Below are 57,671 nucleotides of genomic sequence, written 5' to 3' on the forward strand. Positions count from 1 at the left end.
GCTCACCAGGGAGGACGATGCGCCCGAGGCGATCTCCGCGAGCGTGCGCATCGAGCACGGGGCGATCAGCATGCCCCGGGTGAGGAACGATCCCGACGAGATCGCGGCGTCGATGTCGCCGGGACGATGCACGTGGTCGGCGAGCGCCTCGACGTCCCTGCGCGCGAGCTCCGACTCGTAGCCGCGCGTCACGTGCGCCGCCTTGGACATCACCAGATGCGTCTCGACGCCCGCCTCGCGCAGGAGCTCAAGGGCTCGCACGCCATACGCCGTGCCCGAGGCGCCGGTGATCCCCACGATCAGCCGGTCCGCGGTCATCGCCCGGCCCCGCTCGGGGGCGCATCATCCAGAGACGGGAAGTCCATCCAGGGCGCCCAGGGGCGCGGGTCGACATCCATGAACGCCGCGCGGGCAAACTCCTCGCGCATGGACCACGGTGCGGTGGCGTCGTAGATGGTCTTCGAGGTGACGCCTGGCGCAGGGATGGCGCTGTCGTAGGACGGCTGTTGCGAGGGGTCGAGGACGTGACCGGCGACGCCCGGCACCACCACGATGTCGGTGGAGCCCTGCATGCGCGTGGTCATCGCCCACATCACGTCGTCGGTGTCGAACACGTCCACGTCCGTGTCGACCAGGATGACGTTCTTGAGCTCGCGGAACGTCGCGAGCGCGACGAGCGCCGCGTGGCGCGCCATCCCGTCGTCTCGCGGCCCGCTCTTGCGCACCTGCAGGATGAGCAGCAGCTTGCCGCCGCCCGCGGTGTGTGCGTGCACCTGGGTGACGAAGCCGGGCATCGAGCGCTCGACCGCCTGGAGCACGGAGGCCTCGGTGGGGATGCCTGCGAGCGAGGTGTGCTCCTCCCCCGGCCCCACCAGGGTCTGCAGGATCGGCCGCTCGCGGGTGGTCACGGCGGTCACGCGCATGACGGGCAGCGCGGGGTGGGCGGGACCGCTGTAGCCGGGGAACTCGGGCATCGCGTGTCCCGTGCGTGTGTGCTGGTCCTCGGCCACCCTGACATGCGGCAGGAGCTCGCCCTCGATCACGATCTCGGCGCGCGCGATGGCACGCTCGGCCACCGTGACGGCGTCCACCAGCTCGACCGGTGCGCCGCGCAGGCCGCCGGCGACCTGGAGCTCGTCGTAGCCGAGGGGCGTGGTCGGGGCCTCGAAGCAGGCCCCGACCACGATGGCCGGGTCGAGGCCCATGTTGATGGTCACCGGGAGCGGCCGTCCCGCAGCCTCGGCCTTCGCGCGGAACACGTCGATGTGACGGCCCGGGGAGAAGAAGATCGACAGCTCGTCCCTCCCCTGCACCGCGATCCGATGGATGGTGACGTCGGAGCGTCCGGTCTCGGGATCGCTGGCGAGCAGCAGCCCCATGCAGAAGTACGGCGCGGCGTCCGTCGGCGTGTTGGTGGGCGCGGGCAGCAGCGTGCGGATGTCGAAGCCGGGGTCCGAGGCAAGGTGAACGCGCTCCTGAACGGGAGCCTGGTCCACGACCACGGGCGCGAGCGGCGTCTCCAACGCCGCCACCAGCCGGTGCGCGACCGTCGACGGGGTCGCACCGAGCATCGTCGCCACACGTCGTCGGTCGGCCAGCAGGCCGACGAGGACGCGCGCGCCCGGGTATCCGGCCACGGAGGTGAACATCATCGCCGGGCCCCGCCGGGTCGGACGGGCGACCGTGCCGCCCGCGCCGATGTGGCGGTAGACGCCCGCGAGCTGACCGTCCAGATCCACCGGATGGTCGGTCTCGAGGTAGTCCGCCGGGTCCTGCTCGATGAGCGCGAGCGCACCTCGCAGGTCGAACGGCCCGGCAGCGGGCATGGTGCGGTGCATCGGGAGGCTCTCGCTCGGGACCGCCTCAGGCGGCCTGCTCGTCGGGCGTACCGGTGTTGATGAGCTCGAGCATCGCCTGGGTGGTGATCTGGTCGCCCGTGAGCTCGGCGACCGAGGTGCCGCGGTAGAACACCACCACGCGGTCGCACGCGGCGACCACCTCCTCGAGGTCCGTCGAGCACAGCAGGACCACCGCTCCGCCGTTCGAGGCGCCGCGGAGCAGCCCGTGGATCTCCGCGCGGGCGCCGACGTCGACGCCGCGTGTCGGGTCGTCGAGCAGCAGCACCGACGGCGCGTTGTCCAGCCACTTGGCCATGACGACCTTCTGCTGGTTGCCGCCCGAGAGCGAGCTGACGTCGTCCTCGATGGAGCCCACCTTGATGCCCACTCGCTCGACGTGCCCGAGCGCCCGCTCCAGCAGGGCCCCGCGCCGCAGCAGGGCGCCGTCGCGCAGCATCCCCATCGACCGGACCTGGACCATGTTCTCCCAGATGGGCTTCTCGAGCATGAGCCCGTAGCGGCGGCGGTCGCCCGAGACGTAGGCGACGCCCGCGGCGACGTGCGCCCTCTGTCCCCGGGGCGCCGGCCTGCCGCCGGGCAGCGTGACGTTGCCCGCGGTGGGGCGGACGATGCCGGCGAGCGCGCGCAGCACCTCGGTGGGGCCGGACCCGGCCAGGCCGACCAGGCCCACGATCTCCCCGGGCTTGGCCGTGAGGGACACGCCGTGCACGCCGGAGGCGAGCGCCAGGCCGTCGACCACGAGCGCACCGTGCGCCTCGCCAGCGAGCTCGGCGACGTCGGTGCGGGCCACGGTCTGGGTCGCGATCACCTTGTCGCCGATCATCGCCTTCACCAGCGTCGGGACGGTGTGGTTCGCGATGGGGTCCGCCGAGAGGGCGAGCTCGCCGTCACGCAGGACCGTGACCTCGTCGCAGACGCTCATCACCTCTTGGAGGATGTGGCTGACGAAGACCACGCCCACGTCGCGGCTGCGCAGGACCCTGAGGATCTCGAGCAGCCGGTCGGTCGCGCCGCCCTCGAGCGCCGAGGTCGGCTCATCGAGAAGGAGGACCCTGGGCTCGGTGACCAGCGCCTTGGCGATCTCGACCAGCTGGCGATCGGCGAGCGAGAGCTCCTGCACCAGCACGCCGGGCTTCGCGTCGACACCCAGCTGGTCGAGGATCGGCTCGGCCCGCCGGAGCATCTCCCGCTTGTCGATGAGCAGACCCTTGCGGGGCTCGCGCATCGGGAACAGGTTGGACAGCAGCGACAGGTGGGGGAACAGGCTGAGCTCCTGCGACACCACCGCCACGCCGTTCTCGGCCGCCTCCGCCGTGTTGGCGAAGGCGACCTCGCGCCCGTCGAGGCGCAGGACTCCGGAGTCGGGCCGGGTCACCCCGGTCATGATCTTGACCAGGGTGGACTTGCCGGCGCCGTTCTCGCCCAGCAGGGCGTGAACCGAGCCTGGACGGACCGCGAGGTCCACCCCGCGGAGTGCGTGCACCCCGCCGTAGCTCTTCCGGATGTCCTGCGCCTCGAACGCGTGCATGAGTGTGGTGCTCCGCCTTACTCGGTGATGTAGTCCTGGTAGTTCGCGATCTGCTCGTCACCCACGGGGGCGAGCGCCTCGCGCATCGAGTCGTCGCTCGCCTGGCGGGCGAGGACCTCGTCGATGTTGTCCGCCGTCACCACCAGGCCGCCGGTGTCCCACGTGCCTACGGGGATCTCGAATCCGTCCTCGGCGTGCATCGCGAGGATCTTGGTCGCGATGTAGCCCTTGAGCCAGTGCTCCGGCGAGACGAGCACGGCGACCGCGCCGGACTTGACCGCATCGAGCGAGCCAGGCTCGAGGTCCATGCCGCCCGCGAGCAGCTCGACGCCGTTCTTGGACTGGACCTGGCCGAGCGAGACCGCGTCCTGCGCACCCGGCGCCATGTACGCGAGGGCGTCGGGGTACTGGCGGTAGATGCCGTCCCACGCGTCGTAGTTCTCCTGAGGCGAGCCGGCGGTGCCGTACGTGGAGATCGGGCCCACCACCTCGACGTTCGGGAACTCGTCGTTGATGACCTCGATCATGCCGTCGACGCGGGCCATGAGCGGCGGGACCGCGGGCCCGTTGGTGCCGATGACGATCTGACCGGTGGACTCGGGGTCCAGGTCCTTGAGCAGCTCGCGGGCGAGCATGCGGCCCAGCTCGGTGTTGTCGTTCGTGATGAACAGGTCCACACCGGCGTCGGCCGGCGGCGGCGCGTCGATCGCGATGACCGGGGTGCCGCTCTCGGTCGTGTCGAGCACCGGACGGTAGAACGGGTCAGCGGCGAGCGCCTGGAGGACCACGCCGTCGGTCTGTGTCTGGGCCACGGCCTGGAACAGAGGCAGCAGCTTCGACGGGTCGCCGGAGTCGGGGGCGGTGGACTCGAGCGCGATCGCGGGGTCGTTGGCCGCGACCGCCTCCGAGCCCTTGAGCATGAGCTGGAACGCGTAGGTGATGGTGTCCCAGTAGGCGATGCCCAGCTTGATCGAGCCCGGCTCGAGGGTGGACTCCACGGTGGGCTCGGTCGCGCCCGTCGGCTCGCCGGTGGTGGTCGCCTCCGGCGTCGACGAGCTGCACCCGGCAAGGGTCAGCGCGGTGACGGCTGCAGTCGCGGCGAGGACGCCGATGCGCCCGCGCAGGCTGGTGGGGATGGACTTCATTGTCACTGCTCTCCTTTGTTGGAACCTGCTAATGGGGTGGTGGACGGGTGAACGGTGTTCAGGTCTGCCGTCGCCTCTGCTTGCGCCGGGCCATGAGCCCGTTGAGCGAGACGGCGAGGATGATGATCGCGCCGGTGGCGAACTGGCTCCACACCGCGGGGATGGAGAAGTAGACGAGCCCCACGCCGACGGTCTTGAGCAGGATCGCGCCGATCACGGCGCCGAAGATGGTCGCGGTACCGCCGGTGAGGGGGTTGCCGCCGATGACGGCGCCGGCGACGGCGAACAGCTCGAACCCGCCTCCCGAGGTCGGGTCTCCGCTGGTGAAGAAGGCGAGGCCCAGCAGACCGGCCAGGCCGGCGAGGCCGCCGCTCAGCAGGAAGGCGTACGTCTTGGTGCGCCCCACGGGGATGCCCGCGAACCGCGCCGCGTCCTCGTTCGAGCCGATCTCGCGGACCCGGTACCCGAAGGGTGTCGCGCGCAGCACCACGGTGAGCACCACGACCACGACGATGAGGATCCACACGGAGACCGGGAGGCCCAGCCACTTCTCGCCGCCGAGGATCCGGAAGAAGGAGTTGTCGACCGGCATCCCGATGATCTGCTTGCCCTCCGACACCGCGGCGGCGAGGCCACGCAGCACCCACCCCATCGCGAGCGTCGCGATGAGCGAGTTGATGCCGATGCCCTGGACGATGAGCGCGTTGAGTGCACCGACGGCGACCGCCCCGCACAGCGCGATCGCGGCGGCGATCCACGGGTTCATGCCGCCCTGGATCAGCACCGACGCCACGATGCTGGTCAGCACGTAGTTGCCCGCGACAGACAGGTCAACCTCGCCCTGCGTCACCAGGAACGCGATGCCCGCCGCCATGAGGGCGATGTACACCGACTGCTGGACCACGTTGATCAGCTGCGTCGAGTTGAGGAACGCGGGGTTCATGATCCCGATCACGGCGACCAGGAGGACCAGCGCGGCCAGCGCGCTGAACCAGTCCGCTCCGGTGAGCGCTCGGATCCTGATCCCGTTCCGGAGGAGGCTCGGCAGCGCGTCGCGCGACCCTCCCGGAGCCGACTTGGCGGCCGGCGCGTCGTCCTTGACGCGTTCACTCATGAGCATGCCTTTCATCGTGAGGTCCCAAGGATGGAGCGCGACGATGCCGACGGCATCACCTCGCGGAGGAAGTCGATCGCCTCGTCCACGAACGCGACGGGACGGGGGTGGCCTTCGAAGACGTGGTCGGCACCCTCGACGGGACGGAGCCGCACGTCCGCGCCCGCCCTTTCCAGGGCCGATGCGAGATGAAGGCTCTGGCCGAACGGCACCAGCCGGTCCCGCACGCCATGGCGGATGAGGATGGGCGGACAGCCTGAAGCCACGTGCGTCGCGGGGTCCGCGTCGGCGACCAGCTCGGGCGCCTGCTGCACGGGTGCTCCCAGCAACACTGACTCGGGCGAGTCCGGCGCGTCGTGGACCTGCAGCGCGTCGACAGTCGCCTGCGTGTCCATCAACGCGAAGTTCGACGGTCCGTACCAGTCGACGATCGCCGCGACGGAGGGCAACGGCAGGTACGGCTCCTCATCGGGGTGGGTCCGATCGCCTCGGATGCCGGCGCTCGCCGCGAGGTGCGCTCCCGCCGACTCCCCCCACACGGCGATCGCCTGCGTCGACACACCGACCTCGTCAGCCCGGCCACGCAGCCACCGGATGGCAGCGCGCACGTCGAGCAACTGCGCCGGCCACCTCGCCTCCGAGGACAGCCGGTAGTCGATGGCCGCGACGACGAAGCCCGCGCGCACCAGCCGGCGGAAGAAGTCAGCCTCCTCAAGGAACGTCGGCAGCAGGCTCTTGGACCCCAGCCGGAACGCGCCGCCATGGATCCAGACAACCGCCGGGTACCGCCGCTCGGACGCCGGTCCGCCCACCGGATCCCACGCATCGGCAGGCGCGTACAGATCGAGGGTCAGCGGCCGGTACCCGACACGGCTCGCGTAGACCACCTCTTGGATGACGGCCACATCGTCGACGATCGTCGGCAGCTTCAGCGGGGCATCCGCGAGAGGCTCCGCCCACGGCTCCGAGGATTCAGGTCCGGAAGGTGTACGTCTTTGCACGAGCCGACTCTGGCGGAATACTCGATGGCAGTCAACACATTAGAGCCATTATCGCCATTTGATTGATCTCAGTTTGGCAAAATCAAGGTTGGCGGCGGCTTATTCAAGCGGTCATCGTCGATTATCGTGCGGCAACAACAGTCCTTGCGGCAATAAGAAGCGCACCATGGAGCGTCGAGAGCCCGTCCAGAGCGGCAAGCCTCACTTCCGTCCGGGCGGCGATGGTCGGACGCGCGTACTCCCGCACCGCCCACTGGATCCCCTCGAAGAACGTCGCATGCGCCGTGGCCATGGTGCCGCCGATCACCACGCACTCGGGATTGAGCAGATTGGCGACCTGGGCCACGACGGCACCCAGCTCGCGCCCCGCGTCCTGCAGGATCCGCGAAGTCACTGCGTCGATGGCGTCGTGAGCGCCGAACGGCACCTCGGCGCCGTGGTGGGTGGCGGCGATCTGATCGGCGATCGAGGTCAGCGAGATCGTCGCCTCAAGGCAGCCCCGCTCCCCGCATCGACACAGCTCGCTGCGGCCGGCGACCTTGATGTGGCCGATATCGCCCGCCAAGCCGTTCGCGCCACGGTAGGGCCTCCCTCCCAGCACCAACCCGGCGCCGATGCCATGGGAGACCTTGAGGTAGAGCACATCCCGCTTCCCCGCAGCCACGCCGGCTCCGATCTCGCCCAAGGCGCCCAACAACGCGTCGTTCTCCACGTGCGTCGGAATCCCCGTGCGCTTGAAGATCTCGTCACCAGGGGCAATGCCGTCCCACGCCGACAGCCCTACGCTCGCCCGGACGCGACCCGACTCGGCCTCGATGGGTAGCGCGAAGGCCGCCACGCACTTCGCGATCACAGGGCTCCCCGCCATGGTCGAGACCGCCGAGATCAGACGCGCGGCAACATCGAGGGCGGCCGTCGAGTCGACATCGACATCCATCTCGCGGCGTTCGCTCGCGACGAGGTTGCCGCGTGAGTCACCGATGGCAGCGATGACACGGGTATGCCCGATGTCCAGGGCGACCACGTGGTGCTCACCGATCGCCGCTCGGAGCACTCGACCGGGTCGCCCCCGACCGGCACCTCGTCCCTTCGACTCGAGCTCTGACTCGACGACCTCGCCGGACTCGAGCAACGCCCCCACGGCGTGCGTGACGGTGCTCGGCGGAAGTCCCGTGAGATCGGCAAGCTCACCGCGGGTGACACCGTCACTGGCACGTATCGCGGAGAGAAGGGTCGCGCGAGTCCTGTCACGCGCGGGCCTGCGGTCAACGGCTCTGGTCACAGGGGCATCGTAGGGCGATGCATTGACACGCGAGTCGCGCGGCGCGCAGTCCTCCGTGAAGCACGTTCGGCCTCGGGGCGTCGTCGGGGCCTCCCCCGTCAGGCACGTGGGCGAGACCGACCGCATCGCTCCGGTGGCGCTGTTCCTGTGCGGCGACGCGGCCGAGCACGTCAACGGCGCGTCGCACGCCGCCGAGCACGGCAAGTCGGCATGGCGACGTCAGGCGAGAGCGCGGGCGCGCCCGCTACCCGTGGACGAGCGTCGGCGCGCCCGCATCCGCGAGCGGTCGCCGCAACGCGTGGATTCCGATCGCGATGCCGGCGCCGCCGACCAACACGCCGAGACCGCCGTTCGCGGTGCCGGTCGAGCCGCCGTCGGTCGCGGCGAGGAGCGCGCTCTGGGTGAGCACCACCAGCACCAGCGCCGCGGCGAGGTTGCTCAGCTTCAGCGCTTCCGAGAGGAGGTCCCGGCGGCGGCGCGACGCGATGATGCCGCCGACCGCGATGCCGAGCTCGGTGAAGGTCACCGTCGCGATCCCGATCGCGACGCGCTCGTCGTAGTGGACCGCATCGGCGCTGCCCAGCATGAGCGGGACGGACATCGCCATGTAGAGCGCGGACGATGCGATGAGGACGGCACCGACGCGGCGGTAGGTGGCTTGCGCCGCACCATGGTCCGGCTGTCCGGCCTCGCGCCGGTGAGCGACCACCACCATCGTCTTGGCGACGATGAGCCCCAGCGCGAAGGCGACGTTGCCGGCCATGAACCACGAGGGCTGCACTGCCCACAGGGCGCCCTTCCAGGCGGTGAGCATCAGGTGCCACGGGACCGCGAGGGCCGCCATCCGGATGGTGCGGCGTCGAGGATCGCGCCACGCTCCTGGCAGGACGATGCGTCGGCGCGCCTCCGTTTCCGACGGCGCGGGCCGCTGGGTCACCGTCACGGAGCGATGCCCGCCTGCACCGCGAACGACACGAGCTGCGCCCGGTCGCGTGCATGGACCTTCATCATGGCGCGGTTCGCGTGGGTCTTGACGGTGAACGGCGAGATGAAGATCCGCTTCGAGATCTCGATGTTGTCGAGCCCCTCGACGATCAGCCCGACCACCTCGCGCTCACGGTCGGTGAGCGCCGCAAAAAGCCGCGCCTTGTCCTCGTCGACGGCACGGGCAGGCGTCTCGCTGACGTGTCCCACGAGGGCACCGACCGCGCTCGCGCACAGCGCGTGACGACCCTCGGCGACAGCAACGATCGCATCCGTGAGCTCACGCGGTCCCGCGCCCTTGCTGAGGAAGCCGTCGGCGCCGGCGCGCAGCGCGGCGAGCACGTTGGCGTCCTCATCGAATGTGGTGAGCACGAGGATGCGTGGGCCGCCGTCGTCACGCGCACGCAGCCGCCGGGTGGTCTCGACCCCGTCGATGCCCGGCATGCGCAGATCGAGGAGCACCACGTCGACGTGCTGCGTCTCGACCGCACGGACGGCCGACAGGCCATCGCCGACCTCGCCGGCGACCTCGATGTCCGCGTGCGCCTCGAGGATGGTGCGCAGTCCCGCGCGGAGCATCTCCTGGTCGTCGACCAGCAGCACGGCGATCATCGTCCCTCCTCCTGCGGCAGCACCGCGGTGACCTGGAAGTGGGACCCGTCCGCTTGCGCGGTCAGGGTCCCGCCCACGGATCGGGCGCGCTCGCGCATGCCCGCGACGCCCGATCCCCCGCTGGGCGTGGTGAGGTCGCGCACCCGCGCGGCGCGCAGGTTCGCGACGCTGACGCGCACGCCGCCGTCCACCAGGCGTCGGACCTCGACGTCCGCTCCCCCGGCGCCGTGGCGATGAGCGTTGGTCAGGGACTCCTGGACGATGCGGAACACGGTCGCGGCGACCCGTGGGCTGAGGTCGCCGATGGAGTCCATCGTGGCGTCCACGCGCATGCCCGCATCGCGCCAGGTCTCGATCAGCGCCACGACATCAGACGCACCGGGTGTCGACGCACCAGGCACGGGCGCGCCGGGCTCCGGCTCCGAGGGGTCGCGCAGCACCCGCAGCGTGTCCTGTGTCTCACGCAGCACCGCCTGAACCGCGGCGCGCGCCTCGCCGAGCGCCCGCGCGGACGCGTCGGCATCGTCGGGAAGGGCCACCTCGGCCGCGCCGATGCGCATGCTCACCACCGCGATCTGGTGGCCGATGCTGTCGTGCAGGTCCCGCGCGATCCTCAGCCGCTCCTCGGCGACGCCTCGCTCGACGGCTGTGGCGCGTGCAAGCTCGGCCGCCTCGAGGCGAGCGGCGACGTCAAGCCGCGACTGCCAGGTCGCGCGCACCGCTGCGCCGACACTGGTGAGCACCATCACCGAGAACAGAGCGATCGACGGCGACACCTCCTGCGTGGGCGCCACCGCGCCCACATTGAGCGCCACGCCCACGAGGGCGCTCGCACCGATCACCCCGCCGATCAGCAGCGCCCGGGGCTCGCGCACGGCCAACACCAACGAGGCGAACGCTGCCATGGAGAATACGCCCGCCGGGTCCGTCGAGGCGGCGGCATCCACGAGAGGCGCCGCCGCGATCAGTGCGAGGGCGATGGCCCAGCGGTGCGCGGGCAGCCACACGCCGATTGTGATCACCAGCGCTGCCGCGACCTCGGCGAACTCGCCCGCGGGTGCGGCCACCGCGACGACCACGAGCGCGATGAGCGTCACCAGCGCGCGCGCGGCGAGCGTGACCGAGTCCGGGGTGACGGACAGGCGAGATCCAGGGGACGGGGACGGGGACGGGGGCATGGGCCCATGGTGGCATCCCCCGCAGCGCGCGTCGTGGTCCCTCAGGAGCGGTGCGGGTACCGCGGATGCAGTACTCGGCTCGGTGCACCGGCACGACGCGCCGGGGGCTCGCCTCCGTGACCATCGAGCCATCGCCTGGTATCGGACCGGGCTGAGCTGCCGAGGAGGCCGTCATGACCCACCGCTACACCGGATACGACTACGTCACCGTCGAGGTACCGCGCGACCACGAGGCCATGCACGTCGACGCCCGACGCGCCTTCGGGTGGAGCGTCGAGGGCGCGTCCACCACGCATCGTCCCAAGCCGACCGTGGAGCTGCGCCTCAAGCGCGACTACGCGCTGGGTACCGACCCGGAGCTCGCCGCGCTCGAGGCCGAGTGCCACGCGGCGCTCGCCGACGTCGAGTTCCTCTCGGGCCTCGCCGAGCGTCGTGCGGTCGCCGCCGCCGGCACGCTCGGAGCGCTCGGCTGCGTGCCGCTCGCGATCTCGGTGTTCCAGTGGGAAGGCGGCGGATCGGCGGGCGCACTCCTGATCGGCCTGGTCGGCCTCGTCCTCTGGTTCGCCGGCTATCCCACTTATCAGTCGGTGCTCCGCAAGCAGCGCGTGTCGACGACCATCAAGCGCGGGCGTCGTCTCATCGACGTGCACGCCGCGTGCGGCGCAGCCTCCTCGCTCATCGCGGAGCGTGCGGCATGACCGCCGCGGTCTCGGCGGGCCGGCCGGGACCTCCCACCGCCGCCCCCACCCCGCCGGTGCGCACAGGTGCGGTGACCGCGGCGCTGGCGCTCGCGGGAGGCCTCGCGGCCGCTGTGCAGACTCTCATCGTCCCGATCCTCGGCCTGCTCCCGGAGATCTTCCACGCCTCTCCCACCGACACCGCGTGGGCCGTCACCGTCACGCTGGTCGCCTCCGCTGTCGCGGTGCCCATCGCGGGCCGCCTGGGCGACATGTACGGCGCCCGCAGGATGGTGCTCGTCAGCCTGGCGCCGCTGATCGGCGGCTCCCTGCTGTGCGCCACCGCCAGCAGCCTGGAGGTCATGGTCGCGGGCCGCGCACTGCAGGGCCTCGGCATGGGCATCGTCCCGCTCGGATTGAGCCTGCTGCGCGAGGTGCTGCCAGCCGATCGCGTGGGCGGCGCCACCGCCATCGTCGGCGCCTCCACCGGCATCGGCGGCGCGATCACGGTTCCCGCCTCCGCGGCCCTTTCGCAGTACGCCGACTGGCACGTCACCTACTGGGGGGTCGCCGCGCTGGCGACGGTCGCCGCCGTGCTCACGTGGCACGCCGTGCCACCCCGCCGCCGGTCCCGGGCCGGCGAGGCGCGCCAGCGCTTCGACACGGCGGGCGCCACACTTCTCACCGTCGCGCTGCTGGCGCTGCTGCTCGCGATCTCCCAGGGAGGTCGCTGGGGCTGGGCGAGCGGCCAGACGCTCCTGCTCATCGGGGTGGCTACCACGGCCATGCTGGCATTCGTGGCCGTCGAGCTCGCCAGCAAGCATCCGTTGGTGGACGTGCGCGGTGCGGCGCGACGGGGCCCTGCTCTCGCCCACCTCGCATCGCTCCTGGTGGGCGCCTCGATGTACGCCCAGTCCCTGGTGATCCCGCAAGTGCTCCAGCTGCCGGTCGAGACCGGCTTCGGGCTCGGCCAGTCGATGCTGCGCGCAGGCCTGCTGCTGCTTCCCGGCGGCATGGTAATGATGCTCGCGGCCCCCTTCGCCGCACGGCTCGGCCGGGCGATCGGCTATCGCGTCACGCTCATGTGCGGCGCGGTGGTGATCGCCTGCGGGTACGCTCTCGCGGCGCTGGAGATGGACTCCACCGCGGGCCTCATGGCGGCCGTGATGGTGTGCAACGTGGGCATCGGGCTGGCGTATGCGGCGATCCCGATGATCATCATCGGCTTCACGCCGCCCGAGCACACCGCTGGCGCGAACTCGCTGAACACGCTCGTCCGGTCGATCGGCTCGAGCCTCGCCGCGGCAGGCATCGGCACGCTGCTCGCGGAGCTCGCGACCAGTGCGGGGAATCCGAGCGCGCACGCATTCACTGTTGCGCTCGTCGCCGGTGGTCTCGCTGCGCTGGCCGGGTCCGCCGTGGCGGCGCTCCTCCCACGCGACGCCGTCCTCGGGTGACGACACGGACACCAAGGCGACGCGGGGCGTGCTGCGCCGACAATCGCGCCACGCCCCGCGCGTCGCGCACTGGAGCGTCCGCTTCCCGTGAACAAAGGATCCTCAACCACGCGGGAAGCGCACGAAGCGCACCCCAAGACGTTCGACCGGAATGGTGCTCAGGTCGCCACCTGCCTCGACAACGCTCTCGCGCTGGCCAGTGCCGGCGTCATCCAGACGCACGGTCGCCTCATCCTTCCGACCGGCGCGATTCACCCTGCGACCAGCTTGACGTCGCCCCGATGCCTCTTCCGCAGCCGCGACGCCGACTTCGCCACCAGCGGCGTCGCCGACCCCGCCACGACCATGACGAGCGCGACCGCGGTCACCCCGGCGAGCGGCTCGCCCGCTCGCGTCGCCATCAGGGCGGTGATCGCAGGCGACAGGGTCCCGAACCCCGCCGCCGCAGCCGCTCCAAGCCTGCGCGCGGCAGCCGCGTATGCGACGCTCGATAGGACCCCGACAAGCAGCCCCTGCACGACGACGAAGGCGACGACGTCGACCGCCTGCGCGGTTCCCGCCAACAGCGCCGACGGCATCGCGCCTGTCATCGCGACGACGGCAACGGCGACCGCGGATGGGACCGCCACGAGGACCGTCACGTCGAGCGGATCGAGCGTGGTCTCGTGAACCGCGAGCGTGTAGGCGCCCCACAGGACGGCGGCAAGAGCGAGAAGCACGATCCCCTCGGCCGGCAAGTCCGACCGAACGGCGTACGCGGTGGCCCCGCTCCCGATCAGCACGAGGCCGAGACCCTGGGTTCGCGTTGCCGTTCCCCGACGAGACATTGCGCGCAGGCCCGCTACCGCGAGCGGAACCGTGCCCGGCGTCATCAGCCCGACGAACGTCGCGCTCGTCAAGGCCCCACCAGCAGCGACGATCGCGACATAGGGCGCTCCCGCACCGACACAGAGCGCTGCGAGGGCGCCGCGATTCTCGAGACGCAGCGCGCGGAGCGTGCGAGGAACACGCCACGCAAGCGCGAGAGCCGGCACTGCGAAGCGTATCGCCGCGATATCAGCGAGCTCGAGCGACGAGCGTGACGCTCCACGAAGCGAAAGCGCGAAGCCCGACCACGCGGTCAGCGCAACGAGCATCGCGAGCACGCCGACGGCGGTCGACCCGAGGGCTGCCCGGTGGGCGGGAACAGTTTTCGACATGCCGCAAGACTAGAAAAGTGATCAGGGCAGGTGATAGCAATTTTGACCCCACGAGCGACTCCAGTTGGCAGATTCTGCCAATCTGTGTGTGTGATAACACTCGATGAGATCGACCTCGACATCCTGCGCGAGCTGCAATCCGACGGACGGCTCACCAACCAGGCCCTCGCCGACCGCGTCGGGCTCTCGCCTTCCCCATGCCTGCGACGCGTACGGAGGCTGGAGGCCGAGGGCGCGATCGCAGGCTACCGCGCGACCGTCGACGCAGCCGCCGTGGGACTCGCGATCACAGCGTTCGCCCGACTCAAGCTCGTTCGCCACACGCCAGAGGTGGTCGACGGCGTCGAGCAGGCGCTGCGCGACACTCCCGAGGTCGTCGAGGCCCATCTGCTTGCGGGCGACGACGACTACATGGCGAAGATCACGGTCGGATCGTTCGCCGAGTACGAGGTTCTCCTGCGTCGCGCCATCCGTCCCATTCCCGGCCTCGGGGCCATCACCACGACGTTCGCGTTCGGCGTCACCAAGTCACCGTCACCTCTCCCCCTCGGTCGCTGACCGCTCACGCCGGCTCGCTCAGTGGGCGCCCGGCAGGCTTCGCGCACCGCGCGAGAGCCTCCCAGGGGCCGAAGTGCTCCACGTGGACACTGATGGCACAGCGGCGACGGAGATCGCGCAGTGGCCGCCCATGCCCTGCAGCCGCAACGCGAGGAAGCCCGACACGCGCCGTCGCCGCCCTGAAGCACTTTCGTCTCGTCAGGGCGGAACCGGCGATTCAGGTCACGGCATCGGTGTGCGAGTGCGCGGTGTGCTGCGACGTTGCCGGGGCGCGGCGGCGTGACCACACCACAGCCTCGCATCCCGCCTTCACGCCGCAATGAAGCGCGCTCGCTTCAAACCCGTCGCAGCGGAGGCGCACCAGCGCCGGCACCCGCAGCCCCGCGTCCCCGCGACCCGACGGCAATCGATTGTCGGCTAGCATCGCCTGCATGCCGTTGCTCGATGACTGGTCGGGACCGCTGGGATCGATAGCCGACGCAGCGCTCCACCGCGCGCGCCCCAGCACGATCATGCGGGACTTCATTGACCCGGCGCTCGCGCGGGACCACGAGGCGGTGCGACAGCTGGTCGGCACGGTGATCGCCTCTGGCCTCGCGACGTTCGATAAGGGCCGGCTGACCGCGACGCCTCGACTCACGTCCTTCTCGACGCAGGCAGAGGCCATGCGCGCATCGTTCCGGGCGAGCTGGCGCGGAGCGAGCAGCAACCTCGTGCTGCCCGATGGAAGCCGGCCGGCATTCGTCGAAGATGTCGAGGCGTACCCGTTCATCGGCCTAGCCCTCCGCGATGAGCCCCTCACGGTCAGCAGGTGGGAGGTGTCGACGCCGACCCTGAGGGCGCACCGCCTGCTCGGCCACGCTTCAACCGCGGGCATAGCGATCGGCGCGCCCATCGCGCTGGGCGCTCTCGCGCTCGTACTGCTCTAGCACGCTTGCTGGCGGTCGTTCACGGAGGCTCCCGCCGCGAGGGCGCACGCTGCTGCCCGCAACGAGCCCATTGCGGGCAGCAGCGTGGCATCGTGGACCGCAGTCCAAGAAACCCGCACCCATCGGTAGACCGGTTCCGCGCCGTCCAGGCGACAATAACCGCCCCGGAGCCGACGGCTCCAGCGTCCGGCAGTAGCGGGGGTCGCGGAGACGCCTGTCAGCGCACCGACCTGATCGGCAGCACCAGTAGTCCGCCAAGGATCCCGAACACGGCGCCGACGTAGTAGACCATCGCGTAGTTGTCCCCACCGCCGATGACCGCGAGGACCACGGCCGCGACCACGGGGGCGATCGCCTTGGGGATCTCGTTTGCGAGGGCCATGATCGCCACCCAACGACCGGACTCGACACGGTCCGGGATGACATCAAGTGTGAGCGCCTGGTCGACAGCGCCGAAAATCCCAGATGCGAGCGAGAACACCACCGCTCCGAAGATGTACACGACTACCGTCGTCATCGACCCTGTGACGACGAACGCGACCGCCATGAGCGCGCCGCTGACGAGGATCAGGGGCTTGCGCCGGCCGATCTTGTCCGAGAGCCAGCCGGAGCCGAGGGCACCGACGATCGAGGTGATCATCGTGATGGCGCCAGCCGTGGCCGACAGTGCTGCGATCGCGGAGGCGTCGATCCCCAGGCGCGCGCCGATGAAGTACACCGTGTAGACCGAGAACATGTAGATGCCGATGAACACCGACAGCTTGCTGATCCAGGTCCACGCGAAGTCCGGGTGCTGCCGCGGATTGAACAGCATCGTCTTGTAGACCCCGAGGACGCTCACCCTGGTGCGGGGCAGGTCCAGGGAGGACGGGTCGTTCATCTTGATGATGAAGGCGGCCGAACCGAGCAGCGTCACCGCGACGGGCACCATGAATGTCAACGCGGGCTGCGCCACGACCACGCCGGCGACGACTACGCCCGCGATGGCGGCAACCTGGGTGATAGCCCCGTTGACGCCGGCAACCATGCCACGCTGCTTCTCGGGGAGCGAGTCGCCCATGTGGGTCAGGAGCATCGCACCCATGGTCACGAGACCGATGTAGCCCACGACCCAGCCCACAAGGACCACGGCGAAGGACGACGAGATCGCGATGACGCCGTAGCCGAGGATGCCGGCCATCAGACCGCCGACCATCCAGGGGCGACGTCGCCCGAACCGGCTCCGCGTCGCGTCGCTGAGCACTCCGGTGAGGGGATTGATGAAGATGAGCACCACCGCTGCGGTGGTGAGCACCACCGCGAGGAGAGACTCCTTCGCGTCTGGGTTGATCGCCGCGATCTTCAGCGACATCGAGAACGAGCCCGGCGCGATCGATCCAACGTAGATCGCGAACTGCGCCAAGAAGAGGAGCGCAATGTATCGCTTGGACCACGGCTTGGCCTGCTGCGGCGCCTCACCTGCCGCGAGCTCGATCGGCTCGGGCAGGGAATCCACCGCTACCTCGGTGCTGCTCATGTCAACCTCTTCGTCTCGAGCCGGACCAGTTCCGGCTCCCTTCGATGCGCTCCATTAGAACAGGTGCGAGCCCAGAATGCCAACCGGTTGCCAGCCGCTTCGGCACCCATGTCGCGCAATGGTCCAGGTTCACCCACAGATTGGGACGAACGTCCTCGGGATAGCGCATACCCGGAGACACGTGCGGCGCCTCAAGCGCAGCACAGGATACGTGCGGCGGGCCCACCGACCGCGCGCCGCCGATGCCGCGGTCGGCGGCACCGCGAGACGATGCGGCGGCACGGATCCCGCTCCCGGCGTTCCCGATACGACGCGTGGGCCGCTCGGGCCGCAGACGGACGACCTCACGAGGCATCCACTCGACACCGGGCGCCTCGCCGGGCGTGGAGCGAGAAGGTCAGTTCACAAGGGCGATGCGATAGTCACCGGACCGGGCAGGAGCCCACGCCCGCGAGGGACGTCATGGGGGCCTGGTGGCAGGTCGACCGCGCCGGACACTCGGATGTCGGTCGAGGACGAACCGACCCGTAGGTCGAGGCGGCCGCCGTCGAACCCGAAGTCTCCCCTGGCATCGGTGTACGCCAGCTGCGCCGCGTCGAGCGTGAACGTGATCGCCGCGGACTGCCCGGGCTCGAGCGGAACCTTGGCGAAGCCCATCAGCTGCTGGGCCGGGCGTGCCATGCCGACTGCGGGAAGGGTGCCGTAGACCTGAATCACTTCTGCCCCGGGGACGGCCCCCGTGTTCGTCACCCCGACCGTCAACGTGAAGATGCCCGCGTCGCGCGCGCTCTCGTCGAGCACCATCTCGCCGTAGTCGAAGGATGTGTAGGACAGGCCGTGGCCGAAGGGGAACAGGGGGAAACGCTCCATGTCGACATACGTCTGGAAATTGTCCGCGGCGGTCCTGTGCTGGCCGCTCCCCAGGTGCTGCCCCTGGTACATGGGGACCTGACCGACGTGACGCGGCACCGTGTAGGGAAGCTTGCCCGAAGGGTTGACGTCGCCGACGAGCGCCGCAGCGACGGCGCGTGTGCCTTCCTGACCCGGATACGCCGAGAGCAGCACGGTGGACGACGCCTCGAGGACGGGCGCGAGATCGTAAGCCTTGCCTGCGAAGACCACCGAGACCGTCTCCACGCCGGCCGCCGCGATCGCGGCGCAGAGCTCGCGCTGCACCTCGGGAAGCACCAGGGTGGCTGAGTCCGACCCCTCACCCTCGGTCGCCGCACCTTCGAACGCCGCCGAGCGTCCACCGAGCGCGAGGATCACGAGGTCGGCACCGCGAGCCGCTTCGACTGCGTCCCGAATGTCCAGGCCCTCGCTCTCGACGACACCGGTTCCGGGTGCCACGATGATCTCCGCCTCAGGCAGAAGCGCGCGCAGCGCCTCGGCGAGACCCACGCTTCCGTGCTGCACGCGGATCTCCTCCTGCGGGTCGACCGCCGCTGCCTCGGCCTGCCGAGCCTCCATGTGCTCGCGGACGTGGTCGGGCAGCGAGCTGAAGTCGAGCTCCCACCCCGCGAGCCGCGCCTTGCCGGACGCGATGCCCCGCATCATCTCGGCGAGGACCGGGTAGGTGTAGTTCGCGAATCCGGCGCGCACGTCATCGGCGTAGGGACCGACGACGGCCACGCGCGTGACCGACCGACGGATCGGAAGTGCGCCATCGTTGGCGAGCAGGGTGACCGACTCGGCGGCGAGCTCGTACGCCAACGGCACGCCTGCGCCGGCGGCGCTCTCGGCGTCAGCCTCATCGGCGTACGGGTTCTCGAAGAGACCGAGCGCGAACTTCTGCTCGAGAACGCGCATCACGGAGCGATCCACGACCGACTCGCTGATCTCGCCGGCGCGCACCGCGTCCACGAGCTGGAAGCCATACCCGTACGCGTCCGGCAGCTCGACATCGAGACCGGCCTCGAGCGCAAGCCGCCCAGCGGTGCGAGCGTCCGGCGCTGCGTGCTGCCGTGTCACGGCGTACTGCACGGTGCGGTAGTCGGAGACCACAGTGCCGGTGAACCCGAGCTCGCCCCGCAGCAGGTCGTCGAGGATCTCGGCGGAGAAACCGACGGGCACGCCGTCGACCTCCGAGTAGGAGTTCATGACGCTCTGAAGCCCGGCATGGCGGATCGCAGCCTCGAAAGGAGCCGCGTGCACGTCGCGGAGCTCCCTCGGACCGGCCTGAGTGGCGGCCATGTTCTGTCCCGCCTCCGTCGCCGAGTAGCCGAGGAAGTGCTTCGCCGTCGCGATGACACCCTCGTCCAGGCTCTCACCCTGCATGGCCGAGACATAAGCCACCCCCATGGCTGAGGCCAGAAGCGGCTCCTCGCCGTATGTCTCGTGGACGCGACCCCAGCGAGCGTCGCGAGCGAGGTCGAGCACGGGCGCGAGCGCCTGACGGATGCCCAGTGACTTGAGCTGGCCGCGCATGACGTCCGCCATGCGGGCGACGAGCTCGGGCCGCCAGGTGGCGGCCAGCCCGCTGCCCGTCGGGAACACGGTGAACGAGCGCGAGAGGACACCGTTGAGCGCCTCGGTGTGGAACACGGCGGGGATGCCCATGCGGGTGTTCTCGACGAGGTGGCGCTGGATGCGGTTCACCGCCTGCGCCACCTCCGCGGGCGCGCCGGCGATCGACGTGATCGCACCGACCTGACCGATCCCGTGCTCCAGCGCCGCGTCGATCTTCGCCTGGTCGAGGCCTCCGACCATGCTCGTGAGGTTCGCAGAGGTGACGCCGCAGAGCTGCCGCGCCTTCTCCTCGAGCGTGAGCCTTTTCAGCAGGTCTTCGGCACGGGCCTGCGGATCGAGCGAACGGTCAAGATATGGCAACAACACAATTCCCATCATCGGTGAGAACTAGAATCCTGCGGCCTGCAGGTCGGCCTCGCGCTGGGCCGCGCGCAGCCTCTCGCGATCCGCGCGCCGCTTCTCCTGGCGGAGCGGGTCCGCGACCGGGGCTGCGAGCAGCAGACGCTGCGTGTACGGGTGCTCCGCCTGCTCGGTGACCTGGCGTGTGCTCCCCTGCTCCACAATGTCGCCCCGGTACACGACCGCGGTGCGGTGGCTGATGTGTCGCACCACCGCGAGATCGTGCGACACGAACAGGTACGCGACGCCCTGCTCGCGCTGGATGTCGATGAGCAGGTCCATCACGGTGGCCTGGGTTGACAGGTCGAGCGCGGAGACCGGCTCGTCGCACACGATGAGCCGCGGCGACGGTGCGAGCGCGCGTGCGATGGCGATGCGCTGACGCTGGCCGCCCGAGAACTCGCGCGGCAGGCGTGCCGCGGCGTTCTTCGGGAGGCCGACCCGGTCGAGCAGGTCGAGGACGCGCCTGGTGGCCTTCGCCTTGTCCCAGCCTTGGACGATGAGCGGCTCGGCCAGCGTCGCGCCGATCGTCAGCGAGGGGTTGAGCGAGCTGTACGGGTCCTGGAACACCACCTGGATGCCCTTCGACAAGTCCCGTCGGTCTCGTGCACCGAGGTGGGAGATGTCGCGACCGTCGAACCGAACCGAACCGCCGGTGACCATCGCGAGGCCGAGGATGGCTCGACCGATGGTGGTCTTGCCCGACCCGGACTCGCCGACGATCCCGAGAGTCTCCCCGCGACCGACCTCGAAGTCCACACCGTGGACGATCTCGATGGGCTTCTTTCCGAGGCCTCGCACCGGGTACGAGACCTTGAGGCCGTCGGCCTTGAGCAGCGGCGCGTTCATCGCACCTCACCTCCAGCGGCTTCGACGAGCACCGGTGCGTCCGAGCGCACGGTGTCCTCGTCGAGGATCGAGTTGAGCAGCATCTTGGTGTAGTCGTGCTGCGGATCAGCGAAGACGTCGACGGTGGTTCCCTGCTCGACGATCTCGCCCTGCTTCATCACCGCGATGCGGTCGCAGATGTCCGCCACCACGCCGAAGTTGTGGGTCACCAGCACGATGGCCATACCCATCTCGCGCTGCAGGTCACGCAGCAGGTCGAGGATGTCCGCCTGGACGGTGACGTCGAGCGCCGTGGTGGGCTCGTCCGCGATGAGGATGCGAGGAGCGGCGGCGACTGCGCCCGCGATCAGCACACGCTGCGCCATGCCGCCGGAGATCTCGTGCGGGTACGACTTGAAGGTCTTCGCCGGGTCGGGGATGCCCACGCGATCGAGCAATTCGAGAGCGCGTTCCTTGGCTGCGGCGCGCTTCACGCCCGTGGAGGCCATGATGCCCTCGATCAGCTGCTTGCCGACTGTGTAGACCGGGTCGAGGTTCGACATCGGCTCCTGCGGCACGTAGGCGATCTGAGAGCCACGCACGTTGATGAGGTCGGCCTCCGGCAGGCCGAGGATCTCCTTGCCGTCGATACGGACCGAGCCGCGCGTGACCAGAGCCTCGTTCGGGAGCACCCCGAGCACGCCGAAGGCGGTCTGCGTCTTGCCCGAGCCCGACTCGCCGACCAGGCCGAGGGTCTCTCCCGCCTTCAAGTTGAGCGAGACTCCTCGCACGACCTCGTTGAGGTCGCCTGCGGGTGAACGGTAGGCAATGCCGAGGTCGCGAACCGACAGCAACGACGCCTTGCCGGTGTCGATGTCGAGTGCCTCGAATCCCTGCGCCACGTGTGCGACGGCGATCTTCTGGGGCTTCGGCTGGGCACCCTGCAGGATGTCGCGCAGCGAGTTGCCGAACAGCACGATGCACGCATTCATCAGACCGAGCGCCAGGGACGGCCACAGGTACTGGGCGGGCGCGAGATGGATGTTCTTGAAGCCCTCACTGATCATGGCGCCGAACGACGGGATCTCCTTCGAGCCGACACCGAGGAACGCGAGGCCCGACTGGGTGCTGATCGAGGTGCCGCACAGGAATGCCGTCGAGATGACGATGGGTCCGCGGACCACGCTCAGCACGTGGCGGAAAAGGATGCGGGGATTCGTGACGCCCGAGACCTTGGCGGCATCGACGTAGAGCTCGTTGCTCACACCGATGGTCATGTTGCGCACGATGCGGTAGATGCCCGGCGAGAGCAGCACGCCGAAGATCAGCATCGTGAAGCGGTAGTCGCCCTTCGTGACCGGCATGAGCAGGATCAGCAGCAGCATGCCGGGGAAGGTCATGATGAGCGTGAAGACCCACTCGGTGACGCCGCGCAGTTTGAGGAAGTACCCGCCGATAAGTCCGCTCACGGTTCCCACGAGGGCGGCCACCGAGGCGCCGATGAGCGCGGACACGACCGCAGTGTTGATGGAGTGCAGGAGCCGGGCGAGGATGTCGCGCCCGGACTGGTCGCCGCCGAGCGGATAGCCCGGCGTGCCGACAGGCGCGAGGGCAGCCGAGAGGCTGGCCTCGTTGGGCCCGTGCTGTGCGATGACGTTCGCGAACAGGCCCGCGAGCACCATGAGGAGCAGGATGGAGCCGGTGACGACCGCCTGGGGGTCACGGATCAGGCGCGCGACAGTGCCGCGACGCTTCTCCTCGACTTCGGCGGTGACGGTGGTGGGAGCGGACATCAGTAGATCCTCGCCTTCGGGTTGAGCCAGCCGTTTGCGAGGTCGGTCAGCAGGTTGACGCCCAGCGTGAGCGCGACGCCGAAGACGGTGAGACCCATGAGGACCGGGTAGTCGACCTGGAGCGCGCTGTTGAAGCTGTAGGTGCCGAAGCCGGGCAGGGCGAATACCTGCTCGATGATCAGCGCGCCGCCGAACATGTTGGTGAACGTGATCATGAACACGGTGAGCGCCGGGCCGGCGGCGTTGCGGAGCGCGTGCTTGTAGACCACCGCGCGGGTGCTGACGCCGCGGGTGCGGAGCGTGCGGACGTAGTCCTTGCGGAGTTCGTCGATCATCGCGCCGCGGACCTGGTTCGCGATGGCGGCCGCTCCGCCGATCGCGAGCGCGATCACGGGGATGGTGATGGACTTCAGCCAGCCGACCGGGTCATCTCCGAAGCGGACGTAGCCGGTGGCCGGCAGCCAGTGGAGGTTGACTGCGAGCACCACCGTCAGGAGGATCGCGACCAGGAGGTTCGGGACGAGGTAGCCGAAGAGCATGAGGCCCTGCGCCCCCTTGTCGGCGCCACCTCCACGCGAGGCCGCGAACACGCCCAAGATGACCGCGATCACCGTGGCGATCAAGAGCGCGGGGATCACGATCGACAGGGTGACGACCATGCGCGGAGGCACGGCGTCGATCACGGGCTCCTGGGTGTACAGCGAACGGCCGAGGTCTCCGTGAAACACACCTTGAAGCCAATCGAGATACTGGACGACCACGGATCGGTCCAGGCCCATCTCGGACTTGAGGGCGGCGATCGTCTCGGGGCTGGCGGCGGTGCCGAGCTTCTGCGCGATGACACTGTCGAAGGAGAAGCTCAGCAGCCAGAAGGTGATGAGCGCGACGATGAGGAACAGGATGAACCCCGTGCCGATCCGCCGCATTGCGAAGAGAAACATGTGAGACCTCGGGAGAAGGTGGCCCGGTGGGCGGAGCGCACGCGCCCCGCCCACCGGGATGGGACTTCTTAGCCCTCGACGCCGAACAGCGAGAGGGTGGTGAAGCTGTTGGACGTGGAGCCCAGGTAGGCGTAGCCCTCTCGGGCGCCGATGACGCGGGTACCGTTGACGATCGGCGCGTCCCACGCGTGCTCGACCACCCACTCGTTCACCGCCTGCGCCAGCGGGCCCTGGGCGACAGGGTCCACCTCATCCTTCAGCGCATTGAGCAGCTCGGTGAGCTCCGGGTCGGTGTTGTGGAACGGATTCTGGAACGCGTTCTCGTCGTAGGTGTTGAGGAACTGACGCGCGGGCGTCGCGAGGCCGTCGACCCAGACCGCCATCGCGTACTCGCCGCCCATGATGGCCATGGCGGTGTCCGAGGCCGGGATCGGGACCCACTCCACGGTGATGCCGATGTCGGAGAGCAGCTGTGTGACGGTCGCGTCCATGGTCGACGTGTAGATGAGGCTCGGCATGGTGACCGAGAAGCCGTCCGCGTAGCCGGCCTCGGCCATCAGCGCCTTCGCCGCCTCGACGTCGTAGGCGTACGTGTCGTCAAGCGACGGGACGTACGACGCGGTGTCGGGGAAGGCGATCTGCTCGACGGGCGTCGCGTAGCCCTGCATGAGGGCGGTAGCGATACCGGCGCGGTCGAGCGCCATGTTGATCGCCTCACGCACTCGCTCGTCGGCGAGCGCCGGGACGATGGTGCCGTCACGGTCGAGGAACTTGAGGTTGAACAGGCCCGAGCCCGGGATCTCGGTGAGGGCGATGCCCTGCGACTCTGCCGAGTCGAGCGAGCCCTGGCCGACATCACCGACGTTGATCTCACCGGACAGCAGCGCGTTGTCCATGGCGGTCGTGTCGGCGATCACCTTGATGGTGACGGTCTCGAACGGGTACGCGTCGGCGTTCCAGTAGTCGTCACGCTTGAGGAGCACATACTGCGAACCGGTCACGGTTGCCGCGGTGTCCAGCGTGTAGGGGCCCGAACCGAGCGGGTTGGTGACCGCGTCGGCGGCGTCGAGCGACGCGTCGTCGCCGATGACGCCCGTGATCTTGGTGAGGTTGTCGAGGAACGCCGCATCCTTGGCGGAGAAGGTGATCACGACGGTGGTGTCATCGGGAGCCTCGATGCCCGACACGAGCGCCATGGTGGCCTGGTTGGGGCCGGTCTCGGTCTGGATCTTCTGCAGCGTTGCGACCACGTCGGCCGAGGTGGCGGCAGATCCATCCGAGAAGGTGAGGTCGTCGCGCAGGGTGAGGGTGAGGGTCAACTCGTCGTCCGACCACTCCCAAGCCGTCGCGGCGGAGGGTGCCGGGAGGCCATCGGCGTCGGAGACCAGCAGGCGGTCGTAGAGCGAGGCCCAGATGTAGGCATCGGTACCCGCCGAGAGATTCACCACGTCGAAGCCCTGGGGCTCGCGCTGAATCGCGATCGAGAGCTCAGTCGGCGTGTCGACCGAGTCGGCCGGTGCCGCCGATCCCGACGACTCGGGCTCGTCCCCGGCGCTCGAGCACGCCGCCGTGGCCAGAATCGCTGCGGTGGCGAACACCGCGGCGCTGAAACGCAGCTTCTGCGAGCTGCGAGAGATGGTGCGCATCACTAACTCCTTTGTTGTCAAGTGCGACCGCGAAGCTGGCACGCGTACCTCGCCCCCCTCCGCCATGAAGGAGGAGCGCCGCTCGGGGACTCCATCGCCCCCAAGCACCCGGCTCCGACGCACCGACACTAATGCATGGCAAGCGGTTTTGCCAACCGATTGCCATGCGCAGAATGACCTTGGTCGAGTAACAATTCGATTACAGGGTGGAGCGCGGGCGCAACCGGTTGAATTCCGGCCTACTTGCAGGCAGCGCATCGGCCGTGTCCCCCGTCATGACGCGACGAGGCCCGCAGGCCGCGCCGTCGACGCGGCCTGCGGGCCTCGTGAGCCTACTTCAGGCCAGATCGCCGTCGAGCCCTCGGTTCACGGCGAGCTCCACCCCACGCACCTCGGCCAGGCCCTTCATACGGCCGATGAGCGGGTAGCCGGGCGTGCTGTCGCGCGTGAGATCGTCGAGAAGGCGGTGACCATGGTCCGAACGGACCGAGATCCGCGGACCCTCATCGCCGCGCCGGCGCTCCTCCTTCACGAGCTCGCGCACCACGCCGACGATGTCGATGTCGCCGTCGATGTGCACCGCCTCGTGGAAGCTCTCGGGATCCTCTTCGCGGCGCGTCGAGCGCAGGTGTGAGAAGTAGATGCGATCAGCGAACCGGCGGGCCATCTCGACCACGTCGTTGTCGGCTCGCACACCATACGATCCAACACACAGGGTGAGCCCGTTCGCGGGGCTCGGGACGGCGTCGAGCAGCCACTGCGCGTCGGCCATGGTCGAGACGACGCGCGGGATGCCGAAGAGGTCGAAAGGCGGGTCGTCCGGGTGGATCGCCATCCGGACGCCGACCTCCTCCGCGACCAGGATGATCCGCTCGAGGAAATACTTGAGGTTGCCCCGCATCGACTCGTGCGTCTGCCCGTCGTACGCGGCGAGCGCCTCGCGGAACTCCTCGACGGTGTAGGACTCCTCCGAGCCCGGCAGGCCCGCGAGCAGAGTTCGCGTGACCCGGTCTATCTCGTCGGCCGTCGCGCCGTCGAACCAGGTGCGGGCGCTCGCGACGCGCTCGGGCGTGTGGTCCGCCTCGGCGCCCGGGCGCTCCAGCACCCACATGTCGAAGGCCGCGACGGCGTCGGCGTCGTAGCGCAGCGCCGTGCCACCGTTCGGGAGCGGCCAGTCGAGGTCCGTGCGCGTCCAGTCGAGCGCCGGCATGAAGTTGTAGCAGATCATGTCGACGCCGCACTCGGCGAGGTTGCGGATCGTCTCGCAGTACTTGTCGATCCACCCGTCGCGCGTGTCGAGCCCGCGGCGGATGTCCTCGTGCACGGGAACGGACTCGACGATCGACCAATACAGGCCCGCCGACTCGCACTCGGCCTGCCGCTTGCTGATCTCCTCGACCGACCACACCTCGCCGTTCGGGATGTGATGCAGCGCGGTAACCACCCCGGTCGCGTCCGTCTGCCGGACGTCGCTGAGCGTCACGGCGTCCTTGGGGCCGTACCAGCGCCAGGTCTTCTCCATGGGTCTTCCTTCCAATCGCCGCGATGGCGCGGCCGTGTCGTTCGTGGTGTCAGCTGGACGATGGGGCCGTCAGCGGTCGACGCGGGCGCCGCCGCCGGCGGCGAGCTTGTAGACCTCGGCCTTGGTGGCCATGGTCGTGTCGCCGGGGGTGGTCATGGCCAGGGCGCCGTGGGCGGCGCCGTAGTCGACGGCAGTCTGCAGGTCCACGCCCTCGATGAGGCCGTGGATCAGACCGCTCGCGAAGGAGTCGCCGCCGCCGACGCGGTCGAGGATCTCGAGGCCGTCGCGCTGCGTCGCGCGCACCAGTCCGGAGCGCTTGGACCAGGCCAGGGCGCCCCAGTCGTTGACCGTCGCGGAGCGCACGGTACGCATCGTCGTGGCGATGACCTGGAAGTTCGGGTAGGCCTGAGAGACCTCGTCGATCATCGCGGCGAAGCCTGCGACGTCGAGCTCGGCGAGCGACTCGTCGACACCCGGGACCTCGAAGCCCAGCGAGGCGGTGAAGTCCTCCTCGTTGCCGATCATCACGTCGACGTGCGGCGCGATCGCGCGGTTGACCTCTCGGGCCTTGTCGATGCCGCCGATGGCCTTCCACAGGCTCGGCCGGTAGTTGAGGTCGTAGGACACGACCGTGCCGTGACGATGCGCGGCCTCGACGGCGGCGATGACGGTCTCGGCGGCGGTGTCCGACAGGGCGGCGTAGATGCCGCCGGTGTGCAGCCAGCGCACGCCGAGCGTGCCGAACAGGTGGTCCCAGTCGACGTCCTGCGGGGCGAGCTGCGACGCGGCGGTGTGGCCACGATCGGACACACCCACCGCACCGCGCACGCCGAAGCCCCGCTCGGTGAAGTTCAGACCGTTGCGCACGCCCCGGCCGATGCCGTCATACGCCTTCCACACCAGATGCGACGTGTCGACGCCACCGGCGAGGATGAGCCCCTCGACCAGGCGCCCCACCTCGTTGTCGGCCAGCGCGGTGACGATGCCGGTGCGGTAGCCGAACGCGCGCGACAGGCCCCGCGAGACGTTGTACTCGCCGCCGCCCTCCCACGCCGTGAACGACCGCGCGGTCCGGATCCGACCCTCGCCCGGATCCAGACGCAGCATCACCTCGCCCAGCGAGACCGCGTCGTACCGGCACTCCGCCGCGGGGCGAACCTCGACAACGGCCATGTCAGGCCTCCTTCCCCGTCGCCAGCGCGACGGCCTCGGCCACGAGCGCGGCCACCTTCTCGAACCGACCCGTCGACACGAGGTCGCGGGGCACCATCCACGAGCCGCCCACCGCATGCACGCACGGCAGCGCGAGGTACTCGTGCAGGTTCGCGCGGCCGATGCCGCCCGTCGGCACGAACGACACCCCACCGAAGGGCGCCGCGAGGGCCGCGATCGCCTTCGCACCACCCGAGGTGCCCGCCGGGAAGAACTTCAGGGTGCTCACGCCGAGCTCGAGGGCGGCCTGCACCTCGGTCGCGGTCACCGCACCCGGCAACACCGCAACACCATGCTCGCCGCAGCGCTCGATCACGGCGCGGGACAAGCCCGGCGACACCACGTAGGACGCGCCGGCCGCGACGGCACGGTCGACCTGGTCGACGGTGAGCACGGTGCCGGCGCCGACGATCACGTCACCACGCGCTGCGATGATCTTGATCGACTCCTCCGCGGCCGGCGTGCGGAACGTCACCTCGGCCACGGGCAGCCCGCCGGCGACCAGGGCACGCGCGAGACCATCGGCGTCCGCCGCATCGTCCAGCACCACGACGGGCACCAGGCGATGCGCGCCCAACCGCTCCATGACTTCGTTCACCTGGGACAACTTGAACTCCTTGCGACTATGCGGAGAGAGGCGCACGCCCACGCGAGGGCGGCGTATGGCAACCGAATGCCAACACCGCTACGATACTACCGGCCCGCATGAAACAGTCGCCATCGCGGACCACCCGGCATCAGCATCGATTCTGACGCCGGCCAGACATGCAATCGGTAGCCCGGCGCATCGACGGGACCGCCGTTGCCGCCTTCTTCCAGCGTTCGCCGCGCAGCCGCGCGGCGAACGCTGGCAACCATTGGCAACCATTACGATCGTGGTGACCAGGAGGATTCCCATGAGCGACAGCACTGTCGACAGCGCGACCGGACGCCGCGGACGAAAGTCCGGCGCGCCCACCATCTACGACATCGCGGAGCTCGCAGGCGTCAACCCGTCGACCGTCTCCCGGGCGCTCAACCAGCCCGGACGCGTCAGCGCCGCGACCGAGGCGCGCATCCGAGCCGCTGCCGCGGAGCTCGACTTCCATATCAACCCGCTTGCGCGCGCCCTTCCGACGGGACGCACCAACACGCTCGCGGTGGTGGTCGCCGACATCACCAACCCGGTCGTGTTCGGCATCATCCGCGGCGCGGAGCGAGCGGCGAGCCGCGCGGGCTTCACGCTCATCATCGCGGAGAGCCAGGAGTCCGGCAGCCTCGAGGCGGCGACGATCGACCGCCTCATCCCCTCGGTAGACGGCATCGTGCTCGCGACCACCCGCCTGCCCGACGACGAGATCACGCGCATCGCCGCTCGCAAGCCGCTCGTCACGATCAACCGAGCCATGGACGGCGTGATCTCCGTCGCGCCCGACGTGCGGCCCGGGATCACCCAGCTCGTCGACCACCTGCATGGGCTCGGCCACCGTACGGTCGCGTTCGTCAGCGGACCCGGCCGTTCATGGATCAGCGAGCGCCGATGGGAGGCGCTCTTGGACGCGGCGCGCGCACTCGGCATGTCCGTGTTCGAGATCGGGCCCAACAGCCCGACCATCGAGGGCGGCGTGCGAGCCTTCGAGCGTGTCGAGGCGTCGGGCGCCACCTCGGTGGTCGCCTACAACGACCTGGTCGCGCTCGGCCTCATCAAGGCGGCACGGGAGAAGGGCATCGACGTCCCTCGGGATCTCTCCGTCGCCGGATTCGACGACATCTTCGGAGCCGAGTTCATCAGCCCTCCCCTGACCACCGTGCGCGCTGACCTCCTCGGCGCCGGCGCGGTCGCGGTCCAAGAGCTGTTCCGGAAGATCGGCGTCGACGCGGCGGTTGCCGACTCGGAGGAGCTCACCACCGAGCTGGTCGCGCGCGAGTCGACCGGGCCACTGCCCACCGCTCGCTGACCTCGACCCCCAGAGCCGCAGAGGCATCGATCAACGCAACCCCGGTTGGCAACCGATTGACAATCGGGGTGGCTTGTGGCTTTACTTGACCCATGCCGACGAAGTCACGGCGTAGCGCCGATCGCCTCCTTCCCGCCGACCCCGCGACTCGCGCGGTGGCGAGGGAACTCCTCGAGAGCATCGCGGACGCGCCGATCATCTCCCCCCATGGCCACGTGCCTGCAAGTTGGCTCGCGCGTGACACAGCCTTCACCGACCCCGCGAGCCTGCTCATCAGCCACGACCACTACATCACCCGACTGCTGCATGCCTCAGGCGTCCCGCTCGAGAAGCTCGGGGTCGCCGGCTCGCCGTCCGACCCCCGTGAGGTCTGGCGAGCGGTGTGCCGCCACTGGCACGCGTTCGCCGGAACGGCCTCGGACTTCTGGATGACGGACTCCCTCGAGCGCGTCTTCGGGATCACCGAGGCGCTCGACGAGGACTCGGCCGACCGTGTCTTCGACGTCATCAACGATGCGCTCGCCACGCCCGCACTGCGCCCGCGCGCGCTGTTCGACTCGTTCGGCATCGAGGTGCTCGCGACCACCGACGACGCCCTGGACCCTCTCGACGACCACACGGTGCTCGCCGCCGATCCTGGATTCGCGGGGCGGGTCGTGCCGACCTTCCGACCGGACCCGTACCTCGATCCGGCGGCACCCGATTTCACGGCACGAGTCGAGCGCCTTGTCGCGACCGGCCCGACCGCGGGTCTCACCTTCCGCGCCTACCTCGACGCGCTCAGGTCGCGCCGCGCGTACTTCGTCGACCACGGCGCGGTCTCGGCGGACCACGGTGTGGTCGAGCCCTACACGTGCGAGCTCGACGACGCGACGGCTGAGCGGCTGTTCCAGGGCGCCCTCGCCGATACGCTCGACGAGGCGTCGGCGCGCGAGTTCCGGGGCCACATGCTGTGGCGGATGGCCCAGATGAGCGTCGATGACGGCCTCGTGATGACCGTGCATGCCGGTGTCCACCGCAACCACCACACCCCGACGTTCGATCGGTTCGGCCCGGATTCCGGACACGACATTCCGATCCGGACCGAGTTCACGGCGAACCTCGCGCCGCTGCTGCGCTCCTTCGGTGCCGCCGAAGGCTTCCACCTGGTGCTCTTCACCATCGATGAGTCTGCGTACTCGCGTGAGCTCGCGCCGCTGGCCGGCTTCTACCCCAGCGTCTACGTCGGCGCGCCGTGGTGGTTCCTCGACGCGCCGGACGCGATGGCCCGCTATCGCGCGGCAGTGACCGAGACCGCGGGCTTCTACCGGACGTCCGGCTTCATCGACGACACCCGCGCATACCTGTCGATCCCCGCCCGCCACGACGTCGCCCGCCGTGCCGACGCGTCCTTCCTCGCCCGCCTGGTGGTCGAGGGACGCGTGTCGGAGAGTGCAGCGGCGCGCATCATGCGTGACATCGTCTCCACCATCCCTCGTGAGGTCTTCAAGCTGTGACCACCGCCGTTCTCCACGTCCCGACCCGCCCCCGCGACGGCCGAGCGGCCGCTCCTGTACGCATCGTCCATCTCGGCCTCGGCGCATTCCATCGCGCCCATCAGGCCTGGTACACGGCCCACTGCGCGGACGCCGACATGTGGGGCATCGCTTCCTTCACAGGCCGCGCAGGCGAGCCTTCCGATTCGATCGTCGCCGCGCTGCGGGCGCAGGATCACCTCTACACCCTGACTCTGCGCGGACCGGACGAGGATGCCCTCGAGGTCATCGACAGCATCGTCGCCGTGCATTCCGCCGCCGAGATCGATGCATGGGTGGGCTACATCGTGCGCCCCGAGGTCGCCATCATCTCGACCACAGTGACCGAGGCGGGCTACCGTCTCGACGCTGACTGGAATCCGCGCGCGGACGATGCGGTGGTCGCCTCCGATCTCGCGGCGCTCGCGTCGGGCACGGGCAGCCTCGAGTCGCCGCTCGCCCTGATCGCGCACGCACTCGAGCAGCGCCGCCTCGTGGGCGGCGGGCCGCTCACGGTCATGCCGTGCGACAACATGCCCGACAACGGCGCGCTGGTGCGCGCCGGCCTGCTCGCGTTCGCGTCGGCCGTCGGTCTCGAGCTGCAGGAGTGGATCGAGGAGAACGTGTCGTTCGTGTCGACGTCCGTGGACCGGATCACCCCGCGGTTCAGCGACGACGACCTCGACCTCCCGCACGCGCACGGGCTCGACGATGCGGTGCCTGTGGTCACCGAGCCGTTCATCAACTGGATTCTGCAAGGTGACTTCGCTGCGGGCAGGCCCGCATGGGAGACAGCCGGTGCCGAGTTCGTCGCGGACCTCGAGCCCTTCGAGAACCGGAAGCTCTGGCTCCTCAACGGCGCCCACACCGCGATGGCGGGTTTCAGCCGCCTACGCGGTTGCGCCACGGTGGCCGATGCGTCCGCGGATCCCGCCAGCCGCGAGCTGGTGGAGGCGTTCTGGTCCGAGGCGCGCCGCCACCTTCCGGTCGGAGTCCGCGCCGAGGAGTACTGCACCGCGCTCTGGGAGAGATTCGAGAACCCGCGCATCGCACACTCCCTGGCGCAGATCGCAGAGGACTCGGCCACGAAGCTCGGCGTCCGAGCCGCTCCCGTCGCGCTCGCGGAACTCGACGCGGGACGAACCGCGGAGGGCTGCGCCCGAGTGATCGCCGCGTGGGCCGCCGCGATGATCGCCGGCCAGGGTCAGCGAGACTCCCGCCAGGCCGACATCGATGCGGCGGTCGCGTCGAACGATGCCACCCGGGCGCTCGTGGCTGTCGTCTCCCCCACGCTCGCCGCGCGAGCCGGGTTCGTGGAGCTGGTCGACGGCGCGCTGGCTTGCTGAGACGCGCCGCATCGCCCGCGGCAACCGAAGGCCGGCACCCCTGCAGGGGTGCCGGCCTTCGCGCTCAGCGCTCAGGCCTCGAGAGAGGCGCGGATGAAGGCCACCGTCTCGTCGAGGATCTGCGCGCTCTCGGGTGTCGCGCGACCGAGGGTGGGGAACGAGTGGAACGTCTCCGTCCACGCGTCGACCTCGACGGAGACGCCCGCCTCCCGAGCCTTCTGCGCGATCGCGAGCGTGTCGTCGTGAAGCAGCTCGGACCGGTCGACGAACAGCCGGAGCGGCGGGAAGCCCGTGAAATCCGCATGGACGGGCGACAAGTAGGGGTCCGCGAGGTCAGCGCCCTGAGCGTACGAGTCGATCAGCTGGTCGTTGGTCAGGCCACCGAGGACGAGATCGGCCTCGCCGTTGGCCACGCGGCTCGGCAGCTCGGTCGCGAGCTCGCCGAGCGGCGACATCGCGTAGACGCACGCGGGCAGGGTGAGGCCGCGGTCGCGCGCGATGAGCGCAGTGACGATGGCAAGGGTTGCCCCGGCGCTCTCGCCGACGAGGACCACCGGGCGCGCGGGCGCCTCGGCCACCAGCGCGGCGTAGACCGCAGCGCAGTCCTCCGGCGCGGCCGGGAACGGGTGCTCGGGCGCGAGACGGTACGAGACGCTCACGACCTCGAGACCCGTGGCGGCCGCCAGCACTGACGCGTAGGCGCGCGAAGTGGTGGCGTTCCCGAACGCGAAGCCTCCCCCGTGGATGTAAAGGATGACCGCGCGCTCATCCGGCGCCTCGGTCCTGCTGCGCTCGACCTCGACACCGCCGAGCGCGTCCGCCACGAAGATCACGCCGGCCTCGACCGGCATCGCAGCGCCCTGCGCGTCGACCGCCGCGCGCACAGCGACGGCGTCGTCGCCGGGACCAGGGACCCGGAAGCCGCCCTCGGGCCGGTACTGCGCCATCATCGCCTTGATCTGCGTGAGCATCTCGCTCGCCATCGCTGCTCCTCTCTGAGCACGGTTCTGCGCATCCCGCGGAGGTGCGGTAGTTACGCGCGTTAGTACACCGTAGCAGGCCGCGGCGCAGCGGCGCCGCTCCAGGGTCCCCGACTGGCCGATGCGGGCGACGCGCACGTTTGACAGCGCAAACTAACGCGGGTAAGTATTGCCCCCGAACGACCCTCCAACGACGAAGGATGCCCCATGGCCGCAGCGCCGCAGACCGCCACCTCACCCGCCTCCCCCGACACCGGGACGAGGATCCTGCTTCGCGAGAAGCTCTCGTACGCGAGCGGGGACATCGGCGCCAACCTCATCTACGCCCCCACGACCACGTTCGTGCTCTTCTACCTGTCGACGGTGGTCGGCATCGGCGCGGCCGTCGCGGGCACGATCCTGCTCGTGGGCCAGCTGCTCAACGGCATCACCGACCTCACCATCGGCGTCCTCATCGACAAGACGAAGACGCGTTGGGGGAAGGCCCGACCCTGGGTGCTCGGCTCCGCCGTGCCGCTCGCGCTGTCCTTCTGGGCGCTGTTCTCCATCCCGGGAGGTCTCAGCGACACCGGCAAGGTCATCTGGGCCTTCGTCGCGTACTCCCTGGTGATGGCGGTGTTCTTCACCTCGTCGAACGTCGCCTACGGCGCTCTGATGTCGCTGCTCACGCCCAACCCCCGCACGCGCATCACCCTCACCTCGTTCCGGTTCTTCGCCGCACTGCTCACCACCCTCGTGGTGAACGCCGCGCTCCTGCCCGTGGTGGGCGCGCTCGGGAACAACCAAGGCGCCTGGACCACCGTGACGGGCGTCCTCGCCATCGTTTCGGTGGGCACCATGCTCGTGGTGTTCTTCGGCACCAAGGAGCGCGTCACCGAGGCGGCGGAGTCCCACGCGAAGCCTTCCCAGCCCACCTCGACGATGCTGCGCAACCTGATGCGCAACCGCTACTTCTTCCTCGCCGCCCTGCTGTTCATCGCGTTCAACCTCACCACCGCGATGTCCGCCGCCGGAGGCGTGTTCTACGCGGACACCGTGCTCGGCGACCCGAATCTCTTCGGTCCGATGAACGCCGTCGGCCTGGTGCCGGCCCTCATCGGCCTCCCATTCATGCCTGCGCTCATGGGACGCTTCGGCAAGCGCCGCCTGTTCCTCATCGGCATCACCGTCATGATCGTGGGCTCGTCCCTCCCGCTCATCGACCCGACGAGCTTCCCCATCGTGGTCTCCGGACTCGTCCTGCGCGGCATCGGCATGGTCCCGCTGACCGCCGGCATGTACGCGATCGTCGCGGACGTCGCGGACTTCGCCGAGTGGAAGGACGGCAACCGCTCCGACGGCCTCATCTTCTCGTCCGTGACGCTCGGTCAGAAGATCGGCGCCGGCTTCGGTGCCGCGATCGTCGGCTGGACCCTCGCCGCCGGCGGGTTCGTCGACGGCGCAGCACAGCAGTCCGACGCCGGCATCCATGCCGTCGTGGTCGCGTTCGTCTATCTGCCGCTCGTCGCCGTGATCATCACCGGCATCGCCGCCTGGTTCCTCGATGTCGAGCGCCACGTCCCTGCGGCGCGCCAGGCCCTCGCCACCCGCAACCAGGACGCGGCCGACGGCGAGATCACGGAGTAGGCGCGTGGCGAAGGGGGCGATGCTCGGCGAGCACCGCCCCCTTCGCTACACTCGCCGATCATGGCCACGCAGCACCGTCGTGCGACGAGCGCGGACGTCGCCCGCGCGAGCGGAGTCTCGCGCGCGACAGTGAGCTTCGTGCTCAACAACACACCGACGCAGTCCATCTCCGCCGCGACCAGGGCACGCGTGCTCGAGGCGGCGCGCGAGCTCAACTACATCCCCCACGCCGCCGGCCTCGCACTCGCGAAAGGCAGGACCGACACCGTGGTGCTCGACCTCGGCACCACCCCCTTCAGCTCCTATCAGGTGGGCGAGTTCGCCGAGGAGTTCTCGCGGATCCTCGAGGAGCACGGTCACCCCGTGGTGGTGCACGCTCGCGCGCAGGATCCCCAGGCGCTCGTGCGCCTCACCCGTGCGACGGAACCCTTCGCCGTCGTCTCCTTGGACCCGCGCACCTCGGCCATCGAGGCCGAGCTGCGTGCCGCGGGCGCGACGATGGTCGAACAGATCGACGCCCTGAGCGCCGTCGCGGCGAGCGACTGGGCCCGTGAGGCGGCGCTCCTGCAACTCGGGCATCTGTCCGCCACGGGACGCCGGGCGATCGGCTTCGTGCATCCCGTCGAAACCGCGTACCGCTCCGAGAGCGAGCTCAAGCACGTCGCGGCGATCGAGGTCGCCCAGGAGATCGGCGCGGCGGTCGGACCCGCGGTCACGTTGACGCCCGATCGCGACCAGTCAGCAGCGGCCGTCCGGCGTTGGCTAGAGGACTCCCCCGCCCTCGACGCCGCCATCGCCTTCAACGACGAGACGGCGCTGGCATTGCTCGCCGTGCTCTCCGACCTCGGCAGGCGCGTGCCGGACGACATCGCCGTGATCGGCACCGACGACGTACCGCTCGCTCGATACGCCACCCCTCCGCTCACTACGCTGCGCGCCCGGTCGCGTGAAGGCGCCGCCTACGTGGCCGCCCGACTCCTGACGGCGATGGACCGTCCCATGGAGGCGGCGATGCCTCCGCACATCTTCGACCTCGTGGTGCGCGGCTCGGCCTGACGCGCCGCCAACACGGCCTCGCGCTGCACCCCGCCACAGCCGGCCTTTTTTGCGACCTCACGCAAGGCCGGTTACAGTTACTAACGCGCGTCAGTACCGGGTCGCACCGACCGCGCCGCACCCGGCGAAACCACCAACGCGATCCGCGAGAGCAAGGAGATCGAGGGATGACAAGGACGCCGTTCGTCGACGGTTGGAGCCACCGCAAGAAGGTGAACCCGTTCGCAGAGATGGGCAAGGCGACCGCGCAGTACGCGCCCGTCGCTGTGCCGCACGACGCGATGCTCGGCCGCGAGCGTGACCCCGACCTCGAGCGTGGTTCCTGGGCGGCCTACTTCCCCGGCGGCACGGAGGAGTACACCGCCACTCTCGACCTGCCCGACGACGTGGCCGGCAGGCGCGTCGTGCTGGAGTTCGAAGGCGCCTACCGTGGGGCCGTGGTGCACGTGAACGGCGACTTCGCCGGGCATCGTCCCTACGGCTACTCACGCTTCCTCGTCGACGCGAGCCACCTGATCCGGGCCGGCGCGAACGAGATCCACGTCGAGACCCGCAACCACCAGGACGGTCGCTGGTACACGGGCGCGGGCCTCTTCCGCCCCGTCTGGCTTCACGTGCTCGACCAAGTGCATCTGGGGATCGACGGCATCCGCATCACCACCCCTGACATCGACGGTGACCGTGCGATCGTGGAGGTGAGCGCGGAGGTGGAGAACCACTCCGCCTCGACCGTCACCGTCGAGGTCGAGGCCGCTATCGCCGGACCGGCGGGCGCGATGCTCACCGTCGGACGCACGCGACTCACGCTGCTCGCAGGCTCCACCGCCATCACCCGTCACCGCCTCTCGGTGGAGACGCCCGAACTGTGGAGCGTGGACCGTCCGGCCCTGCACACCGCGACCGTCACGCTGCATCACGGGGATGTCGCCGAGGCGCACGAGACGGCCTTCGGCATCCGACGCCTCCAGCTCGACCCCGAGCGAGGACTGCGCATCAACGGCGAGACGGTGAAGCTTCGCGGCGCGTGCATCCACCACGACAACGGCGTGCTCGGCGCGGCGACGTTCACGGACGCGGAGGAGCGCCGCGTGCGCATCCTCAAGGAGTCCGGCTTCAACGCGATCCGTGCCGCGCACAACCCGCTGTCGACCGCGTTCATCGAGGCGTGCGACCGTCTCGGGATGCTCGTCATGGACGAGGCGTTCGATTCGTGGACGGTCGGCAAGACGGACTTCGGCTACCAGGCCGACTTCCCGGAGTGGTGGGAGCGGGACCTCGAGTCGATGATCAGCCGTGACTTCAACCACCCCAGCGTGATCATGTACTCCATCGGCAACGAGATCCCCGAGACGGGCACTCCGATGGGAGGCGTGTGGGGCCGTCGTATCGCCGAGAAGACCCGCGCGCTCGACCCGACCCGCTTCGTCACCAACGGCATCAACGGCATGCTCGCAGTGATGCCCGAGCTTCAGGCGATGATGGCCCAGCAGGCGGAGGCGCAGGCGGCCACTGCGCCGTCAGACGGCGCCGGCATCAACACGATGATGACCGACCTGGGCGACATGATGAACATGATCGGCTCGTCCGAGCTCGTGACCGAGAAGACCATGGAGTCCTTCGGCGTCCTCGATGTCGCGGGTATGAACTATCTCGAGTCGCGTTACGAATCGGACCGCGCGGCATTCCCCCAGCGCATCATCATCGGCACGGAGACATTCCCGACGCGGATCGACCAGCTCTGGGCCCTCGTCGAGAGCAACCCCCACGTGCTCGGCGACTTCACGTGGACGGGATGGGACTACCTCGGCGAGGTGGGCATCGGTCGGGTCCGCTACCTCGACGACGCCGACGAGATGGACGCGTTCTCCGGAGCCTTCCCATGGATCGCCGCCTGGTGCGGAGACGTCGACATCACCGGGCACCGGCGCCCCCAGTCGTATTACCGCGAGATCGTGTTCGGCCTCCGCCCCGAGCCCTACATCGCGGTGCGACGTCCCGAGCACCACGGCAAGCCCTTCGAGGCCGGGCCGTGGGCGTGGAGCGACTCCATCGCGAGCTGGGACTGGCCCGGCCACGACGGCGCAACGACGGTCGTGGAGGTGTACTCGGACGCCGACGAGGTCGAGCTGCTGATCAACGGGCGCTCGCTCGGACGCCGCGCCGCAGGGCGCGGGGCGCGGTTCCGTGCCGAGTTCGAGCTCGCGTATGAGCCCGGCACGGTCGAGGCGATCGCCTACCGCAGCGGGGAGCTCGCGGAGCGCTTCGCACTGCGCTCCGCGAGCGGCGAGCCCGGTCTGAAGGTCACTGCCGAGCCCGCGGGCAGCGCGGGCGAGCTGCTTTACGTCCCTATCACCGTCGAGGACGGCACTGGCGTCGTCGTGACGGCGGCGCGGTCCCTCCGTGTCGACGTCGCCGGTCCCGGCGTGCTGCAGGGCCTCGGTTCGGGCGCACCCGTGACCGAGGAGAGCTACCTCGACGACGTCCACACGACCTTCGACGGGCGTGCCCTCGCGATCGTGCGCCGCACGGGAGAGGGCCCCATCACTCTCCGCGTCTCCACCGACGGCCTGGCCGACACCTCGATCACGCTCGCGTGACACACCGCTGCCGGCGGGCCCTGAGGGCCCGCCGGCAGCCTGGGAACGGCGAAGACGGCGCGCGGCGCTCGATCAGCGTGGGTCAGCCCGCGACGACCCGCTCGGCCTCGAGGTACCTCACCATGAACGCGGCCGAGAGCTCGATCTCGCGCTTGCTCTCGGGCGTGTTCTTCCCTGTCGTGGTGAACGCGTGGAACGTGCCGGGGTACTCCTCGACCTCCACGTGAATCCCCGCGGTGCGCGCCTTCGCCGCGAACGCGTGGGTGTCCGCGGCGAGGAGCTCGCCCGGATCGCATACCAGGCGCATCGGCGGCAGCCCGGCGAGCTCCGCGAAGATCGGCGAGATCATGGGGTCGGTGAGATCGCAACCCGGCGCATACATCCGAGCGAGCGCCGCGAGCCCCACCGGGGTGACGGTGATCTCCTTGCGCGTGTGCACGCGCACGACTGTCTCCGACATGTCAGCCACGAGGCTGTTGAGGACCAGGCACGAGGGCATCCGGAGGCCCGCCTCGCGCGCCTTCATCGCGACCAGCGCGGACAGGTACGCGCCCCCGCTCTCACCGATCAGCGCGACGCCTGCACCCGGGTTCTGGGAGACGAGCGCCTCGTACACCGCGAACGAGTCATCGAGCCCGGCCGGATACGGGTCCTCGGGCGCGAGGCGATAGCTGCAGCTCACCACCACGCGCCCGGTCGCGAGCGCCAGCTCGGAGGCGTAGGGCCCTGCCGTGCGGCAGTCCCCCGTGACCAGTCCTCCGCCGTGGACGTAGTAGATGACGTCGTCGCTCGCCAACCGGTCCGGCGTGAAGAACGCGGTCTCGACGCCGCCGAGCGCGCGAACCTCCATCGTCACGCCGTCCTCAACGGTATGCTGCGCATACGCCTTGGCGAGCCTGGCCCGTAGACCCGCGACGTCGATGTCATCCGACGCGAACATGCCTCCCGACATCTTCTTGACGAGGGTGCGGACGATCTTCATCTTGAACGACACTGCCGTCTCCTTGATCAATAGGTGATGCGGGGGTGGGATGTGTGCGGCGTGCTCGCGAGGCACCGGTCCGGTCAACTCCGGTCAGTCGAGGACTCGCGAGGCGGGTGACGGCTGGACGGGCTCACCCGAGGTGAATGCCTGCGGCGTGCCGGATCGCTCTCCCTCTGCAGCCAGTACCCTCATCCGGATCGCCAGGTGAGACTTGCGTGGCAGCGGAACCACGACGCGCCCTTCGAACGCTCCCGGAAGCGTGTCGATCGTCATCTCCCACGTATCGATGACATCGATCTCAGCCCGCCTACCGGGCGGGATCATGAGGCTCTTCTCCCTGGGCTGGGTGAACGACAGATAGTGCAGCTCGTACTCCCCTGCGACGCCGCCGGCGCATGTGCGCCCGTACGACATCACCGGGTCGAGGCGACGGGAGGGCGACTCCCCGACCAGTCTGGCGAGGAACGCGATTCGCGCGGGGCTCTCCCCCACGAGTCGGCCGCCCTTCGCCCACCACAGCTCCTCCTGCTCGTTCCAGTAGGTCTCGCCGTGTGTGAAGTAGCCGCCGCGGACGGCAGTCTCCCAAGCCCGACGCACGAGCTCGCGAGCGCTCAGCCCGCCCCATTCCTGCTCGAGGTCGCCCTCGTAGCCCGCCTCATCGACCACGACCGGCTTGCGCCACGTGTCGCGCCACGCCCCGACGTGCTCAACCGTCTTCCAGAAGTCGACTTTCTGCATGCTCGCGTGGGTGATCCACGCGGCGGAATGGTCATAGATGTCAAGGCCATTGTGGATCCCGAGAAGATGTCCCGCATGGTCCTCCCGCGACACCAGCGCGCCGATCCGTGCCCAGTCGTCACGGTGCTTGGTCCACATGAAGTCCCACTCATTGGCTAGCGACCACCACACGTTGGGAAACGCCGCCAGCCGTCGCACCACGTAGGTGACGTAGCGGTCGTCGGCCGCCGCGCCCATGCCTGCGAACCCCCACCGGTCGTACGGGTGGAAAAGGATCAGGTCCGCCTCGACCCCGAGCGCGGCGAGGTCCTGAAGACGGCTTTCCAAATGCCTGAAGAACTCAGGGTCGAATCGCGTGAAGTCCCAGCCGTCGCCGTCCTCGTCGCGGACGTAGGGCGACCGGGGCGGCTCGGCCGTGTTGTATGCGTATGACTTCGGGAAGACGCACATGCGGATCTTCGTGAAGGGGCCGCGAGCCAGCTCGTCGAGCGTCTGCGCCTCGAGCGCGTCCGTCTGGTGCGTCCACGCGTACGCGGTTGTCCCGACCGGCATGAATGGCTCGCCGTTGTCGTACGCGAAGTGGAACGTATCTGCGACACGCACCGGACCGCGGAGCCCATCGTCGACAATGTCGACCTCGCCGAGGATCCCGTCGAGCGAACGCGCCGTCGAGATGGTGCGATAGGTCCAGCGCGCCGCATGAGGCGGCAGGAACCGCACCCTGTACACGCCGTCGCCGTCGTAGAAGCCGCCCACGGTCCGCTCCTCGTCGCCGTCAGCGAACACCGCGTGCAGCTCTACGTCGACGAAAGGGTTCCCGTGCGACGGTCCGTCGATGCGGAGCTCGAGCGGCGCGTTGACGGTGCCTGCCGCAGGCGCCACCAGGGTGGCGGATGCCTGCGCGACGCGGTCCGGCTCGTACGCAGGGTCAGGCAGGATCGCCGCAGCCACGACATCGTCGGGGACGGCGACCGTCGCGAGCGTCGTCCAGAACGCGTCGAGGCGCGGTCCCGGCTCGATGCCGATGAAGCCGACGAGCGCGCTGATCGTCGTGTCCCAGAGGGGCCGGGTTTGCTGCGGTTGCGCGGCAGTACCAGGCAGGAGCTTGTCAAGTGCGGCGAGTGCGTCGGGGTGCTCGATGACGTCCCGGACACGAGTCTGGGGGTGCATGAAGGCCATGGGATCCTCTGTGGTGTCGGGTGCACGCCCGCGCTGTTCGGTCGAGCGTGCGAACGCTCCCGAGCGGGAAAGGGTGCGCCGACTCCTCGGCTGCCGCCGCCGACGGAGCGTGCGCGAGTGGCTCGCCCGCTCCGTCGGCGGTCGCTCAGGCTCCGGGCTTGCGCCCCTCGAGCCCGGCCCAGCGGGCTCGGAGGGTGTGGGCGGCGGCCTTCGGCTTGCGGTCGCGCGTGAACACACCCTTCTTGTTGCCGTCGACGCGGTGGATGCCGTTGGTGGTCTGGAAGTCGGCGAAGTTCCAGATCTGCTCGCCCACGAACTCGGGGATGCGGTCGAACACCCGGTGGTGCATGTCGAGGTAGTCACGCTGGTACTCCTCGCTCCACGGCATGTCCCACACGGAGTGCAGGCCGGGCATGGTGTCAGCGCCGTACTCCGCCATGAGCATGGGCTTGCCGTACTTGGCGGCCCACTGGCGCATCTCGCCCTCGAGGTACATCTCGGCGAGCTCGAGGTCGCCCACCCCGACGTACCAGCCGTAGTAGCGGTTGAGGCACAGGACGTCGAACAGGTCGGCGATCTTGTCGTTGTCGGGCTGCGCGAACATCACGGCGGCGTAGCAGACGGGGCGCGTCGGGTCGAGCGCCTTGGTGAGGTTCACGAGCGGCTCGAAGTACTCGCGCGCGCCGTCCTCGTTCGACGCGGGCTCGTTCGCGATGCACCACATCACCACAGACGGGTGGTTGCGATCGCGCGCCACGAGCTCTCGGATGTGCTGGGCGTGCGCGGCCTGGGTGGCGTCGTTGCAGGTCTCGGGCGAGAAGGTCGGCTTGTTGGGCTCGCCTGTGAGACCGGCCGAGACGCCGAGGTTGAGGCCCACGGCAGCCGTCTCGTCGATCACGACGATGCCGTGTCGGTCGGCGAAGTCCATGACCTCCTCGGCATACGGGTAGTGCGACGTGCGGAACGAGTTCGCGCCGATCCACTCGAGCAGCTGGAAGTCATGCACCAGGTATGCGTCGTCGTGGCCCTTGCCGCGGATCGCGGTGTCCTCGTGCTTGCCGAATCCGGTGAAGTAGAACGGCGTGCCGTTGATGAGGAACTCCGCGCCCCGCACCTCGATGGTGCGGATGCCGAAGGTCTGCGGATACACGTCCACGACCTCGTCGCCGACCAGCACCTCTACCTGCAACGTGTAGAGGTATGCCGCGCCCGGGTTCCACAGCCGCGCGTCGGTGACCTCGACGCGCCCCGACGCACCGACGCCGGCTGCGACCTCGACGCCCTGCTGGTCGAGCACACGCACACGCACGTCACCCGCGCCCTCGACCTGGATCGCGTAGTCGACCACGCCCGTGGTGCCGTCGATACCGGTGACGACCTCGACGGCGGTCGCGCGGACCGTCGGCACGGAGTACAGCCACACCGAGCGTGCGAGGCCCGCGTAGTTGTAGAAGTCGTGAAGGTAGGTCTGCTTGCGGCGGCCCTTCATGTCGACAGAGATGGTCCCCGGCGGGATCGTCTCGTTGGTGAGCTCGTTGTTCACACCGACCGTCAGCTGGAACTGGCCGCCCGCGGTCACGTGGTCCGTGATGTCCGCCTCGAATGGAAGGTAGCCGCCCACATGCGATGCGACGAGGGTGCCGTCGACGTAGACCGCACCCTCGTGAGTGGCCGAGTCGAGCCGCAGGACGATGCGATCACCGTGCCAGCCGCGCGGCACCCGCACCATGCGCTGGTACCAGGCCCAACCCACGTGGTCGCGGATCTCGGCGGAGACGAACTGGTCGTTGTAGCTCGCGGGCACGGCTGCCTCGAGGGTCGAGTCGAGGACTCCGGTCCACGGGGTCGGGCGCTCCTCGCGTGCGATGTCGAATCGCCAGAGACCGTCGAGGTTGACGATCTCGCGGGTGGCGGTGGCCTGTGGCTTGAGCATTGATGTGTCCTTACGTTGTGCGGCCGTGCGTCACGCCTGGGCGAGGGTGAGGCGCCAGCTCCATGCGTAGTGGTCCTGGGCGAGGCGGGTCAGCTGGAGCGCATCCGGGCCGAGTCGACCCGTGCCCACGCCGCGCTGTGCGATGTCGAGGTGCACGACCGTGGTCGCGCGCTCGGGCAGCTGCCACCAGTGGTCGTGGGCCTCGAGATCGGCGGCGGTGTGATGTGAAGCGCTGAAGTGGAGCTCCTCGGCGTGCGACGTGGACACGCGTCCGGCAGTGCCCGAGACGACCGTCTCGAGGACTCCCCCACGGGTCCCGTTCTCCTGCGGCTCGATGTAGGGGGTGTCCATCGCGTCGACGGTGCTCGACCAGCGGCCCAGCAGCGCGGCGAAGCGGCGGTCGGGGTAGTTCTCCCACGGACCCAGGCCGACGAACTCGACGTCCGACATGCCCTCGACCAGCTCCATCTCCATGCCGACGCGCACGCCGTCCGACTGGCCCTCGGGCAGGGTCACGTCCTCGTGGAGCACGTAGTCGCCCTCCCCCACGTGGACGATCCGCCGCCTGTGCGTCACCGTCTCGTCCCACGCGGTGCGGTACGCGCGGGTCACCGTGGTGCCCGTCGCATCGTCCGTCACCGAGGTCTCGGCGAGCTCGAGCCGGAAGAAGCCCGTGCGGATGAAACGCTTGTCCATGGAGAACGCGCGCTCGTTCTCCGTGAGCGCGCGCCAGAGGCACAGCTCGGGTGCGCGGACGAGGAGCGGGTGGACGAGGGCGCCGTCCGCGAGCGTCGGCGCGCCAACGTGAGCCGTCGGCAGCGCGGGGACCTCGCGTTCGAGAATCACCTGGGCCGCCGCGAGCGGACTTCCCGCGGGTGCCCACACGGCGTCCGCCCGCGTGAGCAGCTGGACCGTCACGGCCAGCGCATCGTCGCCTGCCGCCGCGGCGACAACCTCCGCCGGGAGGTCGAGGGGACCCGACGTGCCCGGTGCGATGGCCGGCAGGCGCACGATCGTGGTCGCGACGGGACCGCAGACGGTCTCGACGCGGATCTCGGCGTCGAACGCGTCGAGACTCGCGAACGACCCGCGGTTGCGCAGCACGATCCGCCCCTCACGTACGTCTGCCGACGCGCCTTCGAGGCGCAGCGGCGAGAAGATTCCGCCTGCCTCCGCCAGCGCGGGCTTGGGCATGAGGTCCGGGAGGACGATGCCGTTGTTGAGGACGTTGCCGTCGTTGGGCATGTCGCCGAAGTCGCCGCCGTACTTGTACCGGCCGCTGCCGTCAGGGTCGAGCGAGTGGTCGCGCCACTCCCAGATGAAGCCGCCCTGCATGCCGGGCAGCGTCTCGAACAGTTCCCAGTAGTGCGCGAGGCCGCCGGTCGAGTTGCCCTGCGAGTACGCGTACTCGCACAGGATCATCGGGCGATCGGCGCGCTCGTCACGCGCCCAGATCTCGAGCGCCGGGAAGGACGGGTACATGGGCGGCACGATGTCGGTCGAGGCATGCGCGCCGTGCCAGTCGCTCGCGATGCCGCCCTCGTACTGCACGGGACGGGTCGGGTCGAAGGCACGCGACCACGCCGCCATCGAGTCGTGCGCCGTGCCATAGCCGGTCTCGTTGCCCAGCGACCAGATGATGACCGAGGCGTGGTTGCGGTCGCGGACCACCATGCGCGAGAAGCGCTCGTGAAAGCGCGACAGGTAGCGCGGGTCGCTCGCGAGAGAGCCGGCGAAGCCGTGGCCTTCGATATCCGCCTCATCGACGACGTAGAGGCCGGCCTCGTCGCACAGGTCGAGGAACACGGGGTCGTTCGGGTAGTGCGAGGTGCGCACCGCGTTGATGTGGTGGCGCTTCATGAGCGCGACCTCGGCGAGCATGCCCTCGCGTGTCATGACGCGACCCGTCTGCGGGTCCGAGTCGTGGCGGTTGACGCCCTGGATCATGATGCGCTCACCGTTGACCAGCAGGTCGCGTCCCACGATCTCGACGCGGCGGAAGCCGACGCTGTACTCCGCGGCGTCGACAACCGTGCCGTCGCCGTCGAGCAGCCGAACCTTGACCGTCTCGAGATGGGGTTGCTCTGCGCTCCACGACGCGACCGCGACCTCGGAGCGGGTCACGGTCGCCTCGCCCGCCTGCGTCGCATGCATGACAGTCTGCGCGAAGGCGTTGATCATCGGCTTGGCCGCCTCGGGCACGTAACCACCGGCCGCGTGGATCGCGATGATGTCCATCATGTCCGCGGGGAAGCGCGGCTCGGGACGCACGTCACGGTCATCAGCCGCGGGCGGCAGGGTCTGCGTCGCCTGGCGCGGGGTGACGGGAACCCGGGTCGTCTCGCCGAGCGCCTCAAACTCGACGGTCCAGTCGAGGTCAGCGCGGTGAGCCAGGCCGATGGTCGAGGCTTTGACGGTGAGCTCGCCGAGGCGCGTCGCGGGATCCCAGTCCGCGGTGACGGCGACATCGGCGAGCCGCGCCTCGGGCAGCTCGAACAGGTGCACGGAGCGGGCGATGCCGCCGTGCCACCAGTGGTCCTGATCCTCGAGGTAGCTCTCAGCGTTGTACTTGACGACAGCAAGGAGCACCTCGTTGTCGCCCTCGCGCCACGCCTCGGTGACGTCGAACTCCGCCGCGAGGTGGGAGTCGGTGCTCGAGCCCACGTGGACGCCGTTGACGAAGGCGTGGAGCGCGCTCTCGGCGGCCCCGACATGCAGCACCAGGCGGGTTCCCGAGGTGATGTCGTGCCGGACGATGCGCCGGTAGACGCCGGTGGGGTTGCGCTCCGGCAGGTGCGGCGGCACCTCGGCGAACGGCATCGGCACATTGGTGTAGTGCGGCGGGTCAGCCTCGGACGTCATGGTCCACAGGCTCGGCACCTGGGCCGTACCCCACTCGCCGAACGACGCGTGCGGGCTGGCGAGGAGCTGGAAGTCCCATTCACCGTCGAGGGTCGCGGCGGGAGCACGGCGCACCGAGCTCATGGGCATGCGGCTCAGGGCGACGAAAGGATCCGCGATGAGCGAGGCGGGGAGGGCGGAGAGCGTCACTGGAGTCCGTTGTCCTTCGCGACGCCGCCGAGCCATCCGAGGCTCGGCTTGGGCGTGCGCTCGAAAGTCTCGCGATCGACCGCGACCAGCCCGAAGGTCGGCTCCCAGTGGCCCCACTCGTAGTTGTCGAGCAGGCTCCAGTGGAGGTAGCCGCGCACGTCGACGCCGTCGGCGATCGCCGCGGCGAGGCCCTCGAGGGCACCGGTGGTGTAGGCGATGCGGCGGGCGTCGTCCGAGGTAGCGATGCCGTTCTCGGTCACCATGATCGGGATCCCGCCGGTGACCTCCGCAGTGTGGCGAACGGCCATCGCGAGCGCGTCGGGTCGGTAGGCCGTGCCCACCAGCGTGTTGTCCGGGTGCGCCGGGGTGGGCTCCACGCCGTCCGGGCCGACGAGCTGTGTGGAGTAGGACTGCACGCCGATGAAGTCGTCCTCGCGAGCGGCGTCGAGGTACATGTCCTCTCGGACCTGGCGCACTCGGGTGAGCACATCCTCCGAGCCGGGGCGCGCCTCGAGTGCACCATTCGCGACGGTCCAGCCCACCTTCGCCTGGGTCTGCGCGCGAACGATATCGCGGGCCGCGTGATGCGCGGCGATGAGGCGACGGCCCACCTCCGGAGAGGGCTCGGGAAGGACCGCGGGCCGGCCCTTCTTCTCCTCGGCGCCAGCGTCGAGGGTCGGGCTCTGCCACTCGTCGGCGACCTTCTGCTGCATGCGGAGCGCCATGGTTGCCATCATCGCGAGCATGTTGGGTTCGTTGATGGTCACCACCCAGCGCACGCCGTCGAGAATCGTGCATGCACGCTCGACGAAGCGGCTGAACGCCTCGACCGCGTCATCAGCCGTCCAGCCGCCCTTGGCTGCGAACCACGCGGGAACGGTGAAGTGCTGGAGGGTCACGACGGGTTCGAGACCGAGTCGCTGTGCGGCCTCGATCATCCGGCGATAGTGCGCGAGCTCGGCGTTGGAGAAGTGCCCCTCGACAGGCTCGATGCGCGCCCACTCGATGCCGAAGCGGTAGGAGTTGAATCCGTTGTCCGCGAGGAGACGCATGTCCTCCTCGTAGCGGTGGTAGCTGTCACACGCGTCGCCGCTGCGCTCCATGCCGGGCATGCGCCCCTCGTTGGCCCAGAAGTCGCTTGCGACGTTGTTGCCCTCGATCTGGTGCGGCGCGGTGGACGCGCCCCAGAGGAAGTCCGCGGGGAAGGAGGTGCTCATGGTTCCCTTCATGGGTCGGCTCCTGGCCGACGGGCCGGTGCGCGAGCGCAGGAGGAGGCAGTCTCGGCGCACATCGAAGTGAGATGCGGAGGCGGATCGCCAGCGGGGCGTCGGGCTCCGTCGGCATCCGCCACGGGCGCCGGCTGACGGCGCCGCTCCCTCGATTACAGCACGGGGATGCGCAGCTTGTCAACCGATTGCCAAAACCGGCTGGAAGCCTCGCGACGACGAGGTTGCGGGGCTTCCAGTCGGTGTGGACCTGGTCAGCCGCCTAAAAGGGCAGCGACGAAGCGTCGCGCGGCCGCGACCCGCTCGGCATCCTCGGGCGCGCGCCCCAGGAAGCCCGCGTGACCCTGCGCCTCGAACACCCGGAGCTGCGAATCCACGTCCGCGTCGAGCAGCGCTCCGTGGAGACGCACCACGTCCGAGAGCATGCGGTCCCGCGTACCCGTGAGGAGCAGCGTGCGTGGGAAGCCGCGGTGATCACCGTAGAGCGGCGACACCAAGGGATCGCGCGCATCGTGCCCGCCCGCGTAGAGCGCCATCGTTGGCTGGAAGTCTCCGGTGAGCGCCTGGTCGAGGCCGTCGTTCACCACCATGGAGTCGCCCGAGCACGTCAGGTCGGTGGCGGGCGTGTCGAGCAGAAGTCCCGCGGGCATCGGCAGGCCCTCGGCACGCAACCGATGCATGAGCGCGCCGGCGATCGATCCGCCGGAGGACTCCCCCGACACGAGGATGTCGCTCGCGTCGCGGTCGTCTAGGAGCGCGCGGTAGACGGCGAGGCAGTCGTCGAGCGCGGCCGGGAACGGATGGTCGGGCGGCATGCGATAGTCGACGGCGATCACAGGGGCGGCCCACCCCTCGGCGCGAGAAGCTCCCCCCGTGCCGCATGCGGCACCGCCGCCCTGGATCCAAGCGCCGCCGTGCACGTGGAGGACCACCGCATCGGCGCGCATGGACGATTCCTCCGGGGTGCACAGGAACGCCGGCACGCCGGCGATCTCGGTCGCGACGGGCGTGATGGCACCTGCGGGCACCGTCACCTGCATGGACGCGGCCGCCTCATTCATGATCGCGATGAGCCGGCGCCAGCCGTTCGCGTCGTCGAGCGCCGGCCACGGCACCGCCTGACCGAGACCGCCTAGCGCGAGAGTGTCGCGGGCGGCTTGGCTGACAGACGCGGGCCACGGGATGTCCCGGGCGGGAAGGTGCTGTGTATCGGGAATCATCGTCACTCCTCAGTGAGCCAGGATGCGAGCAGGGTTGTCGACCACGAGCCGGCGGAATGCGTCGTCCTCGAAGCCGAGCTTGGCGAGCCCCGCAGAGACGAACTGCGGGAACCTCGTCAGGCCGTAATAGCCCCAGGTCTTGCCGTGCGCCTTGCTGAAGACGTCATGCCCGAGCACGATGCGGTCGCCGTAGCCCGCGCGCAGCAGATCCGCGAGACCCTTGAGGCGGTCATGATCGTCCGGGAGCAGCGACACGGTGGCACCCCACGCGTCGAAGCCGATGTTGACGCCCTTGGCCAGCACCGCTCGCGCGAGCTCGGTCGAGGCCGTGCGGGGCGTGTCGATGCCCGCGACGTACTCGTCGAGCGCGCTCCACGGGCGCAGGAAAGAATCCATGTGGATCATCACGAGCCGGTCGGGATCGATACCGGTGGCGAGCGCCGCATCGACACCGGCGAGCACCTGTGCGGACGACATCGGGAACGCCGTGTGGACGTGCAGGCTCAGGCCGGTCGCTACGGCCACGCGCCCGAGCGCACGCAGGGTTGCAAGCTCGACCTCGTTGAGCGGCCCGGACGGGTCGGTGGTCGACAGCGCGCACTTGAGCATGCCTGCGCGGATGTCGGTGCCGTCGATGCCCTCGGTGACCTCGGACAGGAAATGCGTGTACTGCGCCTCCTCGGAGGCACCGTCCCACTCGGCGGGGCGCGTGTCCGCGACGTACAAGCCCGTCGAGCACACGACGTGGACGCCCGAGCGCTCGGATGCCTCGCGCAGCGCGCGCACGTCGCCACGCAGGCCGATCGGCGTGGCGTCGCACACCGCGCTGCCCCCGGCTTGCGTGAAGTACGTCAGCTCGGCGGCGTTGTGCTCGACGTCGCCGGCGGTGGCGCAGTCGGGCGAGATCGCGCCGCCGGAGTCGCGCAGGAACGCGAGGTTGTCGACGCGCAGCTCGAGCATCGATGCGGGGATCGTGGCACCGGTGTAGCGCTTCACCACGCTCGCCATGAGGGTGTTGTCGAAGTTGAGATGCTCATGCGCGCTCGTGAAGCCGAGCTCGGACGGCGCGATGTCACCCCTGACTGTGGTGATGACGCCCATGTCCGTCTCAGCGCTCCCAGACGGCGGCGAGGAAGGCGCGGACCTGAGCCACCTGCTCGGCATCCTCCGGCGTGCGGCCTCCGAAGAAGCCGTGTGGTGCGCCCTCGAACACGTGGAGCTCGGCGTGCGTGCCCGCGGCGAGGAGCTTGCGGTGCATGCGGACCGTGTCGGACAGCAGGAAGTCGCGCGTGCCGCTGAGCAGGATGGTCCGGGGCCACGCTGCACCGATATCGCCGTTGAGGGGCGAGACGTACGGATGCGTGGCGTCGCTTCCGCGGGCGTACATCCTGTAGACCTTCGCCAGATCGCCGGGCACGTAGGTCGCGGCGAACGCGTTGATGTGATGCGAGTCTCCGTCAGCGGCCGCATCACCGGGGAGCGAGTTGATGAGGAGACCCGCGGGCATCGGCAGACCCTCGTCCTGCAGGCGCAGCATGAGGGCCGTCGCGATGTTGGCCCCTGCGGACAGACCGCCGACGACGACATTGGTGGGGCCGACCTCCTCCACGAGCCTGGCGTACGCCTCGAGCGCATCGTCGAGCGCGGCCGGCGCGGGGTACGCGGGCGGCATGCGGTAGTCGAGGTTCCACACGCGCACGCCGTACGAGTTGGCGATCGACGGCGCCACCAGGCGGGCCGACTCTCCCCCGCCGTTCGTGAACCCGCCGCCGTGGATGAACAGCATCGTCCGAGGATCCTCGGACGCCTGGCCGGCGGGGGTCGCGACATGGATGCGCGCATTCGAGAGCTCGACGACGGCCGCCTCGACCGGGGAGTCGTCATACACGACCCCGGAGGTCACGAGCCCCATCGTGAGCGCCAACTCGGGAGCAGCCATGCCGGCGACCACGGCGTTCCACGCCTCGACATCGTCGGGCTCGGGGAGCACGTTGACAGGCACCATGCTCAGCATCTGCAGGTAGGCGCGCGCCTCGGCGCTCATGTGGACGGGAACCGGGATGGACGATGCGGACAAGATGATCCTCCGTGTAATTGAACAGCCATGTGCGAACGGATGGCGAACGATGCGGGGACCGTTGCAGTGCAACCCATCGTTGGCAACCGATTGACAACATAGCGTCGTACGGCGATCCCGTCCACCCGTGCCTCAACCTCGCCACCTACGAACTCCTCGACTTGCTCTTCGCCCGGAGAACTCACTGTGACTCGTGGGACCCTTGCGTCACCCGTGTGTTGGCGTTCCTGGCGCAGACGTGGCAACCGCGGAGCCCGTCGTCCGGCTCAGGTGAATCGCTCGCCACCTGAGGGCCGCCGCGACGTCGCGGCGTCGCATGGGCGCCCGCCACGACCGACTCATGGTCCCGACGGGCAGCGTGCGCGGCGAACCAGCCCCCCACTCACCGCACAATCGGTTGGCATTATCAGCATTTTCTCAGGGCTTGGCGGAACGGTGGCGACCGTAGCGCGCCGAACCGCAGCACCCAGCGGCCGCGACTTCCCTCCACCGAAAGGATCACACCAATCATGACTTCCAAGCTCGCCACGACGGCGGCGATCGGCTCTATCGCCGTCCTCACGCTCGCCGGATGCTCCACCACCGACTCCACCGATGACGCCAGCGGCGACACGGCTTCGACCGGGATCGTGGGAACGGACGTGATCACTCAGGTGTATGGCGACGGCCAGAAGATCACCGCAGTCGCGGTCCAGTACGCCTCCGAGATCGACGCCGACAGCCTGTCGACCGAGGACTTTGCGATCGAGGGCTACGAGGTGACGGACGTCTACACCAACGCCGAGGCCGCGATCGCCGACGAAGCGGCGGACGGCAACTTCGTGATCGTGGAAGTCTCGACCGACGCGATCAATGCCGCCTACGCGCTCGAGGGCGACGGCCCCGGCAGCGACACCTCAAGCGAGGAGACGACCACCGAGGACAGCACCGCAACCGAGGACGGGGCGGCGGCCTCGTCGGACGACGCGGCGCTCGCGGAGGAGCCCAGCGAAGACTCGTCGAGCGCCGCCTCGGATGACGACCGTCCCTCGGGCGAGCGTCCCGCCGAGCTTCCCGAGGGCGAGGTGCCGTCGGGCGAGGTGCCCTCGGCAGGGATGGGCGGCGGCATGGGCTCGACCAGCACGAGCAATGAGCTCGCGGTGACGATCACGCAGACCGGCGAGGTCGAAGCCACTGACGGCAACGTGTACGCCGCCTCGGACGCCATCGAGACCGACTACGCCGAGAACACGAACCTGGGCGTCGAGGACTTCGAACAGCTCACCTACACCTCTACGGAGACCGCTGACGAGCTCATGTACAACCTGTACACGCCCGAGCGCTACGACGAGTCCGAGTCCTATCCGATCGTCGTGTTCATGCCCGACGCGACTGCGACCGGCACCGACCCAGTCGCGACCCTGACGCAGGGCAACGGTGCGACCTCGTGGGCGACCGACGAGGCGCAAGCAGAGAACGAGTCGTTCGTGCTCGCCCCGCAGTACACCGGCGAGGAGACTGACGACGTCACGACCACCGTCGAGCTGATCAAGCAGCTGGTCGAGGACTACAGCATCGACCCGAGCCGGATCTACCTCACCGGCCAGTCCGCCGGCACCATCCGCGCGATCTCGATGATGATCGAGTACCCCGACATGTTCGCCGGCGCGATGCTAGTCGCCGGCCAGGCCGATGACGCCTACACGGACCGCCTCGCCGAGCTCGCCGACCAGAACATCTGGATGATCGCCGCCACCGGCGACGAGCGCGCACTGCCCGGCATGACCGCCATCGAGGAGGCCGTCGAGGCCGCCGGCACCGATGTCACCGACGGCGCCTGGTCCGCCGCCGACAGCGTCGAGGACCAGAACGCCGCCGCCGCAGAGATGGCTGCCGCGCAAACCTCGATCCACTTCACGACCCTCAGCGACGTGGTGCCCGAGGGCATCACCGACAACGAGGTCACCGAGCACCTCAACACCTGGCGCGTCGCCTATGAGATCACCGGCATCCAGAACTGGCTGTTCGAGCAGACGAACGCGTAGTCCCCCCGTTCGGTGGGCACGACTCGAAGGAGCGAAGCCGCACATCGCAACCGCACGGTCGAGCTGGAGAATTGGGGAGCGCGGAGGGCCCCAAGGACGCACGGGGTCGTCCCCAACCGACGAGCCCGTAAGGTGTCTCCGTCGGTCCTTCGGCTCGGCATGACGAGGAGCGTGACGTGACAGAGAACCCACACACGTCCGCGACCCCGCACCGTTTGGCCCGACGTCCGGCGCTTGTCGCCGCATTTCTGGCAGTGTTCGTCGTGGGACCGGCTCTCGTGACGCTCGTGGCGCCCGGCATCGGACTCGACATGACGGGCTGGGATGTCGTGCTGACGTCGGTCAGCGGCGCCGCGCTGCTGCTGTGGCGCCGTAACGCGGTGGCCGTGCTCGCGGTGACCGTCACGGCTACCTTCGTCGGGATTGCCGGCGCGTGGACCGTCAACGGCGCGCAGCTCGCGATGACCGTCGCGTTGTACCTCTTCGCGAGCACCCGAGATCGACGCGTCACGCTCGCAGCGGCAGGTGCAGCCTCGGTGGCATTCGTCGTCCTCGCCCTCGGCTTCCTCGTCTTCACTGACGAGATCGTCCAGCGCGAGGACATCCTGCTGTGGATCTGGGCGGTCACGGCGGCCGGCATCGCGGTGCGCGAACGGCGGGAGACGGTAGCGGCGCTGAAGGATCGTGCCGAGCGCGCGGAGCAGACGCGCGAGGAGACCGCACGCAGGCGTGTGGTCGAGGAGCGCCTGCGCATCGCGCGCGAGCTCCATGACCTCGTCGCGCACCACATCGCGTTGATCGGCGTGCAGGCCAGCGCCGCGGAGCGGCTCATCGCGACAGACCCAGGCGAAGCGTCCGCGTCGATGCGCCACGTCGGCAGCGCTGCCCGGTCGGTGCTAAGCGAGATGCAAGCGCTCCTGGGAGTGCTTCGCACGGATGAGGCCGGTATCGAAACGACGCCCCTGCCTGAGGTCGGTGACATCCCATCCCTCATCGATGAGGTCCGCGTCGCCGGCGTGGAGGTTTCGTACGCGAACCACGCGACTGAGGCCGTCGTGCCGCCGGGGGTCGGGCTGGTGGCCTACCGGGTGGTGCAGGAGGCGGTCACCAATGCCCGCAAGCACGCCGAGGGATCTGCCATCGGGGTGACGGTTGAGATAGAGGGCGCATCCCTCGTGATCACCGTGGCCAATGACTCGCCGGTGCTTCTCGGAGATTCGGGGCGCTCGAGCATCGGCGTGTCGGGCGGGCTGGGCCTGGTGGGCATGCGGGAGCGTGTGCACGCGATCGGCGGCACCCTGGAGGCCGCGGCAGATCGCACGGGAGGCTTCCGCGTGCACGCGCGCCTGCCTCTGGAAGGAGGACGCGGATGACCGTGAAAGTGGTCCTGGCGGATGATCAGGCGTTGATGCGAGCGGGCTTCAAGGTGCTGATAGACGCCGAGCCGGACCTTGAGGTGGTCGGCGAGGCAGGCGATGGGGGAACCGCGGTCAAGGTCGCACGCGACGCCCGCGCGGACGTCATCCTCATGGACATCCGCATGCCCGGCCTCGATGGCATCGCCGCGACCCGTCTGATCGCCGCGGATCGCACGCTGGCGCACGTCAAGGTGCTGATCCTGACCACCTTCGAGCAGGACGCGTACGTCTTCCATGCGCTCGAAGCGGGAGCCAGCGGCTTCCTCGGCAAGAACGTCGACCCGGCGGACCTCATCGCCGCGATCCGCGTCGTCGACGCCGGCGAGGCATTGCTCTCACCGTTTGCCACCAAGGCTCTCATCGGCGCTCACCTGTCCCGGCCTACTGCTCAATCGGCCGTAACAGCAGGCCCCGACCTGGGTGACCTCACCGAACGCGAGGCCGAGGTGGTGGGGCTCGTCGCGGAGGGCCTGTCGAACGCGGAGATCGCCGCACGGCTGTTCATCTCGCCACTGACGGCGAAGACGCACGTCAGCCGTGCGATGACGAAGCTGGCTGCGCGCGACCGCGCGCAGCTGGTCGTCGAGGCGTTTCGTCGAGGCATCGCTGTCGTTGATCGGCGCGGCGGCCTCCCCTGATTCGTGTCTACTCCCCCGGGAGTACACGCGAACGAGAAATACTCCCGGCGGCAGACGCGGGCGAGGCACGCCCACGGGCACGGTGGGGTCCAGTGACCTCCATCGAAAGGATGCCTCACATGTCACGTCTTGCACGTTGGTGCGCCGTCAACCGGTACACCGTCATCGCCCTCTGGGTGGCGATGATCGCCGGCCTCGGCATTGCCACCACCGCCATTGGTTCGAACTTCATCTCCCCCACCGACGCCCCATCGACCGAGTCAACCAAGGCTTATGCACTGCTAGGTGAGCTCGGCGCCTCGTCGACCTCATCGCCGCAGGCCAGCGGCCAGGTCGTGTGGCACGCCGAGTCCGGCACGGTCGACGACGCCGATGTGGTCGACACCGTGAACGCATTGCTCGCGGACCTCGCGGCGATCGACGGTGTCGCATCCGTCGCCAGCCCCTACAGCGATGAGGGTGCCGCTCAGATCTCCGCCGACCGTGAGACCGCGTTCGCCTCCATCACGTTCACCGACGATGCGGACCGCAAGGCGGTCTCGTCCGAGGTGACGGAGGCAGTCGACGCCGTCGACGCCGGAACCGTGGTCGATGCCGCGGCGTGGGGATCGGGGTTCAAGGCCGAGTTCACCGCCCCGCCGGTCGAGCTCATCGGCATCATCGCAGCCCTCGCGATCCTCATGCTCGTCTTCCGGTCGGCACTGGCGGGCATCCTCCCGATCGTCACCGGCGTCGCCGGCGTCGGTGCGTCCATCCTCGTGGTCACCGTCGGCTCGAATGTCATCGACATCCCCTCGACGGCCACGCAGATGGGCTCGCTGATCGGACTCGGCGTCGGCATCGATTACGCCCTGTTCATCGTCAACCGCTTCCGTAAGGCGCTCAAGAAGGGCGCGACCGTCCTGCAGGCCGTGGAAGAGTCTGTCAACACCTCCGGGCGTGCCGTCGTATTCGCCGGCGCCACCGTGGTGATCGCCCTGGTCGGCCTGCTCCTGCTGCAGATCGGCGTCCTGTCCGGCATGGCCCTCGCCGCCGCCCTCACCGTCGCCTTCACCGTCGCGTCGGCGATCACGCTGCTGCCCGCACTGCTCGCCGTGCTCGGCCCGCGCGTCCTGGGCCGTCGAGGCCGTCGCGCCTACCTCAACAGCGGCGCCGCCGGCTTCCACGATGAGGCCTCGCCGTTCTTCTCGCGCTGGGCCAAGACCGTCGCGAACCGGCCCGTCGCCGTCGCCGCGGCCGCGACGCTCATCATGACGATCCTCGCCGCGCCGGCACTCGGCATCCGCCTGGGATCGACCGACGCCACCAGCGAACCCGTCGACTCCCCCGCATACCGGCACCACGAGCTCATGGGCACAGGCTTCGGTGACGGGTTCGACTCCCCGCTGCTGGTGGTCGCCGCCACTCCCGACGACTCCACCAAGGATGCGTTCGCCGACCTCGTCACCGCGATCGAGGGTGCCGACGGCGTCCAGGTGGCCTACACCGCCGGCACCGACGCCGACGTCTCTCTCGTCACTACCATGCCGACCACCTCAGCCGCTTCCGCCCAGACTGCCGACCTGGTCAACCGCCTGCGCGACGACCTCATCCCCGCGGCCGAGGACGGCACCTCGCTCGAGGTCTTCGTCGGCGGCACCACGGCGATGAACGTCGACTTCGCCACCCTGCTGACCGAGAAGCTGCCCGTCTACCTGCTCGTGATCGCCGCACTCGGGTTCGTGGTGCTCGCCGTGGCGTTCCGCTCCATCGCGGTTCCGCTGGTGGGGGCATTGAGCAACCTGCTGACCATGGCTGTGTCGCTCGGCGCCGTCACAGCCGCCTTCGGCTGGGGCTGGGTGTCGTCGCTCCTCGGCATCGGCACCGGAGGACCCATCGAACCCAGCGTCCCGATCATCGTCGTGGGCATCGTCTTCGGCCTGTCGATGGACTACCAGGTGTTCCTCATGAGCCGCGTCCACGAGGAGTGGACCCGCACGCGCGACAACCGGCGCGCCCTCAGCGTCGGCATCGCCGAGACCGGACCCGTGATCGTCGCAGCCGCCGCGATCATGTTCTCCGTGTTCTCCGCGTTCGGGCTCATGCCTCTGCGGATCATCGCCGAGATGGGTGTCGGTCTCGCCCTCGCGATCCTCGCCGACGCCGTGGTCGTGCGCCTGGGCCTCATGCCCGCGGTCCTCCACCTCCTGGGAAACCGCAGCTGGTGGTACCCCCGATGGGCCGACCGCATCACCCCGCGCGTGTCCATCGAGGGAGACGCAGGTGACGCGGCGATCA

43 protein-coding genes and 1 pseudogene (2 of these 44 cut by a window edge) are annotated in these 57,671 nt (G+C 69.4%); 14 read left to right on the top strand and 30 right to left on the bottom strand.

Annotation, left to right across the window (positions count from 1 at the left end; translation table 11 throughout):
- The 11 genes and pseudogenes from AOM04_RS07810 to AOM04_RS07855 all read right to left on the bottom strand — a co-directional run.
- Positions 1 to 318: the 5' portion of a UbiX family flavin prenyltransferase gene (locus AOM04_RS07810; RefSeq protein ID WP_062464210.1), read on the bottom strand. The gene continues 252 nt to the left of window position 1, outside the view; the window shows 318 of its 570 coding nt (coding positions 1-318); it begins with the start codon at positions 316 to 318; its stop codon lies off the left edge, out of view.
- A complete protein-coding gene (locus tag AOM04_RS07815; protein WP_062464451.1) occupies positions 315 to 1,826 on the bottom strand; it encodes a UbiD family decarboxylase in 1,512 nt (503 codons plus the stop codon). Before AOM04_RS07815 ends, AOM04_RS07810 begins: the two co-directional genes overlap by 4 nt.
- 37 nt (positions 1,827 to 1,863) lie before the next feature.
- Positions 1,864 to 3,387: a sugar ABC transporter ATP-binding protein gene (locus AOM04_RS07820; RefSeq protein ID WP_062464211.1), complete on the bottom strand. Its 1,524-nt coding sequence runs from the start codon at positions 3,385 to 3,387 to the stop codon at positions 1,864 to 1,866.
- 17 nt (positions 3,388 to 3,404) lie between these two features.
- On the bottom strand, positions 3,405 to 4,532 hold the full coding sequence (locus tag AOM04_RS07825; protein WP_062464212.1) for a sugar ABC transporter substrate-binding protein: 1,128 nt from the start codon (positions 4,530 to 4,532) through the stop codon (positions 3,405 to 3,407).
- Positions 4,533 to 4,590: 58 nt separating this feature from the next.
- Positions 4,591 to 5,646: an ABC transporter permease gene (locus tag AOM04_RS07830; RefSeq protein ID WP_062464452.1), complete on the bottom strand. Its 1,056-nt coding sequence runs from the start codon at positions 5,644 to 5,646 to the stop codon at positions 4,591 to 4,593.
- 11 nt (positions 5,647 to 5,657) lie between these two features.
- Positions 5,658 to 6,551: an alpha/beta hydrolase gene (locus AOM04_RS07835; protein WP_062464213.1), complete on the bottom strand. Its 894-nt coding sequence runs from the start codon at positions 6,549 to 6,551 to the stop codon at positions 5,658 to 5,660.
- 217 nt (positions 6,552 to 6,768) lie between these two features.
- Complete coding sequence (locus AOM04_RS07840) at positions 6,769 to 7,671, bottom strand: ROK family protein (protein WP_228373664.1); 903 nt, start codon at positions 7,669 to 7,671, stop codon at positions 6,769 to 6,771.
- Between the two features lie 105 nt (positions 7,672 to 7,776).
- A pseudogene (locus AOM04_RS15095) lies at positions 7,777 to 8,055 on the bottom strand (winged helix-turn-helix transcriptional regulator); the annotation flags it as partial.
- Between the two features lie 118 nt (positions 8,056 to 8,173).
- Positions 8,174 to 8,773: a hypothetical protein gene (locus AOM04_RS07845; RefSeq protein ID WP_062464215.1), complete on the bottom strand. Its 600-nt coding sequence runs from the start codon at positions 8,771 to 8,773 to the stop codon at positions 8,174 to 8,176.
- A gap of 95 nt (positions 8,774 to 8,868) precedes the next feature.
- Positions 8,869 to 9,525, bottom strand: a complete 657-nt coding sequence (locus AOM04_RS07850; RefSeq protein WP_062464216.1) for a response regulator transcription factor — start codon at positions 9,523 to 9,525, stop codon at positions 8,869 to 8,871.
- Positions 9,522 to 10,703, bottom strand: a complete 1,182-nt coding sequence (locus AOM04_RS07855; protein WP_062464217.1) for a sensor histidine kinase — start codon at positions 10,701 to 10,703, stop codon at positions 9,522 to 9,524. The genes AOM04_RS07850 and AOM04_RS07855 overlap by 4 nt, the downstream gene beginning before the upstream one ends.
- 173 nt (positions 10,704 to 10,876) lie before the next feature.
- Here AOM04_RS07855 and AOM04_RS14545 point away from each other — a divergent pair, with 173 nt between their 5' ends.
- Both AOM04_RS14545 and AOM04_RS14550 read left to right on the top strand, forming a co-directional pair.
- Positions 10,877 to 11,401, top strand: a complete 525-nt coding sequence (locus AOM04_RS14545) for a hypothetical protein (protein WP_062464218.1) — start codon at positions 10,877 to 10,879, stop codon at positions 11,399 to 11,401.
- Positions 11,398 to 12,837, top strand: a complete 1,440-nt coding sequence (locus tag AOM04_RS14550; RefSeq protein ID WP_062464219.1) for an MFS transporter — start codon at positions 11,398 to 11,400, stop codon at positions 12,835 to 12,837. Before AOM04_RS14545 ends, AOM04_RS14550 begins: the two co-directional genes overlap by 4 nt.
- 251 nt (positions 12,838 to 13,088) lie before the next feature.
- Here AOM04_RS14550 and AOM04_RS07870 read toward each other — a convergent pair whose 3' ends face one another.
- Complete coding sequence (locus tag AOM04_RS07870) at positions 13,089 to 14,036, bottom strand: EamA family transporter (RefSeq protein WP_062464220.1); 948 nt, start codon at positions 14,034 to 14,036, stop codon at positions 13,089 to 13,091.
- Positions 14,037 to 14,126: 90 nt separating this feature from the next.
- Here AOM04_RS07870 and AOM04_RS07875 point away from each other — a divergent pair, with 90 nt between their 5' ends.
- Together AOM04_RS07875 and AOM04_RS07880 are read left to right on the top strand one after the other, a co-directional pair.
- Positions 14,127 to 14,594, top strand: a complete 468-nt coding sequence (locus tag AOM04_RS07875; RefSeq protein ID WP_062464221.1) for an Lrp/AsnC family transcriptional regulator — start codon at positions 14,127 to 14,129, stop codon at positions 14,592 to 14,594.
- A gap of 431 nt (positions 14,595 to 15,025) precedes the next feature.
- Positions 15,026 to 15,523 carry a hypothetical protein gene (locus AOM04_RS07880; protein WP_062464222.1) on the top strand — a complete coding sequence of 166 codons (498 nt, stop codon included), beginning with the start codon at positions 15,026 to 15,028 and terminating at the stop codon, positions 15,521 to 15,523.
- 217 nt (positions 15,524 to 15,740) lie between these two features.
- Here the strand turns inward: AOM04_RS07880 and AOM04_RS07885 are convergent, their stop codons facing one another.
- From AOM04_RS07885 to AOM04_RS07925, 9 genes are all read right to left on the bottom strand, one after another.
- The gene (locus tag AOM04_RS07885) at positions 15,741 to 17,039 is read right to left on the bottom strand and encodes an MFS transporter (protein ID WP_062464223.1); all 1,299 of its coding nucleotides are present in this window, start codon (positions 17,037 to 17,039) and stop codon (positions 15,741 to 15,743) included.
- Positions 17,040 to 17,441: 402 nt separating this feature from the next.
- On the bottom strand, positions 17,442 to 19,886 hold the full coding sequence (locus tag AOM04_RS07890; RefSeq protein WP_062464224.1) for a glycoside hydrolase family 3 N-terminal domain-containing protein: 2,445 nt from the start codon (positions 19,884 to 19,886) through the stop codon (positions 17,442 to 17,444).
- Positions 19,887 to 19,895: 9 nt separating this feature from the next.
- Complete coding sequence (locus AOM04_RS07895; protein WP_062464225.1) at positions 19,896 to 20,756, bottom strand: ATP-binding cassette domain-containing protein; 861 nt, start codon at positions 20,754 to 20,756, stop codon at positions 19,896 to 19,898.
- On the bottom strand, positions 20,753 to 22,528 hold the full coding sequence (locus AOM04_RS07900; protein WP_062464226.1) for a dipeptide/oligopeptide/nickel ABC transporter permease/ATP-binding protein: 1,776 nt from the start codon (positions 22,526 to 22,528) through the stop codon (positions 20,753 to 20,755). Before AOM04_RS07900 ends, AOM04_RS07895 begins: the two co-directional genes overlap by 4 nt.
- A complete protein-coding gene (locus AOM04_RS07905) occupies positions 22,528 to 23,469 on the bottom strand; it encodes an ABC transporter permease (RefSeq protein WP_062464227.1) in 942 nt (313 codons plus the stop codon). The genes AOM04_RS07900 and AOM04_RS07905 overlap by 1 nt, the downstream gene beginning before the upstream one ends.
- Positions 23,470 to 23,537: 68 nt before the next feature.
- Complete coding sequence (locus AOM04_RS07910; protein WP_062464228.1) at positions 23,538 to 25,115, bottom strand: ABC transporter substrate-binding protein; 1,578 nt, start codon at positions 25,113 to 25,115, stop codon at positions 23,538 to 23,540.
- A gap of 337 nt (positions 25,116 to 25,452) precedes the next feature.
- Complete coding sequence (gene uxuA, locus AOM04_RS07915; protein ID WP_062464229.1) at positions 25,453 to 26,637, bottom strand: mannonate dehydratase; 1,185 nt, start codon at positions 26,635 to 26,637, stop codon at positions 25,453 to 25,455.
- A gap of 69 nt (positions 26,638 to 26,706) precedes the next feature.
- A complete protein-coding gene (locus AOM04_RS07920) occupies positions 26,707 to 27,810 on the bottom strand; it encodes a sugar kinase (protein WP_062464230.1) in 1,104 nt (367 codons plus the stop codon).
- 1 nt (position 27,811) lies between these two features.
- Entirely contained in the window at positions 27,812 to 28,435 is a 624-nt protein-coding gene (locus AOM04_RS07925) for a bifunctional 4-hydroxy-2-oxoglutarate aldolase/2-dehydro-3-deoxy-phosphogluconate aldolase (RefSeq protein ID WP_062464231.1), read from the bottom strand.
- A gap of 310 nt (positions 28,436 to 28,745) precedes the next feature.
- On the opposite strand from AOM04_RS07925, the gene AOM04_RS07930 reads away from it, so the two are divergent.
- The 3 genes from AOM04_RS07930 to AOM04_RS07940 all read left to right on the top strand — a co-directional run bounded on the left by AOM04_RS07930 (position 28,746) and on the right by AOM04_RS07940 (position 32,646).
- Positions 28,746 to 29,786 (top strand): LacI family DNA-binding transcriptional regulator, encoded by a 1,041-nt coding sequence (locus tag AOM04_RS07930; protein WP_062464232.1) that lies wholly within the window; start codon positions 28,746 to 28,748, stop codon positions 29,784 to 29,786.
- A 92-nt stretch (positions 29,787 to 29,878) separates the two neighbouring features.
- The gene (gene uxaC / locus AOM04_RS07935) at positions 29,879 to 31,282 is read left to right on the top strand and encodes a glucuronate isomerase (protein ID WP_062464233.1); all 1,404 of its coding nucleotides are present in this window, start codon (positions 29,879 to 29,881) and stop codon (positions 31,280 to 31,282) included.
- Positions 31,279 to 32,646: a mannitol dehydrogenase family protein gene (locus AOM04_RS07940; protein WP_062464234.1), complete on the top strand. Its 1,368-nt coding sequence runs from the start codon at positions 31,279 to 31,281 to the stop codon at positions 32,644 to 32,646. Before uxaC ends, AOM04_RS07940 begins: the two co-directional genes overlap by 4 nt.
- A 71-nt stretch (positions 32,647 to 32,717) precedes the next feature.
- Here the strand turns inward: AOM04_RS07940 and AOM04_RS07945 are convergent, their stop codons facing one another.
- Positions 32,718 to 33,629 carry an alpha/beta hydrolase gene (locus AOM04_RS07945; RefSeq protein ID WP_062464235.1) on the bottom strand — a complete coding sequence of 304 codons (912 nt, stop codon included), beginning with the start codon at positions 33,627 to 33,629 and terminating at the stop codon, positions 32,718 to 32,720.
- Positions 33,630 to 33,833: 204 nt separating this feature from the next.
- Between AOM04_RS07945 and AOM04_RS07950 the strand changes: the two genes are divergently transcribed.
- The 3 genes from AOM04_RS07950 to AOM04_RS07960 all read left to right on the top strand — a co-directional run bounded on the left by AOM04_RS07950 (position 33,834) and on the right by AOM04_RS07960 (position 38,905).
- Positions 33,834 to 35,252, top strand: coding sequence for a glycoside-pentoside-hexuronide (GPH):cation symporter (locus AOM04_RS07950; protein WP_062464236.1), 1,419 nt, complete (start codon positions 33,834 to 33,836; stop codon positions 35,250 to 35,252).
- Positions 35,253 to 35,381: 129 nt separating this feature from the next.
- Positions 35,382 to 36,308, top strand: a complete 927-nt coding sequence (locus tag AOM04_RS07955; RefSeq protein ID WP_439645063.1) for a LacI family DNA-binding transcriptional regulator — start codon at positions 35,382 to 35,384, stop codon at positions 36,306 to 36,308.
- A 167-nt stretch (positions 36,309 to 36,475) separates the two neighbouring features.
- Entirely contained in the window at positions 36,476 to 38,905 is a 2,430-nt protein-coding gene (locus tag AOM04_RS07960; protein ID WP_062464238.1) for a glycoside hydrolase family 2 TIM barrel-domain containing protein, read from the top strand.
- Positions 38,906 to 38,987: 82 nt separating this feature from the next.
- Here AOM04_RS07960 and AOM04_RS07965 read toward each other — a convergent pair whose 3' ends face one another.
- The 8 genes from AOM04_RS07965 to AOM04_RS08000 all read right to left on the bottom strand — a co-directional run bounded on the left by AOM04_RS07965 (position 38,988) and on the right by AOM04_RS08000 (position 51,314).
- The gene (locus AOM04_RS07965) at positions 38,988 to 39,899 is read right to left on the bottom strand and encodes an alpha/beta hydrolase (protein ID WP_062464239.1); all 912 of its coding nucleotides are present in this window, start codon (positions 39,897 to 39,899) and stop codon (positions 38,988 to 38,990) included.
- Between the two features lie 81 nt (positions 39,900 to 39,980).
- Complete coding sequence (locus AOM04_RS07970) at positions 39,981 to 41,807, bottom strand: DUF5605 domain-containing protein (RefSeq protein ID WP_082104496.1); 1,827 nt, start codon at positions 41,805 to 41,807, stop codon at positions 39,981 to 39,983.
- 145 nt (positions 41,808 to 41,952) lie between these two features.
- Positions 41,953 to 43,740, bottom strand: coding sequence for a beta-glucuronidase (uidA, locus tag AOM04_RS07975; protein WP_062464240.1), 1,788 nt, complete (start codon positions 43,738 to 43,740; stop codon positions 41,953 to 41,955).
- A 30-nt stretch (positions 43,741 to 43,770) separates the two neighbouring features.
- Positions 43,771 to 46,791, bottom strand: coding sequence for a glycoside hydrolase family 2 (locus AOM04_RS07980; protein WP_062464241.1), 3,021 nt, complete (start codon positions 46,789 to 46,791; stop codon positions 43,771 to 43,773).
- Entirely contained in the window at positions 46,788 to 48,008 is a 1,221-nt protein-coding gene (locus tag AOM04_RS07985; protein ID WP_062464453.1) for a glycoside hydrolase family 1 protein, read from the bottom strand. The genes AOM04_RS07980 and AOM04_RS07985 overlap by 4 nt, the downstream gene beginning before the upstream one ends.
- 263 nt (positions 48,009 to 48,271) lie before the next feature.
- Positions 48,272 to 49,237 (bottom strand): alpha/beta hydrolase, encoded by a 966-nt coding sequence (locus AOM04_RS07990; RefSeq protein ID WP_062464242.1) that lies wholly within the window; start codon positions 49,235 to 49,237, stop codon positions 48,272 to 48,274.
- Positions 49,238 to 49,246: 9 nt separating this feature from the next.
- Complete coding sequence (locus AOM04_RS07995) at positions 49,247 to 50,338, bottom strand: phosphotriesterase family protein (protein ID WP_062464243.1); 1,092 nt, start codon at positions 50,336 to 50,338, stop codon at positions 49,247 to 49,249.
- Between the two features lie 7 nt (positions 50,339 to 50,345).
- A complete protein-coding gene (locus AOM04_RS08000) occupies positions 50,346 to 51,314 on the bottom strand; it encodes an alpha/beta hydrolase fold domain-containing protein (RefSeq protein WP_156160661.1) in 969 nt (322 codons plus the stop codon).
- A gap of 509 nt (positions 51,315 to 51,823) precedes the next feature.
- Here AOM04_RS08000 and AOM04_RS08005 point away from each other — a divergent pair.
- The 4 genes from AOM04_RS08005 to AOM04_RS08020 form a co-directional block, all read left to right on the top strand.
- Positions 51,824 to 53,338, top strand: a complete 1,515-nt coding sequence (locus AOM04_RS08005) for an alpha/beta hydrolase-fold protein (protein ID WP_062464244.1) — start codon at positions 51,824 to 51,826, stop codon at positions 53,336 to 53,338.
- A gap of 176 nt (positions 53,339 to 53,514) precedes the next feature.
- Positions 53,515 to 54,711: a histidine kinase gene (locus AOM04_RS08010; RefSeq protein ID WP_156160662.1), complete on the top strand. Its 1,197-nt coding sequence runs from the start codon at positions 53,515 to 53,517 to the stop codon at positions 54,709 to 54,711.
- Positions 54,708 to 55,394 carry a response regulator transcription factor gene (locus AOM04_RS08015; RefSeq protein ID WP_062464246.1) on the top strand — a complete coding sequence of 229 codons (687 nt, stop codon included), beginning with the start codon at positions 54,708 to 54,710 and terminating at the stop codon, positions 55,392 to 55,394. The genes AOM04_RS08010 and AOM04_RS08015 overlap by 4 nt, the downstream gene beginning before the upstream one ends.
- Positions 55,395 to 55,513: 119 nt before the next feature.
- On the top strand, positions 55,514 to 57,671 hold the 5' portion of the coding sequence (locus tag AOM04_RS08020; protein WP_062464247.1) for an MMPL family transporter. The gene runs 41 nt beyond the window's last position; the window shows 2,158 of its 2,199 coding nt (coding positions 1-2,158); it begins with the start codon at positions 55,514 to 55,516; its stop codon lies off the right edge, out of view.

It is taken from the genome of Demequina soli, assembly GCF_000971195.1.
Classification (GTDB): Bacteria; Actinomycetota; Actinomycetes; order Actinomycetales; family Demequinaceae; genus Demequina; species Demequina soli.

Coding starts and splice junctions, on each gene's coding strand:
- AOM04_RS07815 (WP_062464451.1), bottom strand. CDS start 1,826: ATGCCCGCTGCCGGGCCGTTCGACCTGCGAGGTGCGCTCGCGCTCATC.
- AOM04_RS07820 (WP_062464211.1), bottom strand. CDS start 3,387: ATGCACGCGTTCGAGGCGCAGGACATCCGGAAGAGCTACGGCGGGGTG.
- AOM04_RS07825 (WP_062464212.1), bottom strand. CDS start 4,532: ATGAAGTCCATCCCCACCAGCCTGCGCGGGCGCATCGGCGTCCTCGCC.
- AOM04_RS07830 (WP_062464452.1), bottom strand. CDS start 5,646: ATGAGTGAACGCGTCAAGGACGACGCGCCGGCCGCCAAGTCGGCTCCG.
- AOM04_RS07845 (WP_062464215.1), bottom strand. CDS start 8,773: ATGGCGGCCCTCGCGGTCCCGTGGCACCTGATGCTCACCGCCTGGAAG.
- AOM04_RS07850 (WP_062464216.1), bottom strand. CDS start 9,525: ATGATCGCCGTGCTGCTGGTCGACGACCAGGAGATGCTCCGCGCGGGA.
- AOM04_RS07855 (WP_062464217.1), bottom strand. CDS start 10,703: ATGCCCCCGTCCCCGTCCCCGTCCCCTGGATCTCGCCTGTCCGTCACC.
- AOM04_RS14545 (WP_062464218.1), top strand. CDS start 10,877: ATGACCCACCGCTACACCGGATACGACTACGTCACCGTCGAGGTACCG.
- AOM04_RS14550 (WP_062464219.1), top strand. CDS start 11,398: ATGACCGCCGCGGTCTCGGCGGGCCGGCCGGGACCTCCCACCGCCGCC.
- AOM04_RS07870 (WP_062464220.1), bottom strand. CDS start 14,036: ATGTCGAAAACTGTTCCCGCCCACCGGGCAGCCCTCGGGTCGACCGCC.
- AOM04_RS07880 (WP_062464222.1), top strand. CDS start 15,026: ATGCCGTTGCTCGATGACTGGTCGGGACCGCTGGGATCGATAGCCGAC.
- AOM04_RS07885 (WP_062464223.1), bottom strand. CDS start 17,039: ATGAGCAGCACCGAGGTAGCGGTGGATTCCCTGCCCGAGCCGATCGAG.
- AOM04_RS07890 (WP_062464224.1), bottom strand. CDS start 19,886: ATGATGGGAATTGTGTTGTTGCCATATCTTGACCGTTCGCTCGATCCG.
- AOM04_RS07895 (WP_062464225.1), bottom strand. CDS start 20,756: ATGAACGCGCCGCTGCTCAAGGCCGACGGCCTCAAGGTCTCGTACCCG.
- AOM04_RS07900 (WP_062464226.1), bottom strand. CDS start 22,528: ATGTCCGCTCCCACCACCGTCACCGCCGAAGTCGAGGAGAAGCGTCGC.
- AOM04_RS07905 (WP_062464227.1), bottom strand. CDS start 23,469: ATGTTTCTCTTCGCAATGCGGCGGATCGGCACGGGGTTCATCCTGTTC.
- AOM04_RS07910 (WP_062464228.1), bottom strand. CDS start 25,115: ATGCGCACCATCTCTCGCAGCTCGCAGAAGCTGCGTTTCAGCGCCGCG.
- uxuA (WP_062464229.1), bottom strand. CDS start 26,637: ATGGAGAAGACCTGGCGCTGGTACGGCCCCAAGGACGCCGTGACGCTC.
- AOM04_RS07920 (WP_062464230.1), bottom strand. CDS start 27,810: ATGGCCGTTGTCGAGGTTCGCCCCGCGGCGGAGTGCCGGTACGACGCG.
- AOM04_RS07925 (WP_062464231.1), bottom strand. CDS start 28,435: ATGGAGCGGTTGGGCGCGCATCGCCTGGTGCCCGTCGTGGTGCTGGAC.
- AOM04_RS07930 (WP_062464232.1), top strand. CDS start 28,746: ATGAGCGACAGCACTGTCGACAGCGCGACCGGACGCCGCGGACGAAAG.
- uxaC (WP_062464233.1), top strand. CDS start 29,879: ATGCCGACGAAGTCACGGCGTAGCGCCGATCGCCTCCTTCCCGCCGAC.
- AOM04_RS07945 (WP_062464235.1), bottom strand. CDS start 33,629: ATGGCGAGCGAGATGCTCACGCAGATCAAGGCGATGATGGCGCAGTAC.
- AOM04_RS07950 (WP_062464236.1), top strand. CDS start 33,834: ATGGCCGCAGCGCCGCAGACCGCCACCTCACCCGCCTCCCCCGACACC.
- AOM04_RS07960 (WP_062464238.1), top strand. CDS start 36,476: ATGACAAGGACGCCGTTCGTCGACGGTTGGAGCCACCGCAAGAAGGTG.
- AOM04_RS07970 (WP_082104496.1), bottom strand. CDS start 41,807: ATGGCCTTCATGCACCCCCAGACTCGTGTCCGGGACGTCATCGAGCAC.
- uidA (WP_062464240.1), bottom strand. CDS start 43,740: ATGCTCAAGCCACAGGCCACCGCCACCCGCGAGATCGTCAACCTCGAC.
- AOM04_RS07985 (WP_062464453.1), bottom strand. CDS start 48,008: ATGAGCACCTCCTTCCCCGCGGACTTCCTCTGGGGCGCGTCCACCGCG.
- AOM04_RS07990 (WP_062464242.1), bottom strand. CDS start 49,237: ATGATTCCCGATACACAGCACCTTCCCGCCCGGGACATCCCGTGGCCC.
- AOM04_RS07995 (WP_062464243.1), bottom strand. CDS start 50,338: ATGGGCGTCATCACCACAGTCAGGGGTGACATCGCGCCGTCCGAGCTC.
- AOM04_RS08005 (WP_062464244.1), top strand. CDS start 51,824: ATGACTTCCAAGCTCGCCACGACGGCGGCGATCGGCTCTATCGCCGTC.
- AOM04_RS08015 (WP_062464246.1), top strand. CDS start 54,708: ATGACCGTGAAAGTGGTCCTGGCGGATGATCAGGCGTTGATGCGAGCG.